The organism is Rubrimonas cliftonensis (assembly GCF_900107585.1).
GTDB classification, from domain to species: Bacteria; Pseudomonadota; Alphaproteobacteria; order Rhodobacterales; family Rhodobacteraceae; genus Rubrimonas; species Rubrimonas cliftonensis.
This window is the reverse complement of record NZ_FNQM01000019.1, coordinates 1-51961: the sequence shown is the minus strand read 5'-3', so window position 1 is coordinate 51961 and position 51961 is coordinate 1. Positions and strand designations below refer to the sequence as shown.

The following is a 51961-nucleotide window of genomic DNA, read 5'->3' as shown; positions in this document are numbered from 1 at the left end:
CCGAGGACCGGCCTGTTCTATGTGCCCACCAACCACGTCTGCATGGACTACGAGCCGTTCCGCGTCTCCTACACCGCCGGCCAGCCCTATGTGGGCGCGACGCTGGCGATGTACCCGGCGCCGAACTCGCACGGCGGCATGGGCAACTTCATCGCCTGGGACGCCGACAAGGGTGAGATCGTCTGGTCGCTGCCGGAGGAGTTCTCGGTGTGGTCGGGCGCCCTGGCGACCGCGGGCGACATCGTGTTCTACGGCACGCTCGAGGGCTTCCTGAAGGCTGTCGACGCCAACACGGGCGAGGAGCTCTTCAAGTTCAAGACCGCGTCGGGCATCATCGGCAACGTCATGACCTACAAGCATCGCGGCAAGCAGTACGTCGCCGTCTACTCCGGCATCGGCGGCTGGGCCGGCATCGGCCTCGCGGCCGGTCTGGTCAACCCGAACGACGGTCTCGGCGCCGCGGGCGGCTACGCCTCCCTCAGCGACTACACCGCGCTCGGCGGCCAGGTCACCGTGCTCACGCTGCCCAACTGATCAGCGCACCGCAAAGAGCATGGGGAAGAGCCTGACGGCCTTCCCCATGTTCGCCATGCATCCAGCAGGTCTTGGCGCTCGATGTGGAGAATCCTGAACGCGCCATGATCGCGGAATCGGAACACCGAGCATCTGATCCCGCACCGGGAACGCCCCCGCCTCCGGCGCGGCCCGTTCTCCAGAGATGGAGATGAAGGCATGCGCATGCGCCGCTTCGGCGACCAGCCGATCATCGCGATGCCGAAGAAGAACGGTCAAGGCATGCGTTGACGCGGCGAAGGTCGATGACATGCGCCGCCGCCACGGGGTCGGCGCAGCGCCGCCGGGCGCCTCACGCCGCGCGGTCGCCGGTCAGGGCGAGGAAGACGTCCTCGAGGTCCGGCTCCTCCGTCGAGATGTCGCGCACCATGACGCCCGCCGCCTGGGCCCTTGCGACGAGGTCCAGCGGATCGTCGGCGCCGCGCGCGTAGGGCAGCGCAAGGTCGCCGTTGGGGCGCAGCGTCGCGCGCAGTCCGTCGAGCCCCGCCGGCGCCGCCGCGAGCGGCGTCTCGGGGTGGATCACCAGCGTCTTGTCCTGAAGCCGCGAGAGCAGGGCCGGCGTGTCCTCGCAGGCCGCCACGCGCCCCTTGTCGATGATGGCGATGCGGTCGCACATCTCTTGCGCCTCCTCGAGATAGTGCGTGGTGAGAATGATGGTGACGCCGCGCGCGTTGAGCTCGCGGACATAGCTCCACAGGCTGCGCCGCAGCTCGATGTCCACGCCGGCGGTCGGCTCGTCTAGCACCAGCACGGCGGGGTCGTGCGCAAGGGCCTTGGCCACGAGCAGCCGCCGCTTCATGCCGCCGGACAGGCTGCGGGCGTAGGCGTGGGCCTTGTCCGCCAGGCCGAGCGCGGCGAGGATCTCGTCGCTGCGCCGGCGCGATTTCGGCACGCCGTATAGGCCCGCCTGCGCCTCCAGCGCCTCGCGCGGGGTGAAGAACGGGTCGGTGTTGAGCTCCTGCGGGACGACGCCGATGGAGGCGCGCGACATGCGGGGGTTGGCGTCCTGGTCGAACCCCCAGATGCGGACAGACCCGGCGGACTTCACCACGAGGCCGGCCAGGATGTTGATGAAGGTGGACTTGCCGGCGCCGTTCGGTCCGAGCAGCCCGAAGATCGAGCCGGACGGCACCGTGAGGTCGACGCCGCGGAGCGCCTCGACCTCCGCCCCGCCCGCGCCGCGGTAGGTCTTGCGCAGCCCGCGGACGCTGATCGCGTCCGCGGGTTCGTGTCGGTCGCTCATGTCCGTCTCCGAAAACTGCGCGGCTCAGCGGACCTGCAGGCTCACCCTGAACGTGCTGCCGGCGCCGTCGGCCTCGACCATCCGCAGCACGAAACCGTCGCGCCCCGAGAAGCCCGGCGCGGGCGTGTAGAAGAGCTGCGAGCCGATGGACGCCGCCTGCGGGCAGGACGCGGCCTCGCCGGTGCGCAGGCGCACGTCGCCGGACCGGCCGCTCAGCGTGCCATGGGCCGGGTGCTGAAGGGCGTAGAACGCCGGCGGCGGCGCGGCGCGGCAGGCGCCGTCCACCGTCGCCCATTCATAGATGAGCGTCGGCCCCGCGCCCGAGACTTCGAGAACCTTGGCGTCGTCGGTGGACTGCGGCAGCAGCCGCGCCTCGCCGGCCACGGCGCCTGCGGCGAGGAGCGCGGCGCAGGCCCCAGCGATCCGTCCCGCCGCGCTGCAGGGCGACGCGGCGATCATCCCTGCGCGGCCGCGGGTTCGGCCCTTGCGACGCCGACGAGCGCCGGGCGCAGCAGACGTCCGGCGATCGTGAAGCCCGACTGCATCACCTGGATCACCGTTCCCGGCTCGGCGCCGGGCGCCGGGGCCTCGAACATCGCCTGGTGCAGGTTGGGGTCGAACCGCTCGCCGGGCTCGGGCGTGAGCTTCTCGATGCGGTGCTTGGCGAAGGCGGCGAGAAGCTCCTTCTGCGTCAGATCCACGCCCTCCAGCACCGCCGCGGCCTGCGACCGCAACGTGTCGTCGATCGCCGCGACGGCGCGCTCGAGATTGTCGTGGACGCTCAGCAGGTCGCGCGCGAGGCGGGTGCCGCCATAGGCTTCGGCGTCGCGCCGGTCGCGCTCGGCGCGCTTGCGGACGTTCTCGGTCTCGGCCAGCGCGTACATGAGCTGCTTTCTGAGCTCGTCGCGCTCGGCCTCGGCCGCCGCCAGCGCGGTCTCGAGCGACTCAGGCGCGTCCCCGGCGGCGGCCTGCTCGCCGGCGGCGCCCGCCTCCGCGGCGTCCGCCGCCGTCGTCTCCGCCGCCTGCGCCTCGTCTGCGTCGCTTCTGGTATCGGACATTGATCACCTCGTGTTCCGGCCGCCCGGCCCCGTCTTCCGCTCCGCGACCATGCGCCCGACGAGCCGCGCGGTGTAGTCGACGATGGGCACGATGCGCCCGTAGTTCAGCCGCGTCGGCCCGATCACCCCGATCGCGCCGACAAGCTTCCGCTCGGCGTTCATATACGGAGAGATCACGAGAGAGGAACCCGACAGCGAGAAAAGCTTGTTCTCCGCGCCGATGAAGATGCGCACGCCCTCGCCGTCCGACGCGAGGTCAAGCAGCTGCGCGAGGTCGCGCTTGCGCTCCAGGTCGTCGAAGAGCTGGCGCATCCGGTCGAGGTCCTGCGCGCCGTCGAGCAGGTTGGCGCGCCCGCGCACGATCAGCCGGTCGATGCCGCCGCCGGGCTGTTCGCCGCTCCACGCCGCCAGACCCTGCTCCACCAGATCGGCCGCGAGCGCGTCGAGCTCGGCGCGCCGGCGCGCGATCTCCGAGGCGACGACCGCGCCGGCGTCCGTCAGCGTGCGGCCCTGCAGCGTGGCGTTGAGGAAGTTCGCGGCCTCGCGCATCGCCGAGGGCGTCATGCCCGGCGGCGGCGCGAAAAGGCGGTTCTCCACGTCGCCGTCCTGCGTCACGAGCACGGCGAGCGCCCGGTCGGCGGCGATGGAGACGAACTCGATGTGGCGGATCGGCGCCTCGGCCTTGGGCGCGATCACGAGGCTCGCGCACTGCGAGAGCCCCGAGAGCATCGCGCCGGCCTCGTCGAGCATGTCGGCGACGGAGGCGGAGGCCCCTCCGACCGCCTGATCGATGACGCCGCGCTCGGCCTCGTCGATGTCGCCGATCTCCAGCAGCCCGTCCACGAACATGCGCAGCCCCAGATGCGTCGGCACCCTTCCGGCGCTGGCGTGGGGGCTGTCGAGCATCCCCAGCGCCTCCAGATCCTGCATCACGTTGCGGATCGAGGCGGGCGAAAGCTGCATGCCCATCTGGCGCGACAGCGTGCGCGAGCCGACCGGGTCGCCGGTTTCCAGATAGGTCTCGACCAGTTGGCGGAAGACGTCCCGCGCGCGGGCGTTCATGTCGGCGAGTATCGGCGCGGTCTCGTTCATGGGACGCACTGAAAGTCTCTTTTCATGACCAGAGAGGTAGGGCCGGCTGCGACGCCGGTCAATCGCGCGCGCCGCCGCCGCGGCCCACCGAGCGCCCGACGACGACCGGCGACCGACATGTGGCGGCATCCGGCCCCGGATGGACGGCGCGGCGCCGGGCGGATAGACCAGCCGCATCGCCGAGAGCCACAGACGGAGTCCTTCCATGCGCCCATCCGGCCGCGCCCCCGACGCGCTGCGCAGCATTTCCTTCGAGACGGGCGTCAGCATGCACGCCGAGGGTTCCTGCCTCGTGAAGTTCGGCGACACGCATGTGCTCTGCACCGCCACCGTCGAGGAGAAGGCGCCGCCCTTCCTGCGCAACACCGGGCTCGGCTGGGTGACGGCGGAATACGCGATGCTGCCGCGCGCGACGACCTCGCGCAACCGCCGCGAGCGGCAGGGCGCCTCGGGCCGGACGCAGGAGATCCAGCGCCTCGTCGGGCGCTCCCTGCGCGCCTGTCTCGACCGGCCCGCGCTGGGCGAGCGCCAGATCGTCGTGGACTGCGACGTGCTCCAGGCCGACGGCGGCACCCGCACCGCCGCCATCACCGGCGGCTGGATCGCCCTGCGCCTCGCCGTGGACGCCATGATGGCGAAGGGGACGATCGCCTCCGACGCGCTCACGGGGCACATCGCCGCCATCTCCTGCGGCGTCACCGCAGAGGGCCCGGTGCTCGATCTCGACTACGCCGAGGACAGCACCGCCGGCGCGGACGCGAACTTCGTGCTGACCGGCGCCGGTGGGCTCGTCGAGGTGCAGGCCTCCGCCGAGGGCTCGGTGTTCTCGCGCGCCCAGTTCGACGCGATGCTGGCGCTGGCGGAGAAGGGCGTGGCGGAACTGGTCGCGGCGCAGAAGGCGGCGCTGGCGTGAGCGCGGCGGCGCCCGCTCCTGTGCGGCGCCGGCTGGCGCCCGGGCGGCTGATCATCGCCAGCCACAACGCCGGCAAGCTGCGCGAGATCGCGGCGCTGCTCGGCCCCTACGGAATCGAAACCGTATCCGCGGGCGAACTCGGCCTGCCGGAGCCGGCGGAGACCGAGACCAGCTTCGCCGGCAACGCCCGGATCAAAGCCCACGCCTCGGCGCGGGCCTCGGGCCTTCCGGCGCTCTCCGACGACAGCGGCATCGAGGTCGCGGCGCTGGACGGCGCGCCCGGCGTCTTCACCGCCGACTGGGCCGAGACGCCCGCGGGGCGCGACTACGCCATGGCGATGGGCAAGGTGTGGCGGGCGCTGGAGGCGAAGGCCGCGCCCGAGCCAAGGCTGGCGCGCTTCGTCTGCTGCCTGTGCCTCGCCTGGCCCGACGGCCATGACGAGGTGTTTCTGGGGACCGCGCCGGGCCGGCTGATCTGGCCGCCGCGCGGGGCCAACGGCTTCGGCTTCGACCCGATGTTCCTGCCCGAGGGGCGCGAGGAGACCTTCGGCGAGATGGCGCCGGACGCCAAGCACGCCATCTCCCACCGGGCCGACGCCTTTCGCCAGCTCGTTTCCGCCAGCCTTTCATGAGAGCGCGCCCATGACCCGCCAACTCGTCTCCACCGGCTCGCCCTTCGAGCGGGACTACGCCTATTCCCGCGCCGTCAGGCAGGGCGACTGGTGCTTCGTCGCCGGCACGACCGGCTACGACTACGCCGCGATGTCGATGCCCGAGGACGCCGGCGAGCAGGCCCGCAACGCGCTGGCCACCATCGCAAAGGCGCTGGCCGAGGCCGGTTTCGCGATGAGCGACGTGGTGCGCACGGTCATCTATGTGCCCGACCCAGACGACCACCCGAAGATCGGCCCGGCGCTGCGCGAGGCGTTCGGCGAGATCCGGCCCGCCAACACCACGGTCGCGAGCCCCCTGCTGAAGCCGGAGATGAAGGTCGAGATCGAGGTCACGGCCTTCAGGGGCTGAGGCGATGGCGGACGCGCGCGCAGACGCCCTGAAGGTTCGCCGGATCGCGGCCTTCACCCGCGACGGTCGCGGCGGCAACCCCGCCGGAGTGGTCCTCGCCGAGACATTGCCTGACGCTGCGACGATGCAGGCCGTCGCCGCCGAGGTCGGCTATTCCGAGACGGCGTTCGCCGCGCCCGCAGAGGACGGCTGGCGCGTGCGCTACTTCTCGCCGGAGACCGAGATTCCCTTCTGCGGCCACGCGACCATCGCGCTCGGCGCGGCGCTGGCGCAGGCGCACGGGGCCGGCGCCTTCCCCCTGCTTTTGAGGAACGGCCGCATCGAGGTCGAGGCCGGAATGCGCGACGGCGCTTGGCGCGCCGTGCTGCGGTCTCCGCCTACGCGCAGCGCGCCGGCGCCCGGCTTGATCGTAGCGGAGGCGCTCGATCTCTTCGGCTACGACGCAGGCGCGCTCGACCCGACCCTGCCGCCCGCTCTCGCGCACGCCGGCGCCGATCACCTGATCGTCGCGCTCGCCGCGCGCGAGGCGCTTGCCGCGATGGCCTATGATTTCAGCGCTGGGCGCGACTTCATGCGCCGCTGCGGCCTGACCACCGTCGCCTTCGTCCACCGCGAAGCCGAGCGGTCGTTCCAGGCGCGCAACGCCTTCGCCGGCGGCGGCGTGGTGGAGGACCCCGCGACGGGGGCCGCCGCCGCGGCGCTGGCGGGCATGCTGCGCGACCTCGGCGCGCTGGCGGGCGGGGAGCTCGTCGTGCTGCAGGGCGAGGACATGGGCCGGCCCTCGCGCATCGAGGTCTCGTTCACGTCAGAACGCGGCGCCTCGGTCAGCGTCGGCGGCGCCTGCGCGGACATCGCCTGCCCGTGACCGGCGGGGACGCAAAGCCTGCGATGCCGCCGCCGCACCGGGCCGACGCCGCCGCCGCGCCGCATGACTGGCTCGCGGGGGGCTTCGGCGTCTACGTCCACTGGCCGTTCTGCGCCGCGAAGTGCCCCTACTGCGACTTCAACTCCCACGTCGCGAAGGCTGCGGTGGACCAGCCCCGATGGCGGGCGGCGCTTCTCGCGGAGATGGAGGCGGCGCGGGCGGCGACCGGGCCGCGGCGCGCGGACACGGTGTTCTTCGGCGGCGGCACGCCGAGCCTGATGCCGCCGGAGACCGTCGCCGCCCTCGTGGAGGCGGTCGACCGGCTCTGGGGCGTCGCGCCGGGGGCGGAGATCACGCTCGAAGCCAACCCGACATCGGTCGAGGCCGGCCGCTTCCGCGGCTATGCGCTGGCCGGCGTGAACCGAGTCTCGATGGGCGTGCAGGCCCTGAACGACCGCGACCTCAGGGCGCTCGGCCGGATGCACTCCGCGGCGGAGGCCCGGGCGGCCTTCGACGTGGCGCGCGCCGCCTTCGAGCGGGTCTCCTTCGATCTGATCTACGCGCGCGAGGGGCAGACGCCGGCGGCCTGGGCGGCGGAGCTGCGGGCGGCGCTGGCGATGGCGGTCGATCACCTGTCGCTCTACCAGCTCACCATCGAGCCCGGCACAGCCTTCGGCGCGCGGTTCGACGCGGGAAAGCTCACCGTGCCGCCCGACGACGACGCCGCGACGATGTATCTGGAGACGCAGGAGGTCTGCGCAGCCGCCGGGCTGCCGGCCTATGAGGTGTCGAACCACGCCCGGCCCGGCGCGGAGAGCCGCCACAACCGCGTCTACTGGCGCTATGGCGACTACGCCGGCGTCGGCCCCGGCGCCCATGGGCGGATCACCGGCGCCGACGGCGCGCGGCGGGCGACGGTCTCGCCCTCGGCCCCCGGCGCATGGCTCGCGGCGGTCGAGCGCGGCGGCGGGCCTAGCTGGGCCGAGGAGGTCGTCGCGCCGCCCGATCAGGCGACCGAATACCTGATGATGGCGCTGCGGCTGACCGAGGGCGCCGATCTCGCGCGCTTCGCCCGGCTGAACGGCGCGCCGCTCGACCCTGCCCGCATCGCGCCGCTGGTGGAGGACGGGCTGGCGACCGCGGACGGCGACCGCATCGCCGCGACCGCCGCCGGGCGACCGGTGCTCAACGCGCTGCTGCGGGCGCTGCTGGCCTGACGCGGGACGACCGCGCCGCGACGGTCGGGCCGCCTGCGCCCCGGCGGGCGAGTCGCCCGCGGCGAAGCCGAACCTTCCGGGACGGCATGCGGCTTTTCGCGCCGCCGCCCTCCAGCCACGGTTGCGGAATTGAATGATTGCGCACCGCCCGCCATAATCGCAACATAATTGCGATTTTTCGCCTTCCGCGATGGATTTCCTCAGCCGCGCGGGTTGACCGCCCGCCGCCCCTGTGGCAACGGTCCTCCCAACCTTGGGAGCGGGCGACATGGCGCTGGACATCGTAGGCATCGCGGGGCGCGCGGCGCGGCGAAGGGGCTAGGCCCCCTCGTCGAGGATCGCGCGCAAGGGCCCCGAACGGGGCCTTTTTCATGCGCGCTCGATGGAACCTGCAGGGCGGACGCGGAGGCGGGAGAGGCGAGATGATGGCGGATGGCGGCGCGCCGGGTGCGGCGGCGATGGCGGACGAGGCGGAGCGCGACGTGACCGGCGCGCACATCGTCGTGAAGGCGCTGCGCGACCAGGGCGTGGAGGTCGTGTTCGGCTATCCCGGCGGCGCGGTGCTGCCGATCTACGACGAGATCTTCAAGCAGAACGACATCACCCACGTCCTCGTTCGGCACGAGCAGGGCGCGACCCACATGGCCGAGGGCTACGCCCGCTCGACCGGCAGGCCCGGCGTGGTGCTCGTCACCTCCGGCCCCGGCGCGACCAACGCCGTCACAGGCATGACCGACGCGCTGATGGACAGCATCCCGCTGGTGGTGCTGACCGGCCAGGTGCCGACTTTCATGATCGGCAACGACGCCTTTCAGGAGGCCGACACGGTCGGCATCACCCGACCCTGCACCAAGCACAACTGGCTGGTGCGCGACACCGCGAAGCTCGCCGACGTCATTCATGAGGCGTTCCACGTCGCGACGTCCGGCCGCCCCGGCCCGGTGCTGGTGGACATTCCCAAGGACGTGCAGTTCGCCTCCGCCCGCTACAAGGCGCCCGGCGCGGCGCGGCGCTCGACCTACCAGCCCAGGACCGCGCCCGACATGGCGGCCATCGCGGCGGCGGTGGAGCTGATCGAGCGCGCCGAGCGCCCCGTCTTCTACACCGGCGGCGGCGTCATCAACTCCGGCCCCGAGGCGACGCGGCTGCTGCGCGAGTTCGTGGCCGAGACGGGCTTTCCGATCACCTCCACGCTGATGGGCCTCGGCTGCTACCCGGCCTCCGGCGCATCGTGGCTGGGGATGCTCGGGATGCACGGCTCCTACGAGGCCAACTGGGCGATGCACGACTGCGACGTGATGATCAACATCGGCGCGCGCTTCGACGACCGCATCACCGGGCGCATCAACGCCTTCTCGCCCGGCTCGGCCAAGATCCACGTCGACATCGACCCCTCGTCGATCAACAAGAACGTGCCGGTCGACGTGCCGGTGGTGGCCGACGTGACCGAGGCGCTGCGCGCTATGCTGGAGGTCTGGCGCGCCCGCGGCTCCCGCAAGCGCGACGTGAGCGCGTGGTGGAAGCGCATCGAGGGATGGCGCGCCATCGACTGCTTCGCGTTCCGCAACTCCGACACGGTGATCAAGCCGCAATACGCGCTGCAGCGGCTCGAGGCGCTCACCAGGGGCATGGACCGCTATGTGACGACCGAGGTCGGCCAGCACCAGATGTGGGCGGCGCAGTATCTCGGCTTCGAGGCGCCCAACCGCTGGATGACCTCGGGCGGCCTCGGCACCATGGGCTACGGCCTGCCGGCCTCCATCGGCGTGCAGATGGCGCACCGCGACGCGCTGGTGATCAACGTCGCCGGCGAGGCGTCGTGGATGATGAACATGCAGGAGATGAGCACCGCGATCCAGTATCGCCTGCCCGTCAAGCAGTTCATCCTCAACAACGAGCGGCTCGGCATGGTGCGCCAGTGGCAGCAGCTGCTGCACGGCGAGCGCTATTCGCACAGCTACTCCGAGGCGCTGCCTGACTTCGTGAAGCTCGCCGAGGCGTTCGGGGCGAAGGGCATCCGCTGCGAGAACCCCGCCGATCTCGACGAGGCCATCGCAGAGATGCTCGCCCATGACGGCCCGGTGGTGTTCGACTGCCTGGTGGAGCGCCACGAGAACTGCTTCCCGATGATTCCTTCGGGCAAGGCCCACAACGAGATGCTGCTGGGCGAGGCGAGCACCGAAGACGCCATCGGGGACGCAGGCGCCGTGCTGGTGTGAGGCCGGCCCGCCTCGCATACGCCGCCGCGCTGGCGGTCTGCCTCGCCCGTTCGGCGGCGGCGGAGGCTCCGCGTGCGGTGGACGGACTCGCGCCGCCCGAGCAGGCGGCGGCCTACATGGCCAGTTGGAGCGACGCCGTCCGCACACAGGTCTTCATGGGCGCCGGCCGGGGGGCGCGCTTCGTCACCCCATGCGCCAGGGGGCTGACGGAGGCCGCGGCGCGCGCCGCCTGGGGCGTGCCGCCGGATCGGCCCGTCGCGCTGGACCCGCTGCGCCTGCTCGCGCCCGGCGTCGATCTGGCGGCGCGCCATGCGGGCGATTTCGGCTGCGCGCTGATCGAGGCGGGTTTCTGGCCGGTGCATCTCACCTTCAGCGGCGAGGGCCGGCTCGCGCTGACCCTCGTGCAGGACGGCGCGCGAGAGCTGCTGGTCGAGTTCGAGACCGCCGATCCGCTCGACGCGGCCGAGATCACGGTGGACGCCGTCTCGCTGGTCGCGCCCCAGCGCGGCGGCCGGCCCATCGTGCTGCGGCCCCGGCCGGCGGACGCGGCCGACCATGTGGGCCGGCGCGAGGCCGAGACGCGCGAGCTTTCCGCCGCCGAGAGCCTCGGCGCGCTTGCCGCGATGGCGGGCCTCGGGACGTTCGACCTCGCCGCGGCGGGGGTCGCGACGGAGGCCAGCCGCGCCGAGGCGACCGCAGCCGCCGCCGCCGAACCCGGCTGCGCCGAGACCGGCGCCTGCGTCGTTCCGCCCTGCGGGCCGGCGCGACGAGACAGCGCCGCGTTGCGCGAAGCCCTCTATTCGCCAGAGGACAAGGCGATGATCTGCGAAACGCTCGCGGCCTGGCGGACGGAGCGCCACCCGCCCGGCGCGCCCGACGCGCGGATCGTGCGCCGCGCGCTGGTGATGGCGCTGCAGGATCTCACGCCAGAGGAGGACGTGTCCGAAGGGATCGGGCGCGTCGTGACCGAGCACTCCCTGTCCGGCACGCGCTTCATCGTCACGAACACGCTGGGCGTCGCGCTCATGGGGCTGCCGCTGCAGGCGCAGACCGTGCGCGCAGTCGAGGTCGGACGCTGCCGCGGCGACGACGCGCGGCGGACCTGCGAGGCGACGGCGGAGGTCGAGCTGTTCTCCCGCGCGGTCAACATGCCCGAGAGCGTGCAGAAGGCGCTCGTCGAGGCCATGCTCGGCCCGCCCCGCACCTACGAGGCGCGGCTTTCGCTGGATTTCGTCAGGCGCAACGCACGCTGGGAGCTCGAGGCGCCGCGCGCCGTCGCCGGCGCGGCGCTCGACTGGTCCGAGGGCCTCATCCTCAAGGGGCCGGCGGCGTACTTCATCGAGGATGTCGAGCGGCTGGCGCCATGAGCGCCGCCGCGGAAAGGGGAGACGACGCGCCATGAACGCGCTCAACATCGAGAAGGGCTCGTCGAGCCACAGCGCCTACGACCTGCGCGCGAGCCGCGAGGAGGGCGTCGAGCGGCGCACCCTGGCGGTGCTGGTGGACAACGAGCCCGGCGTGCTGGCCCGGGTGATCGGCCTGTTCTCCGGGCGGGGCTACAACATCGAGAGCCTGACGGTCGCGGAGACCGACCATACCGGCCACCTGAGCCGCATCACCATCGTTACCTCGGGCACGCCCATGGTGCTGGAGCAGATCAAGGCGCAGCTCGGGCGGCTGGTGCCGGTGCACGACGTCCACGACCTCACCATCGAGTGCCCGGCGGTGGAGCGCGAGCTGGCGCTGGTCAAGGTCGTCTCCACCGGCGACAAGCGCGTGGAGGCGCTGAGGCTGAAGGACGCCTTCCGCGCCAAGGTGGTCGACAGCACGCTGGAGAGCTTCGTGTTCGAGATCACCGGCTCGCCCCAGAAGATCGACGCCTTCGTGGACCTGATGCGCCCGCTCGGCCTGATGGACGTCGCGCGCACCGGCGTCGCCGCGATCACCCGCGGGCCGGAACCGCTGTGACCGGAGCCGCCGTGAGGCGAACCGCCGTGCGCCGGACCGCGCAGACCCCGGCCGCGCAGACCCCGGCCGCGCAGACCTTGGCCGCGCCGACCTCGATCGCCGTGACGCGCCCGCGCGCGCCCGCGATCGCGATGCGGCGCGCCGCCGCGCCCGCCGCGTTCGCAGCCCTGCTGGCCTGCGGCGGCGCTCTGGCCCAACCGGCGCCCGGCCCGGTCTATCTCAGCGTCGCCGCTCTGGAGGACGGCCGGCTGCGGAGCACTTTCGTCTTCTCGGACGCCGTCAGGCGTGGCGAGTTCGCCCCCGTCGCCGCCTTCTCGGTGACGCCCGACGCGCGGAGCTGCGGGGTGAACCTGCGCGCCGACCCCGAAATCCCCGAGATCGACCGCGCCGCGCCGATCATCGACCCATCCAACCCAGAAACCCCCGTCCTCCCCGCCGGCCTGCCCCCCGCGATGGCCGACGCCGCGGCCGCGCTGGCCGAGGCGCGCGGCCTGCCGCTCGACGACGTCGCCCGCGCCGGCCAGCAGGCCTGCGTCCGCCGCCTCTGGGAGCGCATCGTCGGCCTCAGGCGGTAGACGGGCGGCGTCCGACGCGCCGCGGGGCTGGCTCTGGGCGCGGCCTCTCCGCCACGTTCGGCGCCAAGCGGCTGTCGCCTGCGGGCGGATGCGCTATGTTCGTCGCGAACGAATGAGGAACATAGCGAGTCGCATGGCCCGGCGCCGCCTAACCCTTGAAGATCGCCTCTCGATGGTGCGCGAGAAAGCGCGGATGCGGCCTGAGCGCCGGGCCGGGCGGCGCGCGCAGCCGCCCGTCCGTGTTCAGGAGCCGCGCCGCCTCGGCCGGCAGCCGGTCGCGCGCGACGAGGATCGACAGGTCGTCATCCACCGAGACAAGGCCGCGGTCGAACATCCAGTGCGCCGTGCCGCTCAGCGCAAGGCCGTTGCGCACCGTGTCAGGGCCGTCGTGGTGAACCGGGCGGATATGCGCCGCCTGAACCTCCGGCCTGCCGCCGCCGTTCAGGATGCGCAGGCCGGTCAGCGCGCAGGTCTGGCCGTAGGCCGCCTTGACCTGTCGCGCGAAGGCGGCCTCTCGGAACGGCCGGGAGACGAGCTGCTCAACGATCCGTCGCGGCGCCGCGCCCCGGTCGAAGCCTGCCACGACATCGGACAAGCCGGCGGGCTCGGGAAGGCCGGGCGAGGCGTCCTGCGCCCAGTCCTGCGCCCAGTCCTCGGGACCGAGCGCGGGCCTGACCCCCGAGAAGCCCAGCGCGCAGATGGCGTCGAACTCCGGCGCCGGAAGGTCGCGCACGGACCGGCCGAAGGCGCCCTTGTTGGTCGCGCCGTCCGCGCGCCGCAGCAGGCTTTCGAGATAGGCGTCGCCCTCGCGGAACCCCGGCGGCGACGGGAACGGCAGGTAGTCGGCCATCCGGGCGTAGAAATGCCCCTCGTCGCGGGGGTCGCGCTCGATCCCGACGACGCGCGCCACGGCGAAATAGACCTGACGCCCGGCGCCGCCCCCCGCCGCGGCGCGGCGCGGCTCGTAGTAGACGATCCAGTCGCCCTCCGCGCGCCGCACGGCGTTCAGGTAGGTGCGCGGAAAATGATAGCGCTCCTCGGGGTGGTCGTCATAGATCGACCCGTCGGCATGGGTGAAGACCGCGTGCGCCATGGGGCCAAGGCTACGCGCGCCCCAGCGGCCGCGCCAGGCGGATGAACGCCCATGCCCTTCGCCGACCTCTCCGCAACCTCCAACTTCACCTTCCTCACCGGCGCCTCGCACCCCGAGGAGATGGTGGCGCGCGCCGCGGAACTCGGCCTTGAGGCCATCGCCATCGCCGACCGCAACACGCTGGCCGGCGTCGTCCGCGCCCATGTCGCGGCGCGCGAGATCGCGCGGGAGCAGGCGGCGGCGCTGCGCGAGAAGCGCGGCGTCACCTCTGCGGACGTCGCGGCGCGCGGCGCCCGCGGCAAGCACGACGCCGGCGGCAACATCCCCGCGCCGAAGGCGGAGCCCGTGGCGCTGGCGGCGCGCTCGGCGCCGCGGCTGCTCGCCGCGAGCCGGCTGGCCTTCGAGGGCCACCCCGACGTCACCGCCATCCCGACCGACCGCGCCGCCTGGGGCCGGCTCTGCCGCCTGCTCACCCTCGGCAAGCGCCGCGCCGCCAAGGGCGCCTGCATCCTGCGCGCGGAAGACCTCGAGGCCTGGGGCGAGGGCATGATCCTGCTGCTGCACGGCGGAGACCTCGACCCCGCGCAAGAGGCGGCGCCCTCGCAGCGCGGCGCGGGCCTGACGGCGCAGGCCGCGCGACGCTGGACGCGCCGCTTCCCCGGCCATGTCTTCACCGCCGCCCACCCCCGCCATGACGGCCGCGACGCCGCGCGCCTCATGGCCGCCGCGCGCCTCGCGGAGCGGAGCGGCGCGCCGCTCGTCGCCCTCTCCGGCGCCATGATGCACGCCGCCCGCCGCCGGGCGCTCGCCGACGTGCTGACCGCGATCCGCCTCGGGACCACGGTCGAGCGGCTCGGCCGCGCCGCGCTGGCCAACGCCGAGGCCCGGCTGCGCGACGAGGCCGAGATGCGCCGCCTGTTCGCGGCGCACCCGGAGGCGGTGGACCGCACCATGGAGATCGCGGGCCGCGTGAGCTTCTCCCTCGACCAGCTCGCCTACGAATACCCTGACGAGGAAAGCGGCGGGGAGACGGCGCAGGAGCGCCTCGCCCGGCTCGCCGCCGAGGGCCTCGCCTGGCGCTACCCCGACGGCGTTCCCGAAAAACCCCGCGCCATGGCCGACCGCGAACTGAACCTCATCGGCAAGCTCGGCTACGCGCGCTATTTCCTGACAGTGCGCGACATCGTGGCCTTCGCGCGCTCGCGCGGCATCCTGTGCCAGGGGCGCGGCTCGGCGGCGAACTCCGTGGTGTGCTACGCGCTGGGGATCACCGCGATCGGGCCGGAGATCGGCTCGATGGTGTTCGAGCGCTTCGTCTCCGAGGCCCGCGACGAGCCGCCCGACATCGACGTGGATTTCGAGCACGAGCGCCGCGAGGAGGTGATCCAGCACATCTACCGGCGCTACGGCCGCGAGCGCGCCGGCCTCTGCGCCACCGTCATCCACTACCGCGCCCGCCGCGCCATCCGCGAAGTGGGCCGCGCCATGGGGCTGGGGGAGGACGCCGTCGCCGCCATCGCCAGCCAGACCTGGGGCTGGGGCTCCGAAGGCGTGCCGGAGGACCGCATCCGCGAGATCGGCCTCGACCCGACCGACCGCCGCCTCGCCCTGACGCTGGCGCTCTGCCGCGAGATCACCGGCTTCCCGCGCCACCTCTCCCAGCATGTCGGCGGCTTCGTCATCACCAGCGGGCGGCTCGACGAGCTCGTGCCCATCGAGAACGCCGCGATGGAGGACCGCACCGTCATCGAATGGGACAAGGACGACATCGACGCGCTGGGCATCCTCAAGATCGACGTGCTGAGCCTCGGGATGCTCACCTGCATCCGCAAGGCCTTCGCGCTGATCGAACAGCACCACGGGGTGCGCTACGGGCTCGCCTCGATCCCCGCCGAGGAGCCGGCGGTCTACGACATGCTGTGCGCGGCGGATTCGGTAGGCGTGTTCCAGGTCGAGAGCCGCGCGCAGATGAACTTCCTGCCGCGGATGCGCCCGCGCTGCTTCTACGACCTCGTGATCGAGGTCGCCATCGTGCGGCCCGGCCCCATCCAGGGCGACATGGTTCACCCCTATCTGCGGCGGCGGCGCGGCGAGGAGCCGGTGTCGTTTCCCTCCAACGCGCTCGGCGAGGTGCTCGGCAAGACGCTGGGCGTGCCGCTGTTTCAGGAGCAGGCGATGCAGATCGCCATCATCGGCGCCGGGTTCGACCCAAGCGAGGCCGACCGCCTGCGCCGCGCGCTCGCCACCTTCCGCAAGACCGGCACGATCCACACCTTCCGCGAACGCTTCGTGGCGGGGATGCTGGCGAACGGCCACGAGCCGGATTTCGCCGAACGCTGCTTCAGCCAGATCGAGGGGTTCGGCGAATACGGCTTCCCCGAGAGCCACGCGGCGAGCTTCGCGCTGCTGGTCTACGCCTCGGCCTGGATCAAGCGCTTCCACCCCGCGATCTTCGCCTGCGCGCTGCTGAACTCGCAGCCGATGGGGTTCTACGCCCCGGCGCAGATCGTGCGCGACGCCCGCGCCCATGGCGTGCGGGTGCGTCCGGTCTGCGTCAACGCGAGCTACTGGGACAACGCCATCGAGCGCGACGCCGACGGGGCGCTCGCCCTGCGGCTGGGCTTCCGCCAGATCAAGGGGCTGGGCGAGGAGGACGCGCGCTGGATTTCGGCTGCGCGCGGCAACGGCTATGCGGCGGTGGAGGACGTCTGGCGGCGCGCCGGCGCGCCGCCGCCCGCGCTGGCGCGGCTGGCGGAGGCCGACGCCTTCGCAAGCCTCGGGCTCGACCGGCGCGAGGCGCTCTGGGCCGCGAAGGCCGTGGCCGGCGACGCGCCGCTGCCGCTGTTTGCGCCCGACGGCGAGGGGATCGTCGAGCCGGCGGCACATCTGCCGAAGCTCACCGAGGGCGAGCAGGTGGTGGAGGACTACGTCGCCCTGCGCCTCACCCTGCGCGCCCACCCGCTCGCGCTGCTGCGGGGGCTTTTGACCCCACAAGAAACCAGTTAATGTACGCTCAACCGAGGAGCCAATCATGTTTCATCTACTAGATCCTGAAGTTGGATTCACCTCTGCAGTTATTAAAGATCCTCAACGTTTTGTTGGCAGAACGCAACTTATCAGCAACGCCATGCGAGCAGTGAATACTACCTCAAGTCTTATTGCTGTTTTTGGAAAACGGGGCGTTGGGAAATCGTCGCTCATGCGGCAAATACAATTGATTGCGAATGGCGATTATGAGATTGTCACGCGCGCTGGGCTACACCATTTAATTCCCGAAAGAAAAAGACGTTATTATACTGTATTCTACACATGTGACTCGAAAATCGAGAACGCCGAAGAGTTACTATTACGGATTTGCACTGATACCGATTCTGAAGATGGCCTTCTGCGATTAGTGCCAGACCGGGGAAAAGAGCTGGCTGAGTTCACAAGAAGTAATTCTAACGATCAATCGACCGATTTAAAAATTCTAAAGTAGGGATCAAAAGGCGAAAATGCGGAAAAATATTCAGCAAATTTGAGATCTGATATTATTCAAACTTTTAGAGATTTTTGCTCATCTATCGTGCCCCATAACAATAATTTTTGGAATAGGAGAGACGGACTTATAATTTTCATAGACGAGTTTGATATTATAAGGGACAGAACTGGAATTGGATCTTTAATCAAATCACTTAGCTCGGACAAATTAAAGTTTGCGATATCTGGAATTTCAGACGACCTTAACGATTTGGTCGATGATCATGAGTCAATCGAGCGCCTTGTCGAGCAAGGGTATGCGCACGTAACTCCAATGAACCTCAGCGAAATTTCAATGATATTTTCGACCGCAGAAGAATTGTTCGGCGGTCATATAAAATCCGAAGAGCAGGTAATAAATAAAATACATGAAATATCGCTGGGATATACGTACTTTGCTCAATTGATCGGAAAGTCTTGCGTCGAAAAGGGGAATCAAACTGGCTCAAACGATATTGGCATCACGGTGCTGAATATGGTTTTGGATGATATACGCAAGGGAGAAGCTTTTCCAACCCTTGAAAGGCGATATCAAAACGCCATAGGGGACAGCGAAGGCCGGGCTACACTTTTGACATTGCTTGCAGAAGAACAAGTTTCACTTGATGACATCGAAGGTGGCGTAAGCTTAAAAAGTGTGCGTTCAACAGCACAGGAACTAGAGATCGACCATATGGATCAACTTGTTCCAAGGCTAATTGACAAAAAATTTGGACCCGCTCTCGTTAAAAAGGCTGATCTACGTGGGACCTACGAATTTTTAGATCCAGTTTTTAGAGCCTATGTGCGCCTCCGTCGTTAAAAGCCACAAAAAGTACAACTAACCGATTTGTCCCCTTACGCCCCCCGTCTGCCCCCGGTCGCGCAGGACGTGGTCGAGCAGGACGCAGGCGAGCATGGCCTCGCCGACCGGCACGGCGCGGATGCCCACGCAGGGGTCGTGGCGGCCCTTGGTGACGATCTCGGTCGGCTCGCCGGCGCGAGTGATGGTGGCGCGCGGCGTGAGGATCGAGGAGGTCGGCTTCACCGCGAAGCGCGCCACGACGTCCTGCCCGGTGCTGATGCCGCCCAGAATGCCGCCGGCGTGGTTGGAGGCGAACACCGGCCCGTCGGGGCCCATGCTGATCTCGTCGGCGTTCTCGACCCCGTCGAGCGCGGCGGCGGCGAAGCCCGCGCCGATCTCCACGCCCTTGACGGCGTTGATCGACATGAGCGCGGCCGCGATGTCGGCGTCGAGCTTGCCGTAGATCGGCGCGCCGAGGCCCGGCGGCACACCCTCGGCGCGCACCTCGATCACCGCGCCGATTGAGGCGCCGGCCTTGCGGATGGCGTCGAGCTCCACGCCCCACGCTTCCGCCGTATCGGCATCGGGGCAGAAGAAGGGATTGCGGTCGACCTCCGCCCAGTCCCACCGCGCGCGCTCGACGGCGTGGGCGCCCATGGCCGCCATTGCGCCGCGCACGCGCAGCCCCGGCGCCAGCATCGCCAGCGCCGCGCGCGCGACGCCGCCGGCGGCCACCCGCGCCGCCGTCTCGCGCGCCGAGGAGCGCCCGCCGCCGCGCGGGTCGCGCAGGCCGTACTTCAGGTGATAGGCGATGTCGGCGTGGCCGGGGCGGAATTTCTCGGCGATCTCGGAATAGTCCTTCGAGCGCTGGTCCTGGTTGCGGATCATCAGCTGGATCGGCGCGCCCGTCGCACGGCCTTCGTAGACGCCGGAGAGGATCTCGACCTGGTCGGGCTCCTGCCGCTGGGTGGTGTAGCGGCTCTGGCCGGGGCGGCGGCGGTCGAGCCAGGGCTGGATGTCAGCCTCGCTCAGCGGCACGCCGGGCGGGCAGCCGTCCACCGTCGCGCCCAGCGCCGGGCCATGGCTCTCGCCCCAGGTGGTGACGCGGAACAGGTGGCCGAAGCTGTTGTAGGACATGAACGCTCTCCCCGGTCGTCGGGCGGGGTCTTAGCCCGGCGGGGCCTCGCGGGAAAGCCAGTCGAGCGCCGAGCTTCCCGCAAGCCGGCCCGTGGCGATGCTGGCCTGAAGCAGGTAGCCGCCGGTGGGCGCCTCCCAGTCCAGCATCTCGCCGCAGGCGAATACGCCGGGGCGGTCGCGCAGCATCAGCGTCGCGTCCAGCGCATCCCAGCGCAGGCCGCCGGCGGTGGAGATCGCGCGCTCCAGCCCCGCCGTCGCCGTCAGCCGAAGCGGGACGGCCTTGATAGCGGCGGCGAGCGCCTCCGGCTTGGACGCCTCCCCGCCCAGCCGCGCCAGCGCCGCGGCGAGCGGCGACAGCCCGAGCCGGCGCAAACGGTTGGCGCGCGAGAGGCCCGGGCGCTGCGCTTCGAGCTTCGCGGCGAGCTTCGCGGCGGACAGGTCGGGCTTGAGATCGACCGCCAGCGCCGCGGCGCCGTCGCGCGCGACGCTCTCGCGCAGCGCGGCCGAGAGCGCGTAGATCGCGCCGCCCTCCACGCCCTGCGCCGTCACCGTCGCCTCGCCGCGCAGGCTCGTCCCGCCATGGGAGAAGGCCGCGCCCTTGAGGGGGACGCCGGCCCAGCGCGCCGCGAAGCCCTCGGGCCAGTCGACGCGGAAGCCGCAGTTGGCCGGGACCAGCGGCGCGACGGCGCCCGGCGGCAGCGCGGCGGTCCAGCGGCCGTCGGACCCCAGCCGCGGCCAGCTCGCGCCGCCGCAGGCCAGCACGACCGCCTGCGCGGCGATCGGGTAGGCGCCCTCCACGCTCACGCCGCCCTCGACGAAGCCCGTCCAGCGCGCCCGCGTGACCAGCCGCACGCCAAGCCCCTCAAGCCGCCGCAGCCATGCCCTGAGCAGCGGCGAGGCCTTCATCGCCTTGGGAAAGACACGGCCCGAGGAGCCCGTGAAGGTCTCCGCCCCCAGCCCGTCGGCCCAGTCGCGCAGCGCCTGCGGGGGGAAGGCGTCGAGCGCGGCGGCGAGCGGGACGGCGGCCCCGCCATAGCGGGCGCGGAAGACCGGCTCGGGCTCGGCGTGGGTGAGGTTCAGCCCGCCGCGCCCGGCCATCAGGAACTTGCGGGCAGCGCTCGGCATCCGCTCCAGCACCGTGACGCGCGCCCCGCCCTGCGCGAGCGTCTCCGCCGCGGCGAGGCCCGCCGGGCCGGCGCCGACGATCACTGCGTTGATCGGGTTGCCTGCGGACATGCCGGCGCTTTCGCCCGCCGGCGCGGCGGCGTCAATCGCCGCGACCGCCCTGCGCCCGCCTCCGACCGCCGCGCAGCCCGATACTGCGCCGCAACAAACGCAATCGCGATTGCCTCGCGACTGCGACATCATTGCTCTCCGACTGATCGCGCGGTAGGCAAAGCGATGCGGGCCCGTCAAGCGGCCCCGTCGCGGCCCTGCTGCGCCGCGATCCAACGGGAGGCTATCCAGATGACCGACTTCACGAACCGTCGACACTTCCTGCGCGCGGGCGCCCTCGGCGCCGGCGCCGTTCTCGCCGCGCCGGCCATCGCCACGGCGCAGGGCCAGACGACCACCTGGCGCGTGCAGACGTCCTGGCCCGGCGGCGCCGGCCTGCAGATCTTCAAGGACTGGTGCGCCAGCATCCAGGAAAAGACCGGCGGCGAGCTGGCCTTCACGCCCTTCGGCGCCAACGACGTCGTGGGCGACTTCCAGCTCTACGACGCCGTGAAGAACGGTGTGCTCGAGGCCGTGAACCCGTTCACGATCTATGCGCAGGGCATCATCCCGGCGGCGGTGTTCCTCACCTCCTATCCGCTCGGCCTGCGCAACCCGCACGAGTTCGACGTGTTCTATTACGGTCTCGGCGGCCTCGACATCGCCCGCGAGCTCTATGCCGCGCAGGGCATGCATTTCGTCGGCCCGATCCATCATGGCCCGAACATCATCCACTCGAAGGTGCCGATCCGCTCGATCGACGACTTCGCGGGCCGCAAGATGCGCGTGCCCGGCGGCATGGTGGCGGAGCTGTTCTCCGAGATCGGCGCCGAGACGACCCTGCTGCCCGGCTCGGAGATCTTCCCCGCTCTGGAGAAGGGCACCATCGACGTGGCCGACTACGTTGGTCCGGCGGTGAACTACGCCCTCGGCTTCAGCCAGGTCACGAAGTACATCTCGATGGGCCCGGCGGGCTTCATGTCGGTCTACCAGCCGGTCGACCTCATGGACCTCACCGTAGGCCAGGCCGCCTGGGACGCGCTGAGCCCGCAGATGAAGCAGTTCGTGGAGATGGAGACGCAGAGCTACTCCATCCACCACCACGCCGCGATCCAGAAGGCGGATCAGGAGAGCTGGGTCAAGTTCGAGGCCGACGGCACCGAAGTCACGCGCCTCAGCCAGGACGACGTCGAGATCATGACCGAAGTCGCCGTGCCGATCTGGTTCAAGTACGCCAACCGTGACGACGCCTCCAGGCGCGTGTTCAAGATCCATCTCGACTACATGAAGTCCGGCTCGCTGGGCTACGTCGACGACGCGCTGCTGGCCGGGCACTCGCTGGACCTCTGAGCCGCGCGAACATCGCCTGACGGAGCGGCCCCGGTTCCCACCGGGGCCGTCTTTCGTCCCGGCCGGCGGCGGCGCCGCGGCCTTGGTCTTTCCCCTGCTGGAAGGCGCTTATGCCAAGCATCAGCTTCGACATGCCGCACTGGGTCTACTGGGCGACGCTGATCCTGTTCCCGCTGGTCGCCATGGTGATGGCGCGCCGCGGGCGGATCACCGAGTACTCGCTGCCCATCGGCTATTTCATCCTCGTCACGGGCGGCCTGTTCGGCCTGCACCGCTTCTATCTGCGCAACCTGTGGGGTCTGCTCTTCGTGCCGCTGGTCGTCGGCATGCTGTGGGCGAACGCCGAGGGGCGCGAGGCGCGCAACATCCAGTCAGACGCCGCCAACGTCCTGCGCGTCGCCGAGCAGAGCATCGAGCGCCAGCAGCCCCGCGTCGACGGCGCCGACGTGCGCCTCGCCGAGCTGGAGGCCGCGCTCGCCGCCGCGGAGGCGGGCAGCTTCGCGCAGACCCGCGCCGAGCGCGCGCTCTCACGCGAACGCGAGACCGTGGCGACGGCCCGCGAACGGCTGGCGGAGGCCGAGGCGTCGCTTGCCGACGCCCGCCCCGCGCTGGAGGCGGCGTCGGAGACCCGCGCCTTCTGGACCAACATCGCCTTCGGCACGCTCTGCGTGAGCCTCGCGCTGATGGCGTTCGACGCGGTCGCGCTGCCCTGGCTCGTTCGGGCGGCGCAGGCGCGCGCCGACGACGGCCCCGCGGAGCCGCACACCGAGACCGCCGAGGCGAAGGACGACGCCGCCCATATCGGCGAGGGATGGCGCGGAGCCATCGACCGCGTGAGCTTCTTTACCGGCGAGTTCGTCAGCTACTGGGCGGTCATCGCCGTGATCGTCTACTACTACGAGGTTATCGCTCGTTATGTCTTCAACTCGCCGACCAACTGGGCCCATGAGGGCATGTATCTCATGTTGGGCATGCAGTACCTCATCGCCGGCGCCTACGCTATGCTGACCGACACTCATGTGAAGGTGGACATCTTCTACGCCAACTGGTCGCCGATGCGTAAAGCCCTCGTGGACCTGTTCACCAGCGTATTTTTCTTCATCTTCGCTGGAACGATCCTGGTGACCGGCTGGATCTTCGCGATGGACGCGACGCAGATCAACGAACTCGGCTTCTCGGAGTGGCAGATCGCCTACTGGCCGTTCAAGTGGGCCATCGCGCTGGGCGGCCTTCTGCTGCTGCTCCAGGGCGTCTCCAAGCTCGCCGGCGACATCGCCGCCGTGGGCGACGCCAGCCGCGGGAGGGCCTGAGCCATGGGTCTCGACATCCCGATCGACTGGCTGACGCTGCTGATGTTCGGCAGCCTGATCATCGTGCTGATGGCGGGCCTGCCGCTCGCCTTCGTCACCGGCGGGCTCGCCTGCGTGTTCCTGTTCCTGCTCGGCGACGCGCAGACGCTCAACATCGTGCCGAGCCGCATCTTCCCGCTGATGACGAACTACCAGCTTTCCGCGATTCCACTGTTCATCTTCATGGCGGCGATGCTGGAGCGGGCGGGCATCATCAACGAGATGTTCGATGTCATCTACAAGCTGCTGGGCGGCGTGAAGGGCGGGCTGGCGGCGGCGACGATCATCGCCTCCACCATCCTCGCCGCGATGGTCGGCGTGATCGGCGCCGCGGTCGTCACCATGGGCATCATCGCCCTGCCGGCGATGCTGAAGCGCGACTACAACCCCGAGATCGCCATGGGCGCGATCATGGCCGGCGGCACGCTGGGCATCCTGATCCCGCCCTCGATCCTCGCGATCATCTACGCCGTCGTCGCCGAGCAGTCGGTGGGTGAACTGTTCATCGGCGCGGTCATCCCCGGCCTGATGCTGTCGGGGCTCTACATCGTCTACGTCACCGTGATGAGCTACGCCTTCGACGGCTACGGCCCGCCGATCCCCGAAGAGGAGCGCGTCTCCAGCACGGAGAAGCTGCAGCTCATCGGCAACATGGCGGCGCCGCTGGTGCTGATCGTGGTGGTGCTCGGCGTGATCTTCACCGGCGTCGCAACGCCGGTCGAGGCGGCCGGCATCGGCACCTTCGGCGCCTTCATCGTGGCGGCGATCCATCGCCGGCTGGACTGGCCGACGATCCGCGAGGCGTGCCTGACCACGCTCAAGGCCTCCGCCATGGTCATCTGGATCATGTTCGGCGCCACCATATTCGTCGGCCTCTACGTGCTGGAGGGCGGCCAGCAGTTCGTGCAGGAGGCGGTGGCGGCCACGGGGCTCGGGCCGTGGGGCGTGCTGATCCTGATGCAGGTGATCCTGATCCTGCTGGGCATGTTCCTCGACTGGGTCGGCATCCTGCTGCTGGCGGTGCCGATCTTCGTGCCGATCATCCGCGCCTTCGGACCCGAGGCGTTCGGTTTCGACGACCCCAACGACCTCGTGCTGTGGTTCGGCGTGCTCTACCTCGTCAACATGCAGATGAGCTTCCTGTCGCCGCCCTTCGGCTATGCGCTCTTCTACCTTCGCGGGGTCGCGCCGCCCGAGATCCCGATGATGCGCATCTTCGCCTCGGCGCTGCCGTTCCTGGCGATCCAGGTGTTCGGTCTCGTGATGTGCATGGTGTTTCCGCAGCTGATCACCTGGCTGCCGAACCTCGTCTACGGCTGACGCCGAGCATCGCCCGTCGCGCGCGGGTGTGACGGGCGGCACAGTCGCACCCCCGGCCCCGTGCGACAACGACAGGGGCCGGGGGATGGCCGCCAGTAGTGACAACCGTAGCGCGTCGGGTCAGTGAGTGAGTTGCGCAGGCAGTCCCCCGGCGCCGGCCCTGGCGATCAGCCGCCCCGGCTGGCCCATCATGCCTTCTCTCCCGGACAATGGACGCGACGCGCAGGCCGCACGGCGGCGGCAGGGCGCCGCCCGCACAGAAGCCGTTAAGGACCATCCGGTTAGGATCGCAGCGCAAGTCGTTCGGCCGTCTCGCGCGACCGGGCGCGAGGGCGGGCCTGCGACGGGAATCGGAAGCCGATGACGCTGCGGCAGGATCAGAGCGAGACGGCTGAGCGGCCTTTCCGACGGGTTCTCGGGCGGCGCTTCGTCGCCGCGCTCGCGATGACGCTGATTCCCGTCTGCATCGCGACGACCGCCTCCGTCATCTACTTTGACCGCCACTCGGTCCAGATCCGCTATGTGGTCAGCTTCGGCCAGCTCGGGCGCGCGCTGAGGACGCTGGAGGCCGAAATGCTGCGGACGGCGTTCAGCAGCGGCCCGGACCGTCGGGAGGCGCGCGCAGCCTTCGTCGATGTGCTCCTGCTCTACGGCGCGATCCGGGCGAGCGACGAGGACGGCGGCCGGACCGGCCACGACGCGATTTCGGCCGCGTCTGTCGACGGCGTCGCGGCGGCCTTCGGCGTCGACCCCGAGGCGGCCGCGGACGCGCTGGGTCTCAAAGGCGGCAGGATGCCGCGCGCCCTGATGGAAATCTGGGAGGAGCGCGAAGGCGCGCAGCCCCTTGACGGCGCGAAGCCGCTGGAAGTGGTGGTGGCCGAACTCATCGCGACGGCCGCCCCGGTCGTCGCAGGCCGCGGTCCCCTGTCGATGGACGAGCTGCTCGCCATCACGACGTTCTCGCAGGCCCTCAACGCAGACACCGTCGGGGCCATCGCCGCCGTCTCGACGCTTCTGCAATCGGAGGCCTATGAGGCGGAATCGATCCCGGTCATCCTGTCGGGGGTCGTGCTGCTGTCGTCCCTGCTCGGCGCGTTCTTCTCCTACGTGACCGTGTATGCGCCCCTGGCCCGCCGCCTCGCAGCCGACAACGCGGCGCTCCGCGCGGAGAACCGGCGCGCACGCGCCGCCGAGGCCGCGAAGAGCGACTTCCTCGCCACCATGAGCCACGAGATCCGCACGCCGATGAACGGCGTCATCGGCATGGCGGAGCTGATGGCCGGCACCCGGCTCGACGCGCGCCAGCGCACCTTCATCGACATCATCAATTCCTCGGCCCACGCGCTGCTGGGGCTGATCAACGAGATTCTCGACTTCTCCAAGATCGACGCCGGGCAGCTCAGGCTGTCGCCGCAGCCCTTCAAGCTCTCGCGGCTGGTGAGCGAGCCGGCCGGGCTCGTGGCCAGGGCCGCGGCCGCGAAGAACCTCGACTTCGTGGTGCGCATCGCGCCTGACGCCCCGGATCGGCTGGTGGGCGACTTCGCGCGGCTGCGGCAGATCATCGTCAATTTCCTCAGCAACGCGGTGAAGTTCACCGACGCCGGGCAGATCGAGCTCGACGTGACGGCGACGCCGTCCAAGGACGGCGCCGCGGCCGTTCTGCGGGTGGAGGTGCGCGACAGCGGCATCGGCGTCCGCAGCGAGGAAATCGACCGCCTCTTCGACAAGTTCACGCAGGCCGACGGCGGCCGAACGCGCAAGCAGGAGGGCACCGGCCTCGGCCTTGCGATCTGCAAGGGCCTCGCCGAGTTGATGGGCGGCGCCGTCGGGGCGCAGTCGACGCCGGGCGAAGGCTCGACGTTCTGGCTGTCGGTCGAGCTGCCCGTCCATGCCGGCCCGGAGGCGCGCCGCGCGCCGCCGGCGGAGATCGTCGGGACCCGCGTCCTCGTGATCGACGACAACGAGACCAACCGGCTGATCCTGCAGGAGCAGCTCGGGGCCTGGCGCTTCGACGAGGCGGCGGCGGCCTCCGGGCGCGAGGGACTGGTCAAGCTGCGGCGCGCGGCGGCGCAGGGCGCGCCCTTCGACCTGGTCATCCTCGATCGCCACATGCCGGGCATGTCGGGCGAGGACGTCCTGCGCGAGATCCGGGGCGCGCACGCGATCGCGGCGACCCGCGTCATACTGCTCAGTTCGCTGGAGAACGACGCGACCGGGTCCGGCTGCCTCGCGGACGCGGCGCTCGTGAAGCCGACGCTCGCCTCAGCCCTGCTCGACGCGATCATGGACGTGCTCGCGGACGACGCGCCCGCCCCGCGCATCGATGTCGACGGCGGCGGGTATGCGGGGGCCGACCCAGCAGAGCCGCCCGCCGCCGCGCGGGCCGGGACCGGCGGCCGCAACGCCGGGACCGGGCGGCCGGACGTGCTGGTGGTGGACGACAACGACGTGAACCGCCTCGTGGCGGAAGAGATGCTGGGGCGCATGGGCCTCAGCCACGCCTCGGCCGCCAACGGCGCCGAAGCGATCGAGGCCTTCGTCTCGCAGCGCCCGCGCCTTGTGCTGATGGACATCTCGATGCCGGTGATGGACGGGCTGGAGGCGACGCGGCGCGTCCGCGCGCTCGAGGCCGAAACCGGCGCGCCCCGCACGCCGATCGTCGGCCTCACCGCGCACGCCTTCGAGGGCGACAGGACACGGTGCCTCGACAGCGGCATGGACGACCATCTCGCCAAACCCATTCTCGGCGACCTGCTCAAGCACGCGGTGGACCAATGGCTCGACCGCCCGGACGACGGACCGGCGAGCGGGCCGGCGAGCGGGCCGGTGGACGATGCGGCGGACGATGCGGCATGCGCGCGGACGCAGGCCGCCGCCGGTTGAGCCGCCGCGCCGGCCGCGTCGGCGCCCGTCGACCGGCGCGACGTAACGCTTTGTTTGCTCTGCGGTGTTTTGTGGGCCGCAGGTCGCCTTGTCCGACCTCGTAGCAACAGGTGCTCGCCTTGACTTGGGTGTACGAGTTCTTCGCGCGCGAAGGATTTCAGCCGCACGGATACTGCCTTCTCTGGGATCCCAAGCTGTTCTGGGCGCATGTCGTCTCCGACGCGGCCATCGCGCTCAGCTACATGTCGATCCCCCTCGTCCTCATCGCGCTCACCCTGCGCCGTCCCGATCTGATTCCCCGGCGCATCGCCCTGCTTTTCAGCGCCTTCATTCTCGCCTGCAGCGCCACGCATCTCATGGGCGTCTGGACGATGTGGGTTCCCGACTACGGCGTGGAGGGAATGGTGAAGGCGGGCACCGCGGTCGTCTCGGTCGCGACCGCGGCGGCGCTCTGGCCGCTGGCGCCGCAGGTGCTCCGGACGCCCTCCATCGCGTCCTTCGAGTGCAAGACCGCCGCTCTCGAACGCGAGATCGCCCTGGCCACGGAACGCGACGCGCAGATCCTGCGGCTCAACGCGGAGCTGACGGAGCGGCTCGACGCCGAACGCCGGCTCAACCGCCTCCAGCGCGAGTTCGTCGCGATGGTCAGCCACGAGTTCCGCACGCCGCTCGCGATCATCGACGGGCGGGCGCGTCAGATCAGCCGCGCGGCGGGACGCGAGGCGCGGGAGGCGGAAGCCGAGAAGGCAGACGAGATCCGCGCCGCCGTCCGCCGCATCGTCCAGCTGATGGAGAGCGTGCTCCAGTCGGAGCGCATGGAGGCGGGAAAGATCGAGTTCAACCCGCAGCCGACCGACCTCGCCGACATCGTGCGCGAGCAATGCCGCGCGTCGGCGGACCTCGCCCGCGAGCGGACCGTGCTGACGCATCTGCAGCCGTCGATCGCCATGACCGGCGACCCGGTGCTGATCCGCCAGATCGTCTCGAACCTGCTGTCGAACGCCGTCAAGTATTCGGATGCGGGCTCGACCGTCACGGTGCGCGCGATGCTCGAAGGGGACGAGGCGGTGGTGAGCGTCTCCGATGAGGGCGTCGGCATCCCGCCGGACGAGGTCGAGCTGCTGTTCACGCGGTTTTTCCGCGCCTCGACATCGGAAGGCAGGCCCGGCAGCGGCATCGGCCTGCACCTGCTGCGGCACTTCGTCGACATGCATGACGGCCGGGTGGAGGTCGGCAGCGAGGTCGGCGTGGGCACGACCTTCACCGTGAGGCTGCCGCGACGCCGGCGCCTCGCCGCCGCCTGAGCCTTTGCGCCCGCGCCCGCGCGCGGCGGGCCGCCTCGCCCGGACGCGCTCAGCGGTCGGCGGCGCCCGGCATGTCGAGCGCCGAGAAGCCGTAGTGGCGCAGCCAGCGCAGGTCGCCCTCGAAGAAAGCGCGCAGGTCGGGCATGCCGTATTTCAGCATCGCGATGCGGTCGATGCCCATGCCGAAGGCGAAGCCCTGCCAGACTTCCGGATCGATCCCGCCGGAGCGCAGGACATGCGGGTGGATCATGCCCGAGCCGAGGATCTCCAGCCAGTCGTCGCCCTCGCCGATCCTGAGCACGCCGCCGGCCCAGGAGCAGCGGATGTCGACTTCGGCGGAGGGCTCGGTGAACGGGAAGTGGCTCGCGCGGAAGCGCAGTTCGACGCCCTCGACCTCGAAGAAGCGGCGGCAGAACTCCTCCAGCACCCATTTTAGGTTCGCCATGGTGATGTCGCGGTCGATGGCGAGGCCCTCGACCTGGTGGAACATCGGCGTGTGCGTCTGGTCATAGTCGCAGCGATAGACGCGACCCGGGCAGATGAAGCGGCAGGGCGCGCCGTGCTCCAGCATGCCGCGGATCTGCACCGGCGAGGTATGGGTGCGCAGCACGTTGGGGCGGCGGTCGTCGCCGTCGAGCCGCGCCATGTAGAAGGTGTCCATCTCGGTGCGGCTGGGGTGCTCGGGCGGGATGTTGAGGGCGTCGAAATTGTGCCAGTCGTCCTCGATCTGCGGGCCTTCCTGCACGCCGAAGCCCATGTCGCCGAAGATCGCAATGACTTCGTCGGTGACCTGGCTCACCGGGTGGACGCTCCCCTGCCCGACGCCGGGGCCGAGCGTGCGCGGGCTGAGCGTGACGTCCAGCCACTCGGTGCGCAGGCGTTCGGCGAGCGCGGCGTCGGCCAGCGACGCCTTGCGCGCGGTGAGCGCGGCGAGCAACTCGTCCTTCAGCGCGTTAAGCGCGGGGCCCGCCTCGGCGCGCTGCTCCGGCGTCATCTTGCCCAGCTCGCGCATCCGCAGCGCGACCTCGCCCTTCTTGCCGAGCGCGGCGAGGCGCGCGGCCTCGAGCTGCGCCTCGTCCCCTGCCTCGGCGATGCGGCCGAGAAAGCCGGCGCGCAGGCCCTCAAGCCCGTCCAGGGCGTCGGTCCCGTCCATCGCGTCCTCCAAGACTGTTCCCGCCCGGCGGGATAGCATGGCCGCGGCGGTTTGCAACATCGCGGGGCGCGGAGCGGGGATGGCTGGAATGCGGATGAGAACCATGGCGGCGCTCGCGCTCGGCGCGGGGGCCGCGGCCGGCGCGGCGCTGGCCGACGACGGGGCTTTCGGCTTCTGGCGGGTCGAGAGCGGCGCGGCGGTCGTGGAGATCGCGCCCTGCGGCGAGGCGGCGTGCGGGCGCATCGTCGGCCTGCGCGATCCGCTCGGCGCGAACGGCGCGCCCCTGCGCGACCGCCGCAACCCGGACGCCGCGCTGCGCGACAGGCCGATCTGCGGCATGGCGCTGCTCGGCGGCTTCACGCGCGACGGGAACGGTTCGGGCGACGCCTGGGAAGGCGGGACGATCTATTCCGCCGAGGACGGCGAGACCTACAGCGCGACGATGCGGCTCGACGCGCCTGACGCGCTGCGGCTGCGCGGCTATGTCGGCGCGCCGCTGTTCGGCGCGACGCAGCGCTGGCGGCGCGAGGCGGGCCCCGGCGGGGGCTGCTGAGCCGGGCCGCCCGTCCGCGCCGTCAGGCGGTGTCGGAAGGCGCGGTCGACGCCCGGCGCAACGCGGCCACTTCACGGCGGGCGTCGCCGAGGGCGCCCATGGCCGCGGCGAGTTCGGCCTTCGCCTCGCGCAGGGCGGCGGCGTGCTCCGCGCCGGCGGCGGCGCGGGCGGCGGCCTCGGCCCCTTGCAGCGCCGCGCGCACCGCCGCCGCCTCCGCCTCGGCGGCTTCGGCGCGGCGCAGCGCGGCGGCGGCCTCGACCTCGGTGGCGTGCAGACGCGCGGCGAGCGCGCCGATCCGCTCGACATGGCCGCCGTCGCCGCGGCGGGCGGCGCGTCGGCGCCAGAGCGCGCAGCCGAGCCAGCCGAGGCCGAAGGCGGCGAGCAGGACGAGGGCGATGGCGGCGGCGAGGGCGAGGCGCGTCATGGCCTGCCCTCCCCCGCCGCCGAGCGCGACGTCTCCGTTTCCGGTTCGGAGACGGCGGCCACCGGCGCCGTGAAGGCGATCCGCCGGTTTCTGGCCCGGCCCTCCTCGGTGTCGTTGTCGGCTATCGGGCGCGTCGGGCCGTAGCCCTTGGCGGAAAGCGCGACCCGCAGCGCGACGCGCTCGGCCAGCGCCGCGGCGACCGCCTCGGCGCGGCTTGCGCTGAGGGCGAGGTTGTAGTCGGCCGAGCCCTGGCTGTCGGTGTGCCCGCCGACCTCGACGACGCCGCCCTCGCAGCGCGGCAGGATCGCCGCCAGAGCGTCGAGCGCAGGCGAGGCGTCCGCCGCGAGAACGCTCTCTCCTGGCGCGAACAGGATCGGGTCCGCCGCGGCCTGTTCGGCCATGGCGGCGGCGCAGGCCGGGGCGCCGAGACGCATGGCGGCCGCGCGGGCGGCGAGATCGACGGTGACGCGGGTCTCGGCGGTCCAGCCGCGCTCGCGCAGGGGGGCGAGCGCGGCGTCGGCCTCGCGCGCCGCCGCCGCCTCCAGCGTCCGGCCGCGCAGCGACGCCGCGCCGTCGCCGACCCGCGCCGCGCCGCCCTCCAGCCGCGAGAGCGCATCCACGGCGGCCAGCGCGGCGGCGCGCCATCCGTCGGGGGCCGAGGCGGGAACCGCTTCCCGCGCCTCAACTTCCCCAGGCGCGGGCTCCCCGGGCGCGAGAAATCCGTCGCTGTCCAGCGGGCGGCCGACGAAGGCGGCGGCGGCGTAGGAGGCGATCGCCATGCGGCTCGCCGCATCGGGCGCCGCCCCGCTCAGCGCGACGCCCCCCGGATGCGAGGAGATCGCGAGCCATGTCGCGTCGGGCGCCGGCGCTTCGGGCGACAGGCGCGGACCGGCCGCGGCGGCGCCCGGCTCGGCGCGCAGCGGTCCGAGCGCGGCCTCCTCGATCGAGACCTCGACGCCCGAGTCTTTGAGGCGCTCCAGCGCGTCGGCGAGCGCCTTCCCGCTGTCCGGTCGGCCCTCGTCCGCGCCGGGTCCGGGCGTCGACACCGAGAGGCGGCCCGGCGCGAGCGTCACCCGGCCGAGCGGCGTCGCCGCCGCCGCCGCGACCCCGGCGCGCTCGATCTCGGCCCAGTGCGGCCACGGGTCGCCGCTTTCCCGCGCCCGGGCCAGCGAGGCGTCCACCGGCGCGCCGATCAGGCGCGAGAGCCGCGCCACGATCCGTCTGAGCGCCATCGCGTCGGGCGCCACGCCGAGGATCGCCGCGCCGTCGCCGTCGCGAAGGATCTCGAGGGACTGCGCCGGCGCGGCGGCCGCGACAGCCGCCTCGAACCGCGCCGAGAGCGGCGGGGCGGCTGCGACGCCGTCCTCGAGCGAGGCGAACGGACCCGAGGCCTGCGCCGCGACCCGAAGGGCGTCGGCCGCGGCCCCGGCGTCGGGCGCCATGCCGGAGAGGCTCACCCGGGCGCCGTCCACCCGCACCTCGACCCAGCGGTGGCCGGCGGCGTTCAGACCACCGGACACGCGGGCCTGAAGGCCGGCCTCCACGGCGCCGGCGGCGGCCCAGCCGAGCCCGAGAGCGGCCAGCGCCACGGCCGTCAGCCCCGCCGTCAGCGCGCCTGCGGCCCGCAGCCCCGCCCGCAGCCCCGAGCGTCTCGTCGCTCCCATGCCCGAGCGTCGCGTCGCTCCCATGCCCTGAACGCCTCCTTTGACCCGCACCGCTCCTCGCCCCTGCGACGGGGCGTGTCAACGCGGCCAGTCGCCCGGAGGCCCCGCGCCCGGAGGCCGCGCGCCCGGAGGCCGCGCCGGACGCGCGACGCGCCGCCGGAAGGGCGCGCAAGAGGGCCAACCGCGCCAGCATGGCGGCGAATGCGGCCCCGGCGAGGCGGGCGGCGGGCGAAGTCGGGGCTTTCCCGGAGAGGCGTGAGCCCCGCGCGCCCGCTTTACGCTCTGTTGACAGCCGACGCCTAAGCTTGCGGTCGGCAGCTTGCGCGCCGGGGAGAGAAATGCGCGTTTCCCTATCGAGACTGATGGACATGGCGGCCGCGCTGGGGTTCGGGCGTCGTTCGTTTGGCGACGACGCGGACACGACGCCGCCGGTGAGCGCCGTTCCCGACGCCGCACATGCCCCGGCTCCTCCCGAGCCGGCGGAATGCGGCCGCGCGGGGCTCCGTCGCAGCCTGGAGGCGCTGGCCGCGACCCTGCCGCCGGAGACGCCAGTCGCGCTGATGATCTTCGGCGTCGACGGAATGCGCGAATTCAGCCGCGGCTACGGTTTCGACGCTGGCGACGCGCTCGCGCGCGCGGTCGGCCGGCGCCTGCGCGAAAGCCTGCCCGACGGCGCGGGTCTGGCGCGGGTCGGCAGCTTCTCGTTCGCCGCCGCCCTCATCGACTTCGCTGAGAGCGATACGGCGGTGAGCGCGCGCATGATCGCCGACGACGTCGCCAGCCGCGCCTTCGACATCGGCTTCGGACCGATCACCGCCACCGTCAGCATCGGCGTGCGGTCGACGACCGCGACGCACATGGCGGGCGCCGAGGCGTTCGACAGCGCCTTCGCCGCGCTCGACGACGCCCGCGCCGGCGATGACGAGACCGGCCGTTCCGAGGGCCGCGGCGTCTGCATCGTCGGGTCTTCCGCGCGCCGCGACAGGGCGAGCCCGGCCGAGATGCGGGGCGGCGCCCGGAGCGTCATGCAGGCGCTGACCAACAACGACATCGGCGTTGCGTTCCAGCCGGTGGTCTCGGCGAAGCCGCCGCATGGCCTCGCGTTCCGCGAATGCCTCGCGCGGCTGCGCCATGACGGCCAATGGTCCGCCGCCGGCCAGTTCATCCACAAGATCGAACGGCTCGACCTGGTCTCGACGCTGGATCGGCGGATCCTGCGGGTCGCCCTGGAGACGCTGCGCGCGCATCCGACGGAACGGCTCTCGGTCAACGTGTCCGCGCGCACCACCGCGGACCGGCACTGGCTGCGCGACCTGCGCGAAGCCGCCGAGCGCGACCCGTCCAGCGCCGAACGGCTGATCGTGGAGCTCACCGAGAGCGCCGCCGTCAGCGACCCCGAGCGCACGATACGCTTCCTCGACGGCGTCCGCTCGCACGGCTGCGCCATCGCTCTGGACGATTTCGGGGCCGGCTACTCGTCGTTCCGCCACATGCGCGACTTCCGGCCCGACTGGGTGAAGATCGACGGAGGCTTCGTGCGGGGCATCGCCGGCAGCCCGGACAACATGCTGTTCGTGGACACGCTGGTGGGCATCGCCCGGAACTTCGACATGGCGACCGTCGCCGAGTTCGTGGAGACCGACGCCGACGCCGAGACGCTGCTGGCGCTGGGCGTGGACTGCCTGCAGGGCTACCGCTTCGGCGCGCCGGCCATGGCGCCGGCCTGGAAGGACGCGGGGCCCGCCGCAGCGGCCCTGTGACGCCGCCAGCCGCGCCAGCCGGACGATCCCGCCGCCGACGCGGCGTCGGCGGCGGCGGCGGCGGCGGCGCGGGCCGCCCCGGCCTCCCCGCGGTCAGGCCGCCCGCACCCGCCTAGACCCGGACCCCGCGCGGCGTCGGCGCGGCGCTGCGGCAGTCGACGGCCGCCCCGGCCATACCGCAACGCACCACAGGCTTGCGGCGACGCAAAAGCAATGTCATTAAAGGCGCCGACCGGCGATCATGCCGAATGTTGCGCAACCTTTTCTGACCCGGAGGCCCCATGGCTGCTCTCGACGTCGCCGACGCTCCCCCCAAGGACCTCTACGCCGTGGGCGAGATCCCGCCGCTCGGCCATGTCCCCGAGAAGATGCACGCCTGGTGCATCCGCCGCGAACGCCATGGCGAGCCGGACACGGCCATGCAGATCGAGGTCGTCGAGACGCCGAAGCTCGACAGCACCGAGGTGCTGGTGTTCGTGATGGCCGCCGGCGTGAACTACAACGGCGTCTGGGCGGCGCTCGGCCAGCCCATCTCTCCCTTCGACGGCCACAAGCAGCCCTACCACATCGCGGGCTCGGACGCCTCGGGCATCGTCTGGGCCGTGGGCGAGAAGGTGCGGCGCTGGAAGGTTGGCGACGAGGTCGTGATCCACTGCAATCAGGACGACGGCGACGACGAGCACTGCAACGGCGGCGACCCGATGTACTCGTCGTCCCAGCGCATCTGGGGCTACGAGACGCCGGACGGCAGCTTCGGGCAGTTCACCCGCGTCCAGCAGCAGCAGCTCATGGCGCGACCGAAGCACCTCACCTGGGAGGAGGCCGCCTGCTACACGCTGACGCTCGCCACCGCCTACCGGATGCTGTTCGGCCATGCCCCGCACGACCTCAAGCCCGGCCAGAACGTGCTGGTCTGGGGCGCGTCGGGGGGCCTCGGCTCCTACGCCATCCAGCTCATCAACACCGCCGGCGCCAACGCCATCGCCGTGATCAGCGACGAGGACAAGCGCGAGTTCGTCACGCGGCTGGGCGCCAAGGGCGTCATCAACCGCAAGGACTTCAACTGCTGGGGCCAGCTGCCGAAGGTCGGCACGCCCGAGTACAAGGCGTGGTTCGACGAGGCGCGCAAGTTCGGCAAGGCGATCTGGGACGTCACCGGCAAGGGCGTGAACGTTGACATGGTGTTCGAGCACCCCGGAGAGTCGACCTTCCCGGTCTCGACGCTGGTGTGCAAGAAGGGCGGCATGGTGGTGATCTGCGCCGGCACCACCGGCTTCAACTGCACCTTCGACGTGCGCTACATGTGGATGCACCAGAAGCGCCTGCAGGGCAGCCACTTCGCGCACCTGAAGCAGGCGTCGGCGGCCAACCAGCTGATGGTGGAGCGGCGGCTCGACCCCTGCCTGTCGGACGTCTTCCCCTGGGCGCAGCTGCCGGAGCCGCACATGCTGATGCTGCGCAACCAGCACAAGCCCGGCAACATGGCGGTGCTGGTGGGCGCGCCGGTCGCCGGACTGCGCACGCTGGACGACGCGCGCGACGCCGGCCCGCGCTGAGGCGCGAGAAGCAGACCCGCGCCGAGGCGCGCGGCGCGGCGGGAACCTGTGCAGGTTTCCGCCGCATCGGCAGGTCAGGACCGCGGGGCCGGCGCGCGAATCGCCGCCGTGGGCGATGCGGCGGCTCCGACCTTAGTGGCGCCAAGGGCTTACCCGACCGCCCCTCGCCGGAAACGCCTATACGCATTTCGCGAATATCGGCCGCCCGCCGAAATTGCTAGATTAGCAAAGAATTTACCATCACAACGGAGGGTGCGATGCATGAGGCCTGGATGTTCGAACTGCTCCGCAGCGTCCGAGACATCGCTACGGCCAGTGCAATGCCGCGGCTTGCGGAGCATCTCGACGATGCGATCCTGATCGCCGCGTCGGAAGTTCACGAGCATCTCGCGGGCCAGGATGGCGGGCGGGTGAATGACGGACAGGTTGCAGCAGCTCTACGAGGCGATACCCGAAAAGAGCTCCATTGATGGGGTCGGCCTTCTCATAGAGAAGGTCAAGGATCTCTATCAGGTCGCACATGTCGCCTACATGGCGCTGTCGCTGGGCCGGACCTACGCTCTCTCGACGTCGCCGAAGGCTGAAGGCCTGCTCGCGAAGAACGCGGGCTTCTGGCGGCGCGAATCGGGGGCGCTCGTCGCAGTCACCTACGACCAGTCCTGGGGCCAGCGATACGCCGAAGCGGACTATGCGCGAATCGATCCCGTGCTCGAGGAAACCACCCGCTCCTTCGCGCCGTTCAACTGGAAGTCCCTGTCATGGGACACCCGCAAGCGCCGCCAGTTCCTCCGCGAGGCAGTAGAGTGCGGTCTTGGCAACCAGGGCTACGCGGTTCCGGTCCGTGGTCCCGATGGTCAGTTTGCTCTCTTCGTCGTGAACAACACATGTTCCGACGAGGCGTGGGAGCGCTTCATCAACGAGTTCAAATCTGATCTTCTCGTGATCGCGCATTTCTTTCACCAGAAAGTTCTGGAGATCGAGCGCGTTTCTATGGGCGCCGCACCCACCCTGCTGTCTTCACGCGAAGTTGACGTATTAACCGGAATATCGGTCGGAAAGAACCGGGCGCAGATTGCGCACGATCTGAAGATTTCCGAAAATACGCTGCGCGTCTACCTCGACAGCGCGCGCCACAAGCTTGGCGCCATCAACATATCCCATGCAGTTGCAATCGGCATCCATCGCGGAGTAATAAACATATAGTAAAATTTAAGTAAATTACGAAAATTTTTACCAAGTTAGCGCAAATATTATCTCATCCCCCGACACGGAGCATGAGATGATCAAGGTTGTCAACGCCGCCGATCTCTATCGTCGTCCGCTGCTTGCTGCTTCCATGTTCAAGGATCGCGCCGCTCAATTCAAGTATCGTCTTGGATGGGACGCCGTCAAGCTGGATGATCTTGGTCTTGAGTTCGACGACTACGACGCCTTGAATCCGATCTATGTGATGGTCGAGGACGAGAACGGCGAGCACTGCGGTTCGGGCCGCATGATGCCGACCACCGGCCGCACCATGATCGCGGAGCATTTCTCCGACCTCACCGGCGGCGCGCCGCTCTCCAGCCCGCTCATCTGGGAGATCACCCGGCTCTGCGTCTCGCCGCGGCTCGACAAGAGCGACCCGATGACCCGCCGCGTGCCCGCCGCGCTGCTCTACGCCGGCTGCGACCTCGCGCTGCGTTCGGGCGTGGAGTTCTGCACCGCCGTGTTCTTCAAGCCGATGCTCCGCGTCTTCAAGCAGGCCGGCTTCGTGCCCGAGGTGATCGGCTCGCGGCCCAGCGCCGAGGGCGAGATCCTCGCCGGGCTGTGGGAGATGACGCGCGAGGCCACCGACCAGCTCGCCGAGCGCGCCGGCGTCGACCCCACCATCGACCTGCGCTACTTCCCCAACGAGGCCCATTTCGGCTTCGACCGCGCCGCCGTTGAGACCAAGACCGCCCACATCACCCGCACCGCGCCGGAACTCGCCATCGCCTGCTGACGCGACCGCCCCGGGCGGCCCCGGAGCCTCGCCGCTCCAGGGCCGGGCCGCGGCGCCTCAGTGCGCCATGAAGAGCGGCAGCGGCGGCGCGTTCAGCATCTCCGACGTAACGCCGCCGAAGATCGCCTCGCGCAGCCGCGAGTGCCCGAAAGCCCCCATCACGATCATGTCCGCCCCGTGGCTGCGGGCCGTCGCCGCGAGCGCCTCGGCGACGCGCTTCGAGCCGGGGTCGAGCACCTCCACGGTGACGCGCGCGCCGTGGGCGGAAAGCCAGCGCGCGACGTCGGCGCCCGGCTCCTCGCCATGGCGCGACATGCCGAAATAGGTGCGTGCGACGCAGATGCGCACCTCCTCCGCCTGCTTCAGGAACGGCAGCGCGTCATGCGCCGCGCGCGCCGCGAGCGGCCCGCCGTCCCACGCCACCAGCGGCCGCTTCGGCATCGCCGGCATCCCCGAGACCGGCAGCGCCAGCACCGGCCGGCCGGTGTCGAACAGTCCCCCGTCGATCAGGCTGTCGGCGAGCGCGCGGCTGTCCACCGCATCGCGCCCGCCGATGATCGTGATGTCGGCGTAGCGGGCGCTGACGGCCAGCGCGGCGCCGGCCGTGTCCTCGAACCCTCCGACCACCCGGGCCTCGAAGCTCACGCCGCGCCGCGTCATCTCCTCGGAGAACGCGTCGGCGGCGGCCTGCGCGCGCGCCTCGTGACGGCGCGACTGGTCCGCCCAGACGCCGGCGGCGAAGGCGGAGCCCTCGGCCACGATGGGCGCGGGCTGGGCTGCGGCGGCGAGGCCGATCACGCGGCCGTCATGCGCGATGGCGAGGTCGGCGGCCGCCGCCGCGCGGGCGCGGCCCGCGTCGTCGTCGGCGATGTGGACGAGGATTGTCTTGTAGGTCATGGCGCTCTCCCCTCATGGCGCATGTCGGCTGCGCTCTGACGATCACCCTCGCACACTTGCGCAGGGCGCGCCTGCGCCGCATTGATCCACCGCAACGGCCCGCGCCGCCTCGGCTCCGCGCGGATGCGCCCGACGGCGCTGGGCGAAAGGGCGCCCCACGGGCGCAGGGGGATGACAGCGGTGGAGCTCTCGCCAGATCAGGCGCAGGCGATGACGGCGCTCTCGGCGCGGCTCTCGGCCTGCGGCGTCGACATCGCCGCCGGCGCCGCGGCGGACCGCGAGCCGGGCGAGGCGCCGGCGGAAGTCGTCGCGGTGCTCGGCAAGGCGGGGTCCGGCAAGACAGCGCTGCTGGCGGAACTGGCCGGCAGGCTCGCCGCCTCGGGGCTCTCGGCGATCTCGGCGGAATACGAGCCGAAGCGGCGGCGCGGCCGCTCCTTCGCGGTGCTGGCGCCGACGAACAAGGCCGCGAGCGTGCTGCGCGGGCGCGGCGTGCCCGCCACCACCATCCACCGCGTGCTCTATGTGCCGGTCTACGACCCGGAGTTCGAGAAGGTCGCGAAATGGCTCACCGAGCCGGGCGCGCCGCAGCCCGAAAGCGAGCGCCTGACGCCGGAACAGCTGGAGCGGGTCAAGACCGCCTTCGCGCAGCACGGCTCGGTGCCCGCGGCGCTGGCGACGGCGGGCGTCAGCGGATCGGACTTCATCGCCGGCTGGACCAAGCGCGAGGAGGCGCTGGACGTCGGGCTCGTCGACGAGGCGTCGATGCTCGACGACCGGCTGTTCGACGACCTGCGCTCGATCTTCTCGCTGCTGATCCTGTTCGGCGACCCCGCCCAGCTCGCGCCCGTGGGCCAGTCCGGCGCGATGGCGTTCGACGCGCTGCCCGCGCCGGCGAAGCTCACCCTCGGCCGCGTCCATCGGCAGGCGGAGGACAACCCGATCCTCGACCTCGCCCACGCCCTGCAGGACGAGAGCATAAGCTTCGAGGCGTTCGAGCGCATGGTGGAGGACGCCGCCGCCCGCGACGACCGGGTGGTGATCGCCGAACGCGCCGACGCCGACCTGATGGCCCGCGCGCCGATGCTGTGCTGGCGCAACGCCACGCGCGTGCGCCTCATCAGCGGCTTCCGCTCGGCGCACGGGTTGGCGGAGGACCGGCTCTCGCCCGGCGAGCCGCTGATCTGCGACGGGCTGGAGCTGCCGATGAAGCACCGCCGCAAGCGCATCGACCTCGAGGCGCGGGGGCTTGTGAAGGGCGCGCAGGTGATTTTTCTCGGCGAGGGCCGCCGCGGCGGCTTCGCCCGGCTGCATGTGGTGGGCGCGGAGGCGCCGCGTATCAACGTCGCCGCCATCATCAAGATCGAGGGGCCCGACCGCGAGGAGCCGCTGATCACCTCCGCCGCGCGCATGGGCGCCGCCTTCGTGCATGGCGCGGCCTGCACCATCCACAAGGCGCAGGGCTCGCAGTGGCCGGAAGTGCAGGTGTTCGCGCCGGACCTCTTCGCCGCGGCGCGGTCGGGAAGGAGCGAGGCGGGGGTCGCGCTGTGGCGCCGTCTGGCCTATGTCGCGGTGACGCGGGCTCAGGAGCGGCTGGTGTGGGTGTCGCGCTGGCGCATGTCGCGCCCGGCGCAGCCGCTGGGCGCAGAGGATCTTCTGGCGCTCGCGGCCGCGGACTGACGGCGGCCCCGCCGCGGCGCGGGGCATGGAGACGGCGCCTCGGCGCCGAAGCAGCGGGAGAGCGCGCGTGCGGATACTCATCATCGGAGCGGCGGCGGCCGCGGCGCTCGCGGTCGGCGCATGGGGTCTCTGGCGGGTCGGGGCCGGCGAGGTCGAGGCCGCCGTCGACGCCCAGGTGGCGGAACTGGCGGAGCGCGGCGTGCTGCTGCGCTGGGAGAACCGGCGCGTGGAGGGGTTCCCCCTCGCCTATGCGGTGACGCTGGAGGGGGTGGCGCTTGCGGCGAGCGACGGCGCCTGGGCGTTCAGCGCGCCGTGGACGCTGAGCCGAGCGCCGCTTTTCGGCGGCGACGCGGTGGTGACGACGGCGGCGCCGGCGGGCCGGCTCGAGGTGTCCGGGCCGCAAGGCCTTTCGCAGCTGCGCGTCGAGAACGAAGGCCTGAAGATCGAGACCCCGCTGGGCGAGGGCCCCGCAACCCTCTCCGCCGAGATGCTGCGGCTGGTCCAGCCCGGCGAGGGCGGGGCGGCGCCCTCCACCATCGCGCTTCGGGGGGTGTCGGCGCGCGCGGCGGCGGACGGCGGCTCAGCCGAGGGCTCGGCTGCGCTGGTGGAGACGACGATCGAGGGCGGCCCCGCCGAAGGCGGCGGCGTGTCGCGCCTGACCGGGCTGACCGTGCGCGCCTCGACCGAGGGCGGCGAGGGCGCGCTGCTGTCGGAGGGTGCGCGGCGCGAGATCGTCGTGGCCGCCGCCGGCTCCGAGAGCGCCGGCCCCGGTGCGACCGTCGGCGCCTCCGGGCCGGTCAGCCTGACCATCGCCTCAGGCGACGGACGCACGCGCTACGCGGCGCGCGCGGCGGAGCTGCGGGCCGGCGAGAGCGAGGCGGCGGACGCCGCCGGCACGGAAACGGAGCTCATGACGCTCTCGCTGGACGTGCCCGCCGCCGCCACCGACGCGCGACAGCCCTTCACCCTGGAGCTGGCGCTGGAGGGCGTCGCGCCCAACGAGGCGCTCTGGCGGGCGATGGACCCCGGCGGCGCGATGGAGCGCGCGCCGGGCTCGGCGCAGGTCGCGCTCAGCGGGCATGTCAGCGGAGCGGCGGCGACGGGGGGCCTTCGGCCGGTCGACGTCGGCGCGCTGCGCATCGAGACGTTCAGGGCGAGCGGCCTCGGCGCGCAGCTCAGCATGACGGGCGAGATCGCGATGCCCGCCGGCGCCTCCAGCCCCAACGGCCAGATCTCGGTCGCGGCGACGGGCTGGGCGCAGGCGCTCGACGCGCTGGAGGCGGGCGGCGTCGCCCCGCCGGCGCAGGCGGCGCTGGTGCGCGCGCTGGCCGAGCGCCTGAACGCCCCAGACGCGCCGGCCGGCGCCTTCTTCAGCGAGATCGAGCTGCGCGGCGGCATGGTGTTCGCCAACGGGCTGCGCGTGCGATGATCCCGACCGCGGCCGACGCCGCCGGGCGCTGCCCCTGGTGCGGCGTCGATCCGCTCTATGTCGCCTACCATGACGGCGAATGGGGCGCGCCCGAGCGCTGCGGCCGCGCGCTGTGGGAGAAGCTCGCGCTGGACGGGTTCCAGGCCGGGCTCTCGTGGATCACGATCCTGCGCAAGCGCGAGGCGTTCCGCGCCGCCTTCGCCGGCTTCGACCCCGAGACGGTCGCGCGCTTCGGCGCGGCGGACGTCGCGCGCATCCTCGCCGACCCCGGCGTGGTGCGGCACCGCGGCAAGATCGAGGCGACCGTGGCCGGCGCGCGGGCCCTGGCGGAGATGGGCGGACCGGAGGCCTTCGCCGCCCGCGTCTGGGGCCATGTCGGGGGCGCCCCGATCCGCAACCGCTTCGCGACCATGGCCGAGGTTCCGGCCACGACCCCGCTGAGCGAGGCGCTGTCGCGCGATCTCAAGGCGCTCGGGTTCAGGTTCTGCGGGCCGACGATCGTCTATGCGTGGATGCAGGCCTGCGGGCTGGTCAACGATCATCTCGTCGGGTGCCCGCGCCATGAGGCCGTGGCGGCGATGGCCTGAGCGCAAGGGCGCGTCGCCGGCCGCCTAGACTCCGACGCCGGGACGGCGCAGGCCGTCAGCAGCCCGGACGGCGCGGCCCGTCAGCGGCCCGGCGTCGCCACGGCGGCCGAGGCCACGATGGCGCCGTTGCGCCCGTGCAGCAGCGCCGCCACGCCCTGCGCGCCGTCGGGCAGATGCGCGCGCCAGCTCCGCTGCTCCGCGTCGACCGGCCCAAGCGTGGTCCACTCGATCACCGGGTTGGTCGTCGCGAGGTCGCGCCCGGCGTTCTCGCCCCGCTCGACGCTCACCTCGGCGGAGGCGCCGTAGACCACCAGCACCACGACGCCCGGCGCGCTGTCGGCCATGCTGGCGGTGGCGAGCGCCTCGCCCGCCTCCGCGCGCAGCGTCAGCGCCGCGATCGACGGGTCGGCGCCGGCGGCGGCCGTGATCGCCGCCTCGACCGCGCCGGCGTCCGAGCCCACCACCGCCTTGACGCCGTTAACGACGATCTGCGGCGTGTAGACCATGCGCTGCCCCATCGCCTTGGCGTAGGCCTTCTGGCGCTGCGTGGCGCCTTCGTTGGAGAAGGTGTCGCGCCAGCCGAGATAGTTCCAGTAGTCGACGTGGTAGGACAGCACGAGGACGTCGCCCCGATGCGCCAGCTGCGCGGCCAGCGCGTCAGCCGGAGGGCAGGAGCTGCAGCCCTGGCTCGTGAACAGCTCTATCACGACCGGCGAGACCGCCACCGCTGCGCCCGACGTTCCGCCCCGTGACCCGCCCTGCGGTTCGCCCGCCTGCGCCGCGAACGCCGCGCAGGCGCCGAGAACCGCCGCCGCAACCGTCACCTTCATCGCGTTTCTCCCGATTGACGCGCCCCACTCTATCTCGCCGGCGGTGAGCGTCGAGTAACCGCTGCGCGACCGGGCCGGCGCCGCTCGACGGCGTGCGCTGCCGGCGCTAGCCTGATCGCGGTTTCAGCGGGAGAAGATCGATGGCGCTCGATGCGGCCGACCCCCTCCGCGCCCTGCTGGGCGCGCGGTTCGTCGAAGGCGAAGCCGTCCGCGCCCAGCATGGCCGCGACGAGGCTCACCATGCCCCGCACATGCCGGACGCCGTCTGCTTTCCCGACAGCGCCCAGGAGACGGCGGAGATCCTGCGGCTCTGCGCGGCCTCCCGCACGCCGGTGACGCCTTTCGGCGCCGGAACCTCGCTCGAGGGCCAGGTGGTGCCGGTGCGCGGCGGCGTCTCGCTCGACATGAGCCGCATGAACCGCATCCTCGCCGTCAACGCCGAGGACCTCGACGCCGTGGTGCAGCCGGGGCTGACGCGCATGGCGCTCAACGCGCATCTGCGGGACGCGGGGCTGTTCTTCTCGGTCGATCCGGGCGCGGACGCCTCGCTCGGCGGCATGGCCTCCACCCGCGCCTCCGGCACCAACGCGGTGCGCTACGGCACTATGCGCGAGAACGTGCTGGCGCTGCAGGTGGCGCTGGCGGATGGGCGGCTGATCCGCACCGGCACGCGGGCGCGGAAATCCTCCGCCGGCTACGACCTCACCAAGCTCTTCATCGGCGCCGAGGGCACGCTCGGCGTCATCACCGAGCTGACCGTGCGGCTCTGGGGCCAGCCCGAGTGCGTGGTGGCCGCGGTCTGCCCGTTCCCCGACATCGCCGCGGCGGTGAACGCCACCATCCTCACCATCCAGATGGGCGTGCCGGTGGCGCGGATCGAACTGCTCGACGAGGTCCAGATCCGCGGCTTCAACGCCCATGCCGGCTATGCGATGGCCGAGACGCCGACGCTGTTTGTGGAGTTTCACGGGGCGGAGGCCGGCGTGGCGGAGCAGGTCGCGCGCTTTCGCGAAATCGCCGAAGACCACGGCGCGCTCGGCTTCGAGCAGGCCGCGCAGGCGGAGGACCGCAACCGCCTCTGGGCCGCGCGCCACAACGCCTATTACGCCGCCAAGGGGCTGCGGCCGGGGGCGCAGGGCTATGTGACGGACGCCTGCGTGCCGATCTCGAAGCTCGCCGAGGCGATTCTGGAGACCAAGGCCGACCTCGCGCAGAGCCCGCTGATCGCGCCGCTGGTCGGCCATGTCGGCGACGGCAACTTCCACCTCGCCATCCTGATCGACCCCGCCGACGCCGCCGAGAAGGCCGAGGCCGAGCGCCTCGCCCACCGCATCGCCGAACGCGCGATCCGCCTCGGCGGCACCTGCACCGGCGAGCACGGCGTCGGCCTCGGCAAGCGGCGCTACATGTCGGCCGAGCATGGCGAGGGCTGGGCGGTGATGGGCGAGATCAAGCGCGCGCTCGACCCGCTAGGGCTGCTGAACCCAGGAAAGCTGACCCCGGACGCCTGACGCGCAGGCGTCACGGCCGTTGCGCGCCGCGCCGCCTGAGATTGACGGCGTAGAGCGAGGTCGTGCCGGTGATGAACAGGCGCGAGCGGTTGCGCCCGCCGAAGCACAGGTTCGACACGATTTCGGGCGCGAGGATGCGCCCGAGCAGCCGCCCGTCCGGCGCGATGCAGTGGACGCCGTCGGCCGCCGAGCTCCACAGGTTGCCGTCCTCGTCGCAGCGCATCCCGTCGGCGGCGCCGGGGTCGATGACGTGAAAGACCTCGCCGCCGCGCAGGGTGGCGAGATCGTCGCCGACCTCGAACATGCGGATATGCGTCGGGTCGTCGCCATGCATCCGCCCGGTGTCGGAGATGTAGAGCCGCTTCGCATCCGGGCTGAGGACGAGCCCGTTCGGGCAGGCGAAATCCGTGACGACCGCCGCCAGCGCGCCGGTAGCGGGATCGACGCGATAGACGTTGCAGGGCAGCTCCTGCTCGGCGCGGAAGCCCTCATAGTCGGTCATGATCCCGTAATGCGGGTCGGTGAACCAGATCGCGCCGTCCGGCGCCACGATCACGTCGTTGGGCGAATTGAGCGGCTTGCCGAGATGGCTGTCGGCGATGACGGTGATCGCGCCGTCCAGCTCCGTGCGCGTCACCCGGCGCGCGCCGTGCTCGCAGGTCACGAGCCGCCCCTCGCGGTCGCGCGTGGCGCCGTTCGCGAAGTTGGACGGCTGGCGCCAGACGCTCGCGCCGGTCGCCTCGTCCCAGCGCATGATGCGGTTGCCGGGGATGTCGGAGAACAGCAGGCAGCCGGCGTCCCCGAACCAGACCGGCCCCTCGGTCCAGTCGAAGCCGCCCGCCAGCTTCTTCAGCGGCGCGTTGAACAGCACGAACGACGCGAAGGCCGGATCGTGAACCTCAAAGAACGACATGCGCGGCTCCCCTCCTCGCTTGACGCGCCCCGATAGAAGGCCGTCGGCGCGCGCATTGCAACCGCGCGCGTCTCCCTCAGGCGCCGCGCCAGTCCGCCGCCCCCCCGGCAATGCGGTTCGCCCGGACCGTGAAGCCGCTCAATCGACCAGTCATTGAGCCGGTCCCTCCTCATCTCCCGGCCCGAGCGGGAAGATACTGCGCGAGACAGACTTTCAAATGCCCCCTGTTCGAGCTGAAATGCAGAATTGACGAGAATTCATTCACTCCAATCAATTCTGGCCGCCCCGCGAGCGTCGGCCATGCCGAGAGGAGGCCGATGCGGCGCGACGGATGGCGGCCAGACCTGCCGGCGAGGAGCGGGCCGCTCTACGCCCGGCTCGCGGACGCGCCGGCCGCAGACATCGCCGACGGGCGGCTGAGCCCCGGCCGCCATCTGCCCATCCGGCGGGCGCTCGGCGTCGACGTCAAGACCGTCGCGCGCGCCTACGCCGAGGCCGCGCGGCGCGGACTGGTGGGGGAGCGCGTCAGCGCAGTTCAATCGGGGTCAGGACAGGTGTTGAGGCGCCATGCGGCGACCGCGGGCCGCGGTGCCCGCTCGAGAGAATGGTTGGGGACCTTGTTCAGGCTCCCCCCTTGCGAACGCGTGGCGCACGGCCTCCCGCCAAGGGAGCGAGATGAGGTCGACCACCAGGGGCGGATGCAAAACCTGATGACAGAAGTCTTCCCGACCGAGTTCCGACGGAATTACGTCGGCGCGCGAAGCTCGGATCACGCGAGTCAGGTATGGAATTTCCCCAATGGCAAATCTCCGCCGATCTTTTGATCGGCATGGGCTCTTATCCAAGTCCCGAAGAGCGGAATGCATCGACCTTGAAGCGGGGGCTTGACCCAAGGCGCGGTCACCGCGCACCAACGCCCAGCCAGACGGGCGAGGCGCCGCTTGCTTGCGTTCGCCACTCGCAGTGTTTTTGCTCGGGGGGGCGATCTGCTAAGGCCCGTGGCTGGCGCGGCCAGTCTTCGAAGCGACTCTCCCTGACCGGCCGCCTTTGGGCAAGCGTGGCGGCATGGCTGAAGATACGAACCGGAATCCGGTGTGAATTGCAGTGACGCACGTCACTGCGACATGGACGGTTTTGATCTTACTTGAGGCCCGAATCGAGGAACGACCATGTAACGTCAAGAAATAATCGCCAGCTTTGCGCAGTGAGCGCATGAGTCCATAAAAATCTTTCTTCCCTGAAATTTTGATTGCGAATCAAGGCTCACTCAATTACCAAATAGTTAACAGAGTATTTCCGGTGGTGGATGCTGCAGTGTCGCGTGCCTTGTCTCAACTGGATTTCCAGCCAGCAATCATGGTCATTCTCCCCTCCGGCTGTCCACTGCTCCCTAATCTCCGTGAAGGACCGAAGAGAGTCCGGATCACCAGAAGAACAAATATTTATCCTGGAGTGCTGTCATGGCGTCAATAATCACGATCGAGTCGGTCAACGTAGACGAAAACTCATCCGGCTCGACCGGCTCGGCTCGCGCAGACTTCGTCGTCCGGCTCTCGGAGGCGTCACCCCTGGTGGTTTCGCTGCGATACTACGCAATGGGCGGCACGGCGTCGCGTGATGAAGACTATGACATCAGGAACAGTGGCGTCATCGAATTTGCGCCCGGCCAGACCCAGGCTACGGTTGGATTCACTGATTTTTCTGATTCCGTCGACGAAATCGACGAATCCATCTTTGTCGAGTTCTATGATCCCATCAATGCGTCATTTGAAAACGGCGAGAATGCGCTTCGGTCGGGCGTCTTCATTCTCGACAATGACGGTGCGGGCCCGAACCTCGCGCTGTCCATTTCCGAACCGATCATCGTGGAAGGCGACGGCGCAAAGGTCGCGGTATTCGAATTGAAGCTCTCGCGGCCACAGACCTCCACCACGAGCTTCGATTTCGCCACCCGCGACGGCTCGGCCACCGCCGGAGAGGATTATGTGGCGCTGTCCGGTCAGGCCATCTTCGCCCCCGGCCAGACCACGACAACGGTGCGCGTCGACCTGACAGGGGACACGGTCCCCGAGGCGAGCGAGTTCTTCAGTCTCGTGGTCACGCCGGTCACGGGCATCGGCGGCGTCTATGCGGCTGACGCGACGATCATCGACGATGACGCCGGCGCGCCGACGATCTCGCTCAACGCCCTCTCCGCGCCGGAGAATTCGTCCGGCAGCGACGGCGAGGCCCAGCTTTCCTATGTCGTGCGCCTGTCGGAGCCTTCGGTGCTGCCGGTATCGGTCACCGCGCAGGTCACCGCCGGAACGGGGACGCGCGGCGTGGACGCGCGCACGAGCACGGTCGATTTCCAGACCATCGAGATCGCGCCCGGCGCCACCCAGGGCTTCTTCTCGATCGCCGATTTCAGCGACAGCGCGGACGAGGTCGACGAGTGGTTCGAGGTCACGCTGCATGACCCGGTGAACGCCGTCTTCGCCGGCGACGCGCTCACGCTCAGCCAGACGGCGTTCATCCTCGACGCCGACGGCATTGGCCCCAATCGCAGCCTCGCGGTGTCGAGCCCGGTCCTGCTCGAAGGCGACGGGCCGGGCGAGGTGGTCTTCGAACTGACGCTTTCCCGCCCGAGCGACACCGCGATCACCGTGAGCTACGCGACCGCCGAGATCTCGGCCAAGGCAGGAGAGGACTTCACGCCGGTCGCAGGCACGATCACCTTCGCGCCGGGGCAGACGAAGGCGGCGGTGCCGGTCGCGGTGATCGGCGACACGGTGAGCGAGATCAGCGAGCGCTTCAACCTGGTGGTCGGCACGCCCGTCGGCATCGCCTCCAGCGTCGGCGTCGCCACCCTGATCGACGACGACCCTGCGGAGCCCCTGCCCACCATCACGCTGCTGACGACTTCGGCGCTGGAGAACAGCTCGGGGAGCACCGGGCAACCTGCCCCCACCTTCACGATCCAGCTGTCCGAGCCCAGCGTGACGAGCGTCACCGTGAACTATGACGTCGTGGGGGGGACCGCGTCCGCCGGCTCCGACTACCGGGACGGCTCCGGCACGGTCACCTTCGCGCCCGGAGAAATGCGCAAGTCGATAACCTTCGCCGATTTCAGCGACAGCATCGATGAAACCGACGAATCGGTGATCGTGGAGTTCTTCGACGCAGAGAACGCCGTGTTCGCAGGTGGCGCGCCGCGGGAGCGCGCCATAGCCTACATCCTCGACGACGACGGCCTCGGCCCCAACACTGTGCTCAACGCCCGGTCCGTCGTCGCCGTGGAGGACCGCGCCGGCGGCGCCGTCGAGACCACCGTCGTCTTCCAGCTCTCGCGCGCGCTCGCCAGCGACGTGACGCTGAACTGGACCACCCGCGACGGCACCGCCACGGTCGCGGACAACGACTATGTCGCGGCCTCCGGCGCCATCACCTTCGCCGCCGGCCAGACCGAAGCCGCTGTCACCGTCAGCGTGCTGGGCGATTCTCCGGCGCGCTCGGAGGGCGACGAATTCTTCACGGTCGAGATCGACGACACGCTGCCGCTCACGATATCGACGGCCACCTCGATCACGGCCGCCGTCGTCACGGTGCAGGATCCGCCCAACCGCCCGCCCGTGGCGGCCGACGACGCCTACAACGCCACCGAGGACGCGCTGCTGACCATCGCCGCCGCCGGCGGCGTGCTGGTCAACGACCGCGACCCCGACGCCGACAGGCTATCGGCGTCCGTCGTGACGGCGCCGGCGCATGGCGCGCTGGGGCTTGACGCCAACGGGGCGTTCACCTACCAGCCAAACGCCAACTTCAACGGTGCCGACAGTTTCACCTATACGGCGTCCGACGGTCGCGGCGGCTCCGACACGGCGACGGTCTCGCTCACCGTGGCGCCCGCCCCCGACGCCCCGGTGGCGGTGGACGACGCCTACAACGCCACCGAGGACCAGCCGCTGAGCGTGAGCGCGGCGAACGGCCTGCTGACCGACGACACCGACGCCGACGGCGATACGCTTTCGGCCTCGCTGGCTGCCCAGGCGACGAACGGCGTGGCGTCCGTCGCCTCGAATGGCGGCTTCACCTACACCCCGCGCGCCAACTTCAGCGGGACCGACAGTTTCACCTACCGCGTCACCGACAGCTCCGGGCGCAGCGATACCGGCGTGGTCACGCTGACGGTCGCGGCCGTCAACGACGCCCCTGTCGCCGTGGACGACGCCTATTCAGGGACCGAGAACCAGCCGCTCATCATCTCCACCGCCGCCGGGCTCCTCGCCAACGACACCGACCCGGACGGCGACCAGCTGCGCGTGATCAACACCTCCAGCCCCGGCAAGGGCAGGGTGAACGCGAATTCGCTCGGCGGCTTCACCTACACGCCGGACCCGGGAACCTCCGGTCAGGACAGCTTCACCTACACCGTCAGGGACTCGCGCGGCGCCACCGACACCGGGCGGGCCGTCATCAACATCGCGGACACCCCCACCCCGCCGCCGCCGCCGCCGCCGCCGCCGCCGCCGCCGAACACCCCGCCGATCGCCAACAACGACAGCTATGAAACAAAAATCAATACTACCCTTGTCATCGCCGCGGCAGGCGGCGTGCTCGCCAACGACAGCGACGCCGAGGGCGGACCGCTCACGGCCCAGCTCGTCTCCGGCGTCGCGAACGGCCAGCTGGCTTTCGCCTCGAACGGGTTCACCTACACGCCCAACAGCGGCTTTGCCGGCAACGACAGTTTTCGCTACCGCGTGATCGATGCGCAGGGGGCGAGCGACGAGGCCATCGTCACGATCATGGTCCCAACCGGGCCAGGCCCCGAAGAGGAGCCGTCCGAAGGCGCCGACCGGATCAACGGCACCGCCGGAGACGACACGGTGGACGCGCTTGGCGGCGATGACATCGTCAAGACCTTCGCCGGCGACGACGACATCACCCTCGGAGACGGCGACGACATCGCGCTCTCGGGCGTCGGCGCGGACACCGTTCGCGGCGGCGATGGCGAAGACACGATCAAGTCGGGAGCAGGGGCGGACTCGATCGACGGCGGCGCCGGGGGCGATGTCATCCTCTCGGGCCCGGACAACGACCTGATCTTCGGCGGCGCCGGGAACGACGTCATCAAGCCCGGCCGCGGCGACGACACCATCGACGGCGGCGCCGGCGACGACATCGTGGTAGGCTTCCGCGGCGACGAAATCCTGCGCGGCGGCGACGGGAACGACACGCTGCTCGGCAACCTCGACGACGACACCATCATCGGCGGCGCCGGGGACGACCGCCTGCAGGGCGGCCCGGGCCGCGACGTCTTCGTGTTCGACACGCCCGAATGGGGCGACGACCGCATCGTGCTCGACTTCCTGCCGCAGTCCGATACGCTGGACTTCCGCGGCTCGGGGCTGACGCTGGCCAACCTGAGCATCACCCAGGCCGGCGACAACGTGCTGATCGAGGCCGGCGACAGCTCGATCCTCATCAACTCCGCCCGCTTCGGCGCGCTCGACGTCGCCGACTTCACCGGAGACGTGCTGCTGTTCGGCTAAGTCGCAACAGGCGAAAGCGAGACAGGCGCCGCCAGGCAATCATGGCGGCGCTTGCGCGTTCCGGCGCGGAAAAGGGTCGCCAGACCGATCTACGAGCACGACCTGTTCGGAGGGGTAAAGACAAGCGCCGCCCGTGATTTCACAAGCGGTGCAAGGCTCTTGGCAAGGGCCGGACACTCCGGTGTCCGTTCACACGGAACATCGCCAATAGGCGGCGCTCCGCCAAGCGAAACGCTACTGGTCGCACGACTTCAGAAGCTCTGCGAAAACTTGATCCCTAAGGGCGGCAAGCGTCGCCGCGGTGACCTTCCCAGTTTCCGTGCGGTCAATCCGGGGCACGATGAAAACGCGTCGCGGGACAAGTACGGCGTCGAGATGCGCCAGCAAGTGCCTGCGCACTGCGTGCTCGATATCGGTAGCGCAAAGGCTGGTTTCGCCATCAGTGGCGACCAGGATGAGCAGGGGTTCAAGATCGGACGGACCGCGTATTGCGACGGCGTCGCACGCAAAAGGCGTGGTGGCGAGAATCGCGTTGACGGCGCCGAGGCTGGTGCGCTTGCCCGCGATCGAGACTTGCTCGTCCTTGCGGCCTTCAAGCAGCACCGCGCCGTTCGGCAGGAGCGTGAGGCGGTCATTCAGCGGCGTCGGTTCAGGCAGGTGCGGCGCGGCGGCGGCGCAGTCGGCGCCGTCCAGCGGCTCTGTTGCAGAAAGGTGGCGTGACGAGGGATTCACGTCGCGAATCCAGCGTGATAGCCGTGCTGCATGAGCAAGCCGACACCCCCGACGTAC

At 70.8% G+C, this 51961-nt stretch carries 42 protein-coding genes and 1 pseudogene; 29 read left to right on the top strand and 14 right to left on the bottom strand.

All coding sequences use genetic code 11. The features are described from left to right. Window positions 1–534, top strand: a pseudogene (locus BLW43_RS18725) (PQQ-dependent dehydrogenase, methanol/ethanol family); the annotation flags it as partial. 331 nt (window positions 535–865) lie between these two features. On the opposite strand, the gene BLW43_RS18720 reads toward BLW43_RS18725, so the two are convergent. From BLW43_RS18720 to hrcA, 4 genes are read right to left on the bottom strand one after another with little or no spacing between them, the layout of a single operon-like run. After that, complete coding sequence (locus BLW43_RS18720) at window positions 866–1816, bottom strand: ABC transporter ATP-binding protein (protein WP_093255799.1); 951 nt, start codon at window positions 1814–1816, stop codon at window positions 866–868. A 24-nt stretch (window positions 1817–1840) separates the two neighbouring features. Next, entirely contained in the window at window positions 1841–2275 is a 435-nt protein-coding gene (locus tag BLW43_RS18715; RefSeq protein ID WP_093255798.1) for a hypothetical protein, read from the bottom strand. Then, window positions 2272–2874 (bottom strand): nucleotide exchange factor GrpE, encoded by a 603-nt coding sequence (locus BLW43_RS18710; RefSeq protein WP_093255796.1) that lies wholly within the window; start codon window positions 2872–2874, stop codon window positions 2272–2274. Before BLW43_RS18710 ends, BLW43_RS18715 begins: the two co-directional genes overlap by 4 nt. Window positions 2875–2877: 3 nt before the next feature. Then, entirely contained in the window at window positions 2878–3966 is a 1089-nt protein-coding gene (hrcA, locus tag BLW43_RS18705; protein WP_093255794.1) for a heat-inducible transcriptional repressor HrcA, read from the bottom strand. Window positions 3967–4171: 205 nt separating this feature from the next. Between hrcA and rph the strand changes: the two genes are divergently transcribed. The 9 genes from rph to BLW43_RS18660 all read left to right on the top strand — a co-directional run bounded on the left by rph (window position 4172) and on the right by BLW43_RS18660 (window position 12746). Next, complete coding sequence (rph, locus tag BLW43_RS18700) at window positions 4172–4879, top strand: ribonuclease PH (protein WP_093255792.1); 708 nt, start codon at window positions 4172–4174, stop codon at window positions 4877–4879. Next, entirely contained in the window at window positions 4876–5511 is a 636-nt protein-coding gene (locus BLW43_RS18695; RefSeq protein WP_245731128.1) for a non-canonical purine NTP pyrophosphatase, read from the top strand. The genes rph and BLW43_RS18695 overlap by 4 nt, the downstream gene beginning before the upstream one ends. Window positions 5512–5521: 10 nt before the next feature. Then, complete coding sequence (locus tag BLW43_RS18690) at window positions 5522–5902, top strand: RidA family protein (protein ID WP_093255790.1); 381 nt, start codon at window positions 5522–5524, stop codon at window positions 5900–5902. Between the two features lie 4 nt (window positions 5903–5906). Next, window positions 5907–6767 carry a PhzF family phenazine biosynthesis protein gene (locus tag BLW43_RS18685; RefSeq protein ID WP_093255789.1) on the top strand — a complete coding sequence of 287 codons (861 nt, stop codon included), beginning with the start codon at window positions 5907–5909 and terminating at the stop codon, window positions 6765–6767. Window positions 6768–6790: 23 nt separating this feature from the next. Further along, complete coding sequence (hemW, locus tag BLW43_RS18680; protein WP_093255787.1) at window positions 6791–7984, top strand: radical SAM family heme chaperone HemW; 1194 nt, start codon at window positions 6791–6793, stop codon at window positions 7982–7984. A 422-nt stretch (window positions 7985–8406) separates the two neighbouring features. Further along, entirely contained in the window at window positions 8407–10203 is a 1797-nt protein-coding gene (locus BLW43_RS18675; RefSeq protein ID WP_245731127.1) for an acetolactate synthase 3 large subunit, read from the top strand. After that, the gene (locus tag BLW43_RS18670) at window positions 10200–11570 is read left to right on the top strand and encodes a hypothetical protein (RefSeq protein WP_093255786.1); all 1371 of its coding nucleotides are present in this window, start codon (window positions 10200–10202) and stop codon (window positions 11568–11570) included. The genes BLW43_RS18675 and BLW43_RS18670 overlap by 4 nt, the downstream gene beginning before the upstream one ends. A gap of 31 nt (window positions 11571–11601) precedes the next feature. Continuing rightward, window positions 11602–12171 carry an acetolactate synthase small subunit gene (gene ilvN, locus BLW43_RS18665; RefSeq protein WP_093255784.1) on the top strand — a complete coding sequence of 190 codons (570 nt, stop codon included), beginning with the start codon at window positions 11602–11604 and terminating at the stop codon, window positions 12169–12171. 11 nt (window positions 12172–12182) lie between these two features. Then, window positions 12183–12746 (top strand): hypothetical protein, encoded by a 564-nt coding sequence (locus tag BLW43_RS18660; RefSeq protein ID WP_139284144.1) that lies wholly within the window; start codon window positions 12183–12185, stop codon window positions 12744–12746. Window positions 12747–12894: 148 nt separating this feature from the next. On the opposite strand, the gene BLW43_RS18655 is transcribed toward BLW43_RS18660, so the two are convergent. Further along, a complete protein-coding gene (locus tag BLW43_RS18655; protein ID WP_093255781.1) occupies window positions 12895–13839 on the bottom strand; it encodes an HNH endonuclease in 945 nt (314 codons plus the stop codon). A 51-nt stretch (window positions 13840–13890) separates the two neighbouring features. On the opposite strand from BLW43_RS18655, the gene BLW43_RS18650 reads away from it, so the two are divergent. The 3 genes from BLW43_RS18650 to BLW43_RS23100 all read left to right on the top strand — a co-directional run bounded on the left by BLW43_RS18650 (window position 13891) and on the right by BLW43_RS23100 (window position 18160). Continuing rightward, a complete protein-coding gene (locus tag BLW43_RS18650; protein ID WP_093255779.1) occupies window positions 13891–16845 on the top strand; it encodes an error-prone DNA polymerase in 2955 nt (984 codons plus the stop codon). A gap of 25 nt (window positions 16846–16870) precedes the next feature. Then, window positions 16871–17317 (top strand): nSTAND1 domain-containing NTPase, encoded by a 447-nt coding sequence (locus BLW43_RS23105; protein ID WP_139284143.1) that lies wholly within the window; start codon window positions 16871–16873, stop codon window positions 17315–17317. A gap of 315 nt (window positions 17318–17632) precedes the next feature. Next, entirely contained in the window at window positions 17633–18160 is a 528-nt protein-coding gene (locus BLW43_RS23100; RefSeq protein ID WP_139284142.1) for a hypothetical protein, read from the top strand. An 18-nt stretch (window positions 18161–18178) separates the two neighbouring features. Here BLW43_RS23100 and aroC read toward each other — a convergent pair whose 3' ends face one another. Continuing rightward, window positions 18179–19279 carry a chorismate synthase gene (gene aroC / locus BLW43_RS18645; protein WP_093255778.1) on the bottom strand — a complete coding sequence of 367 codons (1101 nt, stop codon included), beginning with the start codon at window positions 19277–19279 and terminating at the stop codon, window positions 18179–18181. Between the two features lie 30 nt (window positions 19280–19309). Then, on the bottom strand, window positions 19310–20515 hold the full coding sequence (locus tag BLW43_RS18640; protein WP_093255776.1) for a TIGR03862 family flavoprotein: 1206 nt from the start codon (window positions 20513–20515) through the stop codon (window positions 19310–19312). 231 nt (window positions 20516–20746) lie between these two features. Between BLW43_RS18640 and dctP the strand changes: the two genes are divergently transcribed. The 5 genes from dctP to BLW43_RS18620 all read left to right on the top strand — a co-directional run bounded on the left by dctP (window position 20747) and on the right by BLW43_RS18620 (window position 28700). Continuing rightward, window positions 20747–21844, top strand: coding sequence for a TRAP transporter substrate-binding protein DctP (gene dctP / locus BLW43_RS18635; RefSeq protein WP_093255774.1), 1098 nt, complete (start codon window positions 20747–20749; stop codon window positions 21842–21844). 110 nt (window positions 21845–21954) lie between these two features. Beyond that, window positions 21955–23154, top strand: coding sequence for a TRAP transporter small permease subunit (locus BLW43_RS24070; RefSeq protein ID WP_217632237.1), 1200 nt, complete (start codon window positions 21955–21957; stop codon window positions 23152–23154). A 3-nt stretch (window positions 23155–23157) separates the two neighbouring features. Then, window positions 23158–24513 (top strand): TRAP transporter large permease, encoded by a 1356-nt coding sequence (locus BLW43_RS18630; RefSeq protein WP_217632236.1) that lies wholly within the window; start codon window positions 23158–23160, stop codon window positions 24511–24513. Between the two features lie 360 nt (window positions 24514–24873). Then, window positions 24874–27396, top strand: coding sequence for a hybrid sensor histidine kinase/response regulator (locus BLW43_RS18625; protein ID WP_093255773.1), 2523 nt, complete (start codon window positions 24874–24876; stop codon window positions 27394–27396). Window positions 27397–27506: 110 nt separating this feature from the next. Further along, the gene (locus BLW43_RS18620; RefSeq protein WP_139284141.1) at window positions 27507–28700 is read left to right on the top strand and encodes a sensor histidine kinase; all 1194 of its coding nucleotides are present in this window, start codon (window positions 27507–27509) and stop codon (window positions 28698–28700) included. Window positions 28701–28749: 49 nt separating this feature from the next. Here the strand turns inward: BLW43_RS18620 and pheS are convergent, their stop codons facing one another. Next, window positions 28750–29853 (bottom strand): phenylalanine--tRNA ligase subunit alpha, encoded by a 1104-nt coding sequence (pheS, locus tag BLW43_RS18615; RefSeq protein WP_093255770.1) that lies wholly within the window; start codon window positions 29851–29853, stop codon window positions 28750–28752. A gap of 88 nt (window positions 29854–29941) precedes the next feature. Here pheS and BLW43_RS18610 point away from each other — a divergent pair, with 88 nt between their 5' ends. Continuing rightward, window positions 29942–30406, top strand: coding sequence for a DUF2147 domain-containing protein (locus BLW43_RS18610; RefSeq protein WP_217632235.1), 465 nt, complete (start codon window positions 29942–29944; stop codon window positions 30404–30406). A gap of 22 nt (window positions 30407–30428) precedes the next feature. Here BLW43_RS18610 and BLW43_RS18605 read toward each other — a convergent pair whose 3' ends face one another. Beyond that, window positions 30429–30830, bottom strand: coding sequence for a hypothetical protein (locus BLW43_RS18605; protein ID WP_093255766.1), 402 nt, complete (start codon window positions 30828–30830; stop codon window positions 30429–30431). Further along, window positions 30827–32518, bottom strand: coding sequence for an OmpA family protein (locus BLW43_RS18600; protein ID WP_093255765.1), 1692 nt, complete (start codon window positions 32516–32518; stop codon window positions 30827–30829). The genes BLW43_RS18605 and BLW43_RS18600 overlap by 4 nt, the downstream gene beginning before the upstream one ends. A gap of 344 nt (window positions 32519–32862) precedes the next feature. On the opposite strand from BLW43_RS18600, the gene BLW43_RS18595 reads away from it, so the two are divergent. From BLW43_RS18595 to BLW43_RS18580, 5 genes are all read left to right on the top strand, one after another. Next, window positions 32863–34254 carry an EAL domain-containing protein gene (locus BLW43_RS18595; RefSeq protein ID WP_175478999.1) on the top strand — a complete coding sequence of 464 codons (1392 nt, stop codon included), beginning with the start codon at window positions 32863–32865 and terminating at the stop codon, window positions 34252–34254. A gap of 281 nt (window positions 34255–34535) precedes the next feature. Then, window positions 34536–35810, top strand: a complete 1275-nt coding sequence (ccrA, locus tag BLW43_RS18590; RefSeq protein WP_093255762.1) for a crotonyl-CoA carboxylase/reductase — start codon at window positions 34536–34538, stop codon at window positions 35808–35810. 272 nt (window positions 35811–36082) lie between these two features. Continuing rightward, the gene (locus BLW43_RS23725) at window positions 36083–36280 is read left to right on the top strand and encodes a hypothetical protein (protein WP_175478998.1); all 198 of its coding nucleotides are present in this window, start codon (window positions 36083–36085) and stop codon (window positions 36278–36280) included. Then, entirely contained in the window at window positions 36237–37013 is a 777-nt protein-coding gene (locus BLW43_RS18585; protein WP_245731126.1) for a helix-turn-helix transcriptional regulator, read from the top strand. The genes BLW43_RS23725 and BLW43_RS18585 overlap by 44 nt, the downstream gene beginning before the upstream one ends. A gap of 76 nt (window positions 37014–37089) precedes the next feature. After that, window positions 37090–37794, top strand: coding sequence for an acyl-homoserine-lactone synthase (locus tag BLW43_RS18580; RefSeq protein WP_093255759.1), 705 nt, complete (start codon window positions 37090–37092; stop codon window positions 37792–37794). A gap of 57 nt (window positions 37795–37851) precedes the next feature. Here the strand turns inward: BLW43_RS18580 and BLW43_RS18575 are convergent, their stop codons facing one another. Continuing rightward, entirely contained in the window at window positions 37852–38691 is an 840-nt protein-coding gene (locus tag BLW43_RS18575; RefSeq protein ID WP_093255757.1) for a universal stress protein, read from the bottom strand. A gap of 171 nt (window positions 38692–38862) precedes the next feature. On the opposite strand from BLW43_RS18575, the gene BLW43_RS18570 reads away from it, so the two are divergent. From BLW43_RS18570 to BLW43_RS18560, 3 genes are all read left to right on the top strand, one after another. Next, complete coding sequence (locus BLW43_RS18570) at window positions 38863–40368, top strand: ATP-dependent DNA helicase (RefSeq protein ID WP_093255756.1); 1506 nt, start codon at window positions 38863–38865, stop codon at window positions 40366–40368. A gap of 67 nt (window positions 40369–40435) precedes the next feature. After that, entirely contained in the window at window positions 40436–41797 is a 1362-nt protein-coding gene (locus tag BLW43_RS18565) for a DUF2125 domain-containing protein (protein WP_175478997.1), read from the top strand. Next, window positions 41794–42384: a DNA-3-methyladenine glycosylase I gene (locus tag BLW43_RS18560; protein WP_093255753.1), complete on the top strand. Its 591-nt coding sequence runs from the start codon at window positions 41794–41796 to the stop codon at window positions 42382–42384. Before BLW43_RS18565 ends, BLW43_RS18560 begins: the two co-directional genes overlap by 4 nt. An 80-nt stretch (window positions 42385–42464) precedes the next feature. Here BLW43_RS18560 and BLW43_RS18555 read toward each other — a convergent pair whose 3' ends face one another. Continuing rightward, the gene (locus tag BLW43_RS18555; protein WP_093255751.1) at window positions 42465–43214 is read right to left on the bottom strand and encodes a DUF1223 domain-containing protein; all 750 of its coding nucleotides are present in this window, start codon (window positions 43212–43214) and stop codon (window positions 42465–42467) included. A 140-nt stretch (window positions 43215–43354) separates the two neighbouring features. Here BLW43_RS18555 and BLW43_RS18550 point away from each other — a divergent pair, with 140 nt between their 5' ends. Beyond that, entirely contained in the window at window positions 43355–44725 is a 1371-nt protein-coding gene (locus BLW43_RS18550) for an FAD-binding oxidoreductase (RefSeq protein ID WP_093255750.1), read from the top strand. 10 nt (window positions 44726–44735) lie between these two features. Here BLW43_RS18550 and BLW43_RS18545 read toward each other — a convergent pair whose 3' ends face one another. After that, complete coding sequence (locus tag BLW43_RS18545; protein WP_093255748.1) at window positions 44736–45638, bottom strand: SMP-30/gluconolactonase/LRE family protein; 903 nt, start codon at window positions 45636–45638, stop codon at window positions 44736–44738. Window positions 45639–47209: 1571 nt separating this feature from the next. Between BLW43_RS18545 and BLW43_RS18535 the strand changes: the two genes are divergently transcribed. Next, entirely contained in the window at window positions 47210–51172 is a 3963-nt protein-coding gene (locus BLW43_RS18535; protein ID WP_175478996.1) for an Ig-like domain-containing protein, read from the top strand. A gap of 234 nt (window positions 51173–51406) precedes the next feature. Here BLW43_RS18535 and BLW43_RS18530 read toward each other — a convergent pair. Next, window positions 51407–51961 (bottom strand): acyl-CoA synthetase family protein (locus BLW43_RS18530; protein WP_217632234.1); only part of this gene is annotated, 555 nt, incomplete at its 5' end.

What these genes read in the sequence shown, in the direction of transcription:
- BLW43_RS18720 (WP_093255799.1), bottom strand. Translation starts at nt 1,816, where the DNA reads ATGAGCGACCGACACGAACCCGCGGACGCGATCAGCGTCCGCGGGCTG.
- BLW43_RS18715 (WP_093255798.1), bottom strand. Translation starts at nt 2,275, where the DNA reads ATGATCGCCGCGTCGCCCTGCAGCGCGGCGGGACGGATCGCTGGGGCC.
- BLW43_RS18710 (WP_093255796.1), bottom strand. Translation starts at nt 2,874, where the DNA reads ATGTCCGATACCAGAAGCGACGCAGACGAGGCGCAGGCGGCGGAGACG.
- hrcA (WP_093255794.1), bottom strand. Translation starts at nt 3,966, where the DNA reads ATGAACGAGACCGCGCCGATACTCGCCGACATGAACGCCCGCGCGCGG.
- rph (WP_093255792.1), top strand. Translation starts at nt 4,172, where the DNA reads ATGCGCCCATCCGGCCGCGCCCCCGACGCGCTGCGCAGCATTTCCTTC.
- BLW43_RS18690 (WP_093255790.1), top strand. Translation starts at nt 5,522, where the DNA reads ATGACCCGCCAACTCGTCTCCACCGGCTCGCCCTTCGAGCGGGACTAC.
- BLW43_RS18685 (WP_093255789.1), top strand. Translation starts at nt 5,907, where the DNA reads ATGGCGGACGCGCGCGCAGACGCCCTGAAGGTTCGCCGGATCGCGGCC.
- hemW (WP_093255787.1), top strand. Translation starts at nt 6,791, where the DNA reads ATGCCGCCGCCGCACCGGGCCGACGCCGCCGCCGCGCCGCATGACTGG.
- BLW43_RS18675 (WP_245731127.1), top strand. Translation starts at nt 8,407, where the DNA reads ATGATGGCGGATGGCGGCGCGCCGGGTGCGGCGGCGATGGCGGACGAG.
- ilvN (WP_093255784.1), top strand. Translation starts at nt 11,602, where the DNA reads ATGAACGCGCTCAACATCGAGAAGGGCTCGTCGAGCCACAGCGCCTAC.
- BLW43_RS18655 (WP_093255781.1), bottom strand. Translation starts at nt 13,839, where the DNA reads ATGGCGCACGCGGTCTTCACCCATGCCGACGGGTCGATCTATGACGAC.
- BLW43_RS18650 (WP_093255779.1), top strand. Translation starts at nt 13,891, where the DNA reads ATGCCCTTCGCCGACCTCTCCGCAACCTCCAACTTCACCTTCCTCACC.
- BLW43_RS23105 (WP_139284143.1), top strand. Translation starts at nt 16,871, where the DNA reads ATGTTTCATCTACTAGATCCTGAAGTTGGATTCACCTCTGCAGTTATT.
- BLW43_RS23100 (WP_139284142.1), top strand. Translation starts at nt 17,633, where the DNA reads ATGAACCTCAGCGAAATTTCAATGATATTTTCGACCGCAGAAGAATTG.
- aroC (WP_093255778.1), bottom strand. Translation starts at nt 19,279, where the DNA reads ATGTCCTACAACAGCTTCGGCCACCTGTTCCGCGTCACCACCTGGGGC.
- BLW43_RS18640 (WP_093255776.1), bottom strand. Translation starts at nt 20,515, where the DNA reads ATGTCCGCAGGCAACCCGATCAACGCAGTGATCGTCGGCGCCGGCCCG.
- dctP (WP_093255774.1), top strand. Translation starts at nt 20,747, where the DNA reads ATGACCGACTTCACGAACCGTCGACACTTCCTGCGCGCGGGCGCCCTC.
- BLW43_RS24070 (WP_217632237.1), top strand. Translation starts at nt 21,955, where the DNA reads ATGCCAAGCATCAGCTTCGACATGCCGCACTGGGTCTACTGGGCGACG.
- BLW43_RS18630 (WP_217632236.1), top strand. Translation starts at nt 23,158, where the DNA reads ATGGGTCTCGACATCCCGATCGACTGGCTGACGCTGCTGATGTTCGGC.
- BLW43_RS18625 (WP_093255773.1), top strand. Translation starts at nt 24,874, where the DNA reads ATGACGCTGCGGCAGGATCAGAGCGAGACGGCTGAGCGGCCTTTCCGA.
- pheS (WP_093255770.1), bottom strand. Translation starts at nt 29,853, where the DNA reads ATGGACGGGACCGACGCCCTGGACGGGCTTGAGGGCCTGCGCGCCGGC.
- BLW43_RS18610 (WP_217632235.1), top strand. Translation starts at nt 29,942, where the DNA reads ATGCGGATGAGAACCATGGCGGCGCTCGCGCTCGGCGCGGGGGCCGCG.
- BLW43_RS18605 (WP_093255766.1), bottom strand. Translation starts at nt 30,830, where the DNA reads ATGACGCGCCTCGCCCTCGCCGCCGCCATCGCCCTCGTCCTGCTCGCC.
- BLW43_RS18600 (WP_093255765.1), bottom strand. Translation starts at nt 32,518, where the DNA reads ATGGGAGCGACGCGACGCTCGGGCATGGGAGCGACGAGACGCTCGGGG.
- BLW43_RS18595 (WP_175478999.1), top strand. Translation starts at nt 32,863, where the DNA reads ATGGCGGCCGCGCTGGGGTTCGGGCGTCGTTCGTTTGGCGACGACGCG.
- ccrA (WP_093255762.1), top strand. Translation starts at nt 34,536, where the DNA reads ATGGCTGCTCTCGACGTCGCCGACGCTCCCCCCAAGGACCTCTACGCC.
- BLW43_RS23725 (WP_175478998.1), top strand. Translation starts at nt 36,083, where the DNA reads ATGTTCGAACTGCTCCGCAGCGTCCGAGACATCGCTACGGCCAGTGCA.
- BLW43_RS18580 (WP_093255759.1), top strand. Translation starts at nt 37,090, where the DNA reads ATGATCAAGGTTGTCAACGCCGCCGATCTCTATCGTCGTCCGCTGCTT.
- BLW43_RS18575 (WP_093255757.1), bottom strand. Translation starts at nt 38,691, where the DNA reads ATGACCTACAAGACAATCCTCGTCCACATCGCCGACGACGACGCGGGC.
- BLW43_RS18570 (WP_093255756.1), top strand. Translation starts at nt 38,863, where the DNA reads ATGACAGCGGTGGAGCTCTCGCCAGATCAGGCGCAGGCGATGACGGCG.
- BLW43_RS18560 (WP_093255753.1), top strand. Translation starts at nt 41,794, where the DNA reads ATGATCCCGACCGCGGCCGACGCCGCCGGGCGCTGCCCCTGGTGCGGC.
- BLW43_RS18555 (WP_093255751.1), bottom strand. Translation starts at nt 43,214, where the DNA reads ATGAAGGTGACGGTTGCGGCGGCGGTTCTCGGCGCCTGCGCGGCGTTC.
- BLW43_RS18550 (WP_093255750.1), top strand. Translation starts at nt 43,355, where the DNA reads ATGGCGCTCGATGCGGCCGACCCCCTCCGCGCCCTGCTGGGCGCGCGG.
- BLW43_RS18545 (WP_093255748.1), bottom strand. Translation starts at nt 45,638, where the DNA reads ATGTCGTTCTTTGAGGTTCACGATCCGGCCTTCGCGTCGTTCGTGCTG.